Genomic DNA, 55575 nt, shown 5'->3' with positions numbered 1-55575 from the left:
CCTGGACGACGGCGGCGACGCCACGCTCCTGGTCCACAAGGGCGTCCAGTACGAGGCGGCCGGTGTCGTCCCGTCGGCTGAAGCGGACGACTCGGAAGAGTGGAAGATCATCCTGGAGACGCTCCGCGCGTCGCTGGCCGCCGACGGCAAGAAGTGGACGAACATCGCGTCCGGCATCCGCGGCGTCACCGAGGAGACCACGACGGGCGTCATGCGCCTGTACCAGCTGGCCGCCGCCGGTGAGCTGCTCTTCCCGGCCATCAACGTCAACGACGCCGTGACGAAGTCGAAGTTCGACAACCGCTACGGCATCCGGCACTCGCTGATCGACGGCATCAACCGCGGCACCGACGTCCTCATCGGCGGCAAGGTCTGCGTCGTCGCGGGCTACGGCGACGTCGGCAAGGGCGCCGCGGAGTCGCTGCGCGGCCAGGGCGGTCGCGTCATCGTCACCGAGATCGACCCGATCTGCGCCCTGCAGGCCGCCATGGACGGCTACGACGTCCAGCGCCTCGAGGACGTCCTCGACAAGGCCGACATCATCATCACCACGACGGGCAACAAGGACGTCGTGATGGTCGAGCACATGGCCGCCATGAAGCACCAGGCGATCGTCGGCAACATCGGCCACTTCGACAACGAGATCGACATGGCCGGCCTCGCCCGCTACCCCGGGATCCGCCGCAACAACATCAAGCCGCAGGTCGACGAGTGGGTCTTCCCGAACGGCCGCACGATCATCGTGCTGTCCGAGGGCCGCCTGCTGAACCTCGGCAACGCGACCGGCCACCCGTCGTTCGTCATGTCGAACTCCTTCTCCAACCAGGTGATCGCGCAGATCGAGCTGTTCACCAAGCACGAGGAGTACGACAACGAGGTCTACCGCCTGCCCAAGGTGCTGGACGAGAAGGTCGCCCGCATCCACCTGGAGGCGCTCGGCGGCAAGCTCACCAAGCTGACCAAGGACCAGGCCGAGTACATCGACGTCGACGTCGAGGGCCCGTTCAAGCCGGAGCACTACCGCTACTGAGCACGTCTTTCAGGGGCCTCCCGCGTGCGTCGCGGGAGGCCCCTGTTTCATGTGCGCGTGGGATTCTTCGGCACGTACGCGTACGAGAACGGCCAGTGGAAGACGCTGTCCGAGGGCGAGCTGCCGCCGCTGGCAGAGCCGTTCCTGTGGATCGACATCCACGACAGCGACATCACCTCGGTCGTCTACGCCCCAGCAGGTCCGGGCACCGGCGTCGCCTACCTGGGCCTGACGCCGCGCACCTACTTCGAGAACCCCAACGCCTCCGACCCCACGGACGTCCTGCGCGAGGCCGCTGGACTGGCCGCGTGGTGGGCGCTGAGCAACTCCGGTGATGTTCCCGGCAAGCAGGCTGAGATCCTCGGCTACCTCGCCGAGGACGAGGACCCGGAGGACTTCTCCATCGAGGAGGGGGAAGACGTCGAGGACGTCGACGTGTTCGTCGAGATCAAGACGGCCCGGTTCCTGGAAGTGCTGGACCTGCCGCTGCCTACCGGGCTCCGATGAACCCCTGCCAGGCCTCGACGCTGAACTTCAGCTCGGGGCCGGCGGCATTCTTGGAGTCACGCACACGCACAGCCTGGGCAAACGCCACCTCAACGCATGCACTGTCCTCAGAGCCGCCTCCGCTGTAGCTGCTCTTACGCCAGGTGAAGTTTCCGGCCACTGAGGTCCTCCCGCGATCGGCTGGCGAGATCCGCCACCATCGATCGCGATTGTTCCTCATCGAGTGCGAGCGCATCCAGGACCGCGAAGATCGACTTGCAGTGCTTGACCCCGGCCAGATCCTGCACGAACACCTGCGCGAGGTCCGACCCCGAGTAAGCCGTGCTGCTGCGCTTCTCGTACTCCCACAGGATGTACTCGGCGGGAAGCGCGCCAGCCGCGCCGGCAGTGGCGGGCACGATCCGGATGACATGGGAGTGGAAGAGCAGCCTCATCAGCTGGTCCTCCATGATCTGGTTGCTGCCTACCTTGAGCCGCAAGGCGTACTCGTGGATGTAGAAGGTGCACTTCGGGGGGTTGCGTCGCCGCAGGATCGATTGCCGCTCCATGCGGAAGCGAACCGCCCTCTCGATCACTTCCGAAGCCAGCAGGCCGCGCTCCTGGAACAGCGCGAACGCATACTCCTCCGACTGCACGAGGCCTGGAATGGAGGTCATCGTGTAGCTGGTGATCTTTTCCGCACTCGACTCGGCCATCGACATCGTGCGCAGGTTGTCCGGGACCTGGACGAAGTAGGGGTTGAAGGCCGACCGGTAGCGGTCGAGGAAGTCCTCGATGAAGGTCTGCGGGCGTCCACATCGGCCCAGGTACTGGACGATGTCGATCTCGCTCGCCCGCACCTTGCCGTTCTCGATGTTCGAGACCTTCCCCGGATCCCACCCGAGCATCCGGGCGATCCGCCGCGAGCGGAACCTCGTGTAGGTCTCCCGCACCTGGCGCAGCTCATCACCCAGGTCACGGCTGTACGGAGTGGACGGATCGCCGTTCATGGAAATCACGTTAGTGATGGAGGAAAAACAACAGCATGCCCAAAACGGGTGGACTTACTCTGGAAGCCGTGAACGAGTTCGGCTTCAGCACTGAGACGCACGACGTGTGGTCGTGCGACGCCTTCGTGCCGTTGATCGACGGCAAGCCGCTCACGCACCTGATCGACACCTTCGAGGCTCGCGCCAGGATGCAGCCGGCCGGCGAGATGTACGGCGGCTTCATCGAGGACGAGCTGGCTCAGGCGTTCCGGCCGGGAAAGGCACAACTGGTGCTGGCCTGCTCGTGCGGCGCCGCCGAGTGCTGGCCGCTCCAGGCCGACATCACGGTCGACGGCGACACGATCGTCTGGAACGAGTTCCGCCAGCCGCGGCGCAAGGACCGCGACTACACGCGCTTCGGGCCGTTCCGGTTCGACCGCGCGCAGTACGAGGAAGCACTCGCAGAACTCGGTTGACGTGCGGGTTTTACTGGCAGAGTGCGGACGACCATCATCAAGAAGACCCTGCGCGTGCCCCTGTCGGACGGCGCTGCGGGAGACGGTCGCGCGCTCGCCAGGCAGCTCGACTCGGCGCTGATCAAGGTTGGCTTCAAGGCGTCGCGCGAGCTGCTCGAACACGTCTCGACGCTCGCCGACGCCGAGGACTACGCCGCGACGATCGTCCGCGCTGTCAAGGAGTTGGTCGGCGCGCGGGCGCAGCACAACCCGTACTTCAAGGACTTCCCGCACAACGTGCCGGACACGGTCGCGTTCTGGCTGTCGTGCATCGAGGACGTCGCCGAGTTCACCGGCAACCTGCTCGACCTGCCGAAGTACGGCCGCGTCCAGCACACGTACGAGGAGATGCTCGCCGCCCACGCCGACCTGGTCCCGAGTCTCAAGGACCGCGTGACGGTCCTGCACCTCGGTGGCACGCTCGACGACGAGATCACGAACCTCTACCTGGAGCTCGCGGCGAGCCCGATCCCGTTGGGCGAAGACGACCGCACGCTGCTCGGCGACCTGGCGACGCAGCGTCTCGACGTCGCGCCGGAATCCGTTCCCACCAGGGAGAACCGCGCGATCCTCAACGCCGCTCGCCTCGTCGCGCAGCGGCCGCTCGCGGACATCGACACGGTCACCGACGTCCTGCGCCTCGCCGCGGAAGCGTCCGGCGGCGATGTCACGCTGCGCGAGAACACCCGCTTCCGCTCGTTCCGCAGGCCGGAGCGCCGGGCGCTGCTCGCCGCGTTGAACGAGGTGCAGCCGAGCAAGTTCGGCGACGTCAACCAGCACCGCGAGGCGTGGAAGCGCCTCGGCGAGCGGCTGCACCCGCACGAGCACCCGTTCGAGCAGGCCAAAGACGTCTTCGCGGTGGCGCGCAAGGAGAAAACCGTCCGGTCGTTCGCCGGTCAGGTCGAGATGGCGTTCGCGGACAAGGATCCAGACCTCGCGCTGCGCATCCTCTCGAAGGCGCCCGGTCTGTTACTGCGCAGCGTCGACCGGCTGGTCCGCAACGGCGCTTCTGGCGTTGCCGAGGCCGTGGCAACCGCCGCTCCCGACGTGTCCGGACGCGTGCTCGTATCGGTGCTGGAGCACTTGAGCAACCGCGAGAATCCCGACGCGGCAAGGGTTTTCGCGAACCGCGGCCGCAAGGTGTGGATCGCGGACGACAGCCGTCCGCCGATCGACGCCACCGCGATCACCGAGGTCGTCGAGGCCGAACTGATCCGCAGGCTGCCGGAGTTCTCTTCGCTGACCGTCGATCCCGAGGTTCTCGACGTCGTCGTGCCGATGTCCGGCACGGCCACCGAGGACGGTTTCGGCGTGCTCCCACGCGGCTCGAAGCTGTCGCTCGAAGGCGATGTGCTGCGGTTCTTCACGCACTGGCGCCAGAAGTCGAAGCGCACCGACTACGACCTGTCGGTGGTGCTGCTCGACGAGAACTTCGCGTTCCAGAGCCAGGTGTCGTGGACGCAGCTGAAGTCCGACGGCGCGTTCCACTCCGGCGACCTCACCGATGCCACCGACGGCGCGACGGAGTTCATCGACCTGCACCGGGACGCGATCAAGGCGAAGTACGTGGTGCCGCAGGTCAACGTGTACGCAGGCGAGGGGTTCGACGACGTCGCCGAGTCGACGTTCGGCTTCATGACGCGCGACCTCGACCAGCTGGGCAAGCCGTTCGAGCCGAGCACGGTTCGCGCGCGTTCCTCCATGCGCGGCAAGGGAAAAGTCGCGCTGCCGGTGATGTTCGAACGGCAGGGCGACGTCTGGCACGGCACCTGGCTGCACCTCTACCTGCGCGGCAGGTACTGGGGCAACCGGGTCGAGGAGAACCGCGACCTGGTCAAGCTGATCGCCGGGGCAGCCTTGCACCGCAACTACTTCACCGTCGCGCGGCTGAAGAACCTGTTCGAACGCAAGGGTTCCACGCCTGGCGGCCAGTCTATCCACATTGGACTCACGCGCTCGGACGCGGGTGTGACCACCGTGGCGGAACTCGGAAACATGCTGTCGGACTGAGGCTTCCGCTGCTACCGTGGCGCAAGCGAGGCCATGAGAGGGCTTCCTTCTAATTCCGGAACCGGAATGGTCTTCGGACCGCCGGTCTTCAGCCCTCTCGCTTCCCTCGCCCCTAGCTCCACTCGACGGCGATGCCGGCAATACCAGGGCCGACATCGCCGAAGTACGCGCTGACGACGCCGCCGAGCCCGCACACGAGCTCCTCGACGTCCACAGGCGTGGCCTCGGCCGAGGCCCGGAACTGCTTGATGCAGCGCGCGGGCATCGCGCGCCGGTGGAACGACAGCTGCACCAGGTACGAGCCGCTGGTGTCGCGGAACGTCCGGTGGTGCCCGGGAGTCGCGCCGCCGGTGTCGTCGACGATCGTGAAGCTGAAGACGTGCTCCTCGCCGGCCGAGAGCCGCCGGTCGAACAGCATCTCCACGGCCAGGTTGCGAGAAGCGCTCTCCCGCCGCAACCGCCCCTGTCGGCATCCTTCACCGGCGCGCACCAGCGCGTTCTCGATCAACGAACCGTCGTCGCCGCGGTGCACGGCCAGGTAGCGATCGGGACCCTGGCGCACCGCCCGCACGACCAGCCGCGTGGTGATCGAGCGCTGTTCGCGGTGCATGCCGAGCTGCACGGTGTCGTGCACGGACAGCACCTCGAGGTCGGCGTTGCCGCGCGCGGCCTCGGGCACCGAGTCGAACGACGCGAGCAGCGGTGCGGGCTCCGGCCACGTCGCGACGGGACGCGGCAGGTAGGTGTTGGCGTTGCGCGGACCGATCAGGTCGAGGAGCGACGACGGCGGCAGACGCAGCACGGACTCGAGCGCGCGCACCGTGCTGATGGCGCGGGGGACCTCGGGGTGGCGCAGGCCGCGTTGCCAGTAGGAGAGCGTCGACTGGCCGACCTGGACGCCGAGTTGTTCGAGGTGGGCGCGCAGCCGGGCGAGCGAGAGGCCCCGGTGGGCGATCGCCTCGCGCAGGGCCCGGTGGAACGGCCCGTAGCGCAGCGTCTCGGTGAGCGAGGTCGGCAGACCCCCGATCGGGTGGCCGTTCGGTTCGTTGACCGACTCGGCGTGCCCGGAATCCGCGGCCACCGCGGCACCTACCCTTCACACGCGCCGTGATGACTGTTCACCGTAGTCACTCAATCTGGTGATCGAAAGATCGGATTTCGCCCGTGTGGGGGATGCACGGCGGCCATGTGAGTGGCCGGTACCGGTCCCGTTAGGGTTCCCGCGTGGGAAAGCTCGTAGTGATCGAAGGTCTTGACGGTGCCGGCAAGCGCACGCTCGCCAACGGCCTGACCGAGGCGCTGCACGCCCAGGGCAGGACCGTGACCAGCCACGCGTTCCCGCGCTACGGCATCAGCGTGCACGCTGACCTGGTCCGCGACGCTCTCTACGGCAAGGTCGGCGACCTCAGCGACTCGGTCTACGGCATGGCGGTGCTGTACGCGCTGGACCGGCGCGGCGCGGCCGACCAGATCCGCAAGGACCTCGAAGAGCACGACGTCGTGCTGCTCGACCGCTATGTGGCTTCGAACGCGGCCTACAACGCCGCGCGGCTGCACCAGGACGAGAACGGCGAGTTCGTCGAGTGGGTGCGCGCGCTGGAGATCGACCGGTTCGGACTGCCGGTTCCGGACCTGCACCTGCTGCTCCGCGTGCCCGTCGAGGTCGCCGCCGAACGGGCGGCGAAACGTGAACTCGACGATGACTCACGTGCTCGCGACATTTACGAATCGAATAGCGGTCTGCAGGCCAGGTGCGGTGTCGTCTACGACGGATTGGCGAACATCAACTGGCTCGCTCCGTGGCAAGTGGTCGACGGGCGGTCAAACGTGAAGTTTCATTCGCTTCTGGAACCACTCTTCACTCCTTGAGTGGTCGCTCACGTGCGTACCGATTGACACGATCGTGGATCCGGTACGTCACTGTGAGTGTATAGGAGATCACAATTTGAAGCGTGTTCTGCAGCGCACCCCTGTTGGAGTCGCCCGTACGGCTGTTCTGATCGCTGCCGCCCGCGCCAACGAGCAACGTAATCTCCGCCGCCTCTTCCACGACCCACTGGCCGCAGGACTCGTGGAGGCCGCCGGCTCCGCGAACGACCTGAACGGCGTCCGGACCCTCGCGGGCGATCACTTCGTCCTGCGCACCCGGTATTTCGACGACCAGCTCCTCAACTCGGCCCAGCCGCAGGTAGTGATCATGGCGGCGGGCCTCGACACCAGAGCGTTCCGGCTGCCCTGGCCGCCGGGCACAACACTCTTCGAGCTCGACCTGCCCGAGCAGGTCGCGTTCAAGGAGGACGCTCTGCACGATCTGAACGCCCGGCCCAAGTGCGAACGCGTGGTCGTCCCCTGCGACCTGCGCGAGGACTGGCCGACAGCGCTGATCCAGGCGGGGTTCGACCCGAAGAGGCCCACGGCGTGGTTGCTGGAGGGCCTCTTCATGTTCCTGCCCCCGGACGCGGGGGACCGGATCCTGTACTGGGTGAGTGCGCTGTCGACCCGCGGCAGCACGCTCGCGCTCGAACACGTCAACCACGAGTTCCGCGAGTTGCCGCAGATGAGGCCGGTGCACGAGCGGTTCGACACGCTGGACGCCCGCTGGCAGTCCGACGTGGAGGACCCGGTCGAGTGGCTCGCGAGCCACGGCTGGCACGCCACCGTCACCCATCCGGTCGACCTCGCCGCGCAGCACGACCGCGCGGTGCCGGCGATCACCGATCCTCGGAAGGTGGGTGATGCGCGGATCTGGCTGGCCTCGGCGATCCGCACGGTCTGACGTCACCGGGTAACGAAAGGTGAACGTCGCGCGGATATTCCGGCGACGAGCAGGCCAAATCGGGGCGAGGTGGGGCACGTGGAGCGACAGTTCCGGCCGGTGACCGAACGAGCGCACACCGCCACCAGCGGCAACGGAGCGTGGGCGGTGCGCGAGCGCGCGACCGGCAGTGCGACGATGTTGGGTATGAAGGCACGCGTGCTCGTCGTCGATGACGACCCCGCCCTGGCGGAGATGCTGACGATCGTGTTGCGCGGGGAGGGCTTCGACACCGCGGTGGTCGCCGACGGTGCCCGTGCCCTGCCCGCGCTGCGCGAGCTCAAGCCCGACCTCGTGCTGCTCGACCTGATGCTGCCGGGAATGAACGGCATCGACGTCTGCAAGGCGATCAGGTCCGAGTCGGGCGTGCCGATCGTGATGCTCACCGCGAAGAGCGACACGGTCGACGTGGTGCTGGGCCTCGAGTCCGGCGCGGACGACTACGTGGTGAAGCCGTTCAAGCCGAAGGAGCTGGTCGCCCGCATCCGGGCGCGGCTTCGTCGCACGGAGGCCGAGCCGTCCGAGGTGCTGCAGATCGGCGACCTCACGATCGACGTCCCGGGCCACGAGGTGCTGCGCGAGGGCAGGCCGATCCAGCTCACGCCGCTGGAGTTCGACCTCCTCGTCGCCCTGGCCCGCAAGCCGCGCCAGGTGTTCACCCGCGAGGTGCTGCTCGAGCAGGTGTGGGGTTACCGCCACGCCGCCGACACGCGCCTGGTGAACGTCCACGTGCAGCGGCTGCGTTCCAAGGTCGAACGGGACCCGGAGCACCCCGAGGTGGTGTTGACTGTCCGCGGTGTCGGGTACAAGGCCGGCCCTCCGTGACAGGTGGCGTATGAAGTTCGTTCGGCCGGTCGTCGCGAAGGCGCAGTTCCTCGTCGAGGAAGCGCGGAAGCGGTGGACCGCGTTTGGTGACGTGTGGCGTCGTTCGCTGCAGTTGCGCGTCGTCGTGTCCACGCTCGCGTTGTCGTCGGCCGTGGTGTTCGTGCTGGGCATGGTTCTGCAGATGCAGATCACCAACCAGCTGCTGAGCACCAAGGACGAGGCCGCGGTGCGCCAGGCGATGGCCTCCCGGGCGTTGATCCAGTCCGATCTGGTCGGTCTGAACCCCGGCCCGGACAGCGTGCAGACGCGGTTCCAGAGCGCCATCAACAAGCTCGCCGTCGGTGGCGCCGGTACGGACGCCACGACGGCGGGTGCCGGCGCGTTCGAGCCCGTCCTCGCCGACGGGCAGGGTGCGAGCAGCGCCGGCCGCGTGCCGGCCGTCGGGCCGCTCGACGACGTTCCCCGCGGTCTGCGTGACATGGTCGAGAACGGCGGCGAGGCCACCCAGATCCACACCGTGCAGCGCGGTGGGCGGCCGACGACGCTGTTCGTCGTGGGTCTGCCGATGAGCACGACCGCGCGCTCGATGCAGCTGTACCTGATCTTCCCGCTGACCGCCGAGCAGCGGACCGCCGAGGTCGTGCAGTCGACGCTGGCCGTCGGTGGCGTCGTGCTGCTGGTTCTGCTGGCTCTCATCGCGAACCTCGTGACGCGCCAGGTGGTCCGGCCTGTCCGGCAGGCCGCCGAGGTCGCGGAACGGTTCGCGGACGGCACGTTGCACGAACGCATGCACGTCGTCGGTGAGGACGACGTGGCGCGCCTGGCCGAGTCGTTCAACGAGATGGCCGAGTCGATCCAGGCCCAGTTCAAGCAGCTGGAGGAGTTCGGCCAGCTGCAGCGCCGCTTCACCTCGGACGTCTCGCACGAGCTGCGCACGCCGCTGACGACAGTGCGCATGGCCGCGGACGTCCTGCACGCCTCGCGCGAACAGTTCCCGGCCGGACTCGCCCGCTCCACCGAGCTGCTGGTCGACGAGCTCGACCGGTTCGAGTCGCTGCTGGGCGACCTGCTGGAGATCTCGCGTCTGGACGCCGGTGTCGAGGAGCTGACCGCCGAACAGGTCGACATCCGCGTGCTGGCCCGCCGTGCGCACGACTCGGTGCGCGCGATCTCGTCCTCGGCCGGTTCACCTGTCGTGCTGGACCTGCCGGACTCCGAGCTCGTCGCCGAGCTGGATTCCCGTCGCGTGGAACGGATTCTGCGCAACCTGCTCGCCAACGCCATCGACCACGGCGAGGGCCAGCCGGTCGAGCTGACCATGCGCGGGAGTTCCGACGCCGTAGCGATCACGGTGCGAGACCACGGAGTCGGGCTTCGACAGGGCGAGGCGGAGCTGGTGTTCAGCCGCTTCTGGCGCGCCGACCCGTCGCGCAACCGCCGCACCGGCGGTACCGGTCTGGGTCTGTCGATCTCGCTGGAGGACGCGCGGCTGCACGGCGGCTGGCTCGAGGCGTGGGGCGAACCCGGCCACGGCGCGGTGTTCCGGCTGACCCTGCCGCGCAGGCACGGCGAGGAGGTGCGGGAGAGCCCGCTCGCTCTGGCGCCCGTTCTCGAATCCGTTGCGGTGGTTGAGGAACCGGTCGTCGTCGAAGAGCCGGAAGAGGTCGAGCTGACCGAGGCGGAGATCACCTGGCAGCCCGCGGAGCCGGTGGACGGAACGCCCGTGTCCGAGGTTTCGGAGGAAGTGCGGTGAAACGGCTGGCGCTGCTGGCACTCGTCCTCGTGACCCTCACGGGGTGTGCGGCGATCCCGACGAACACCCAGCCGAAACCGATCGGCCCCAAGGACAACAAGGCCACGAACACGGCTGCCGTGCCGGAACCGCGGCAGGGCATCGACCCGTTCATGCTCGTGCGCGAGTTCATCGACGCCGCCTCGAACCCGGACGGCGACTACGCGGCGGCCCGCGCGTACATGACGCCGGAGGCCAGCAAGGGCTGGATCGTCAAGAACCCCGTCATCATCGAGTCGGCCTTCTCGACGGTGCCGACCTCGCAGGCGCCGCAGGACAAGACGCAAACCGTGCTGCTGCAGGGAAAGCGCGTCGGCCGGCTCGGCGGTGACGGAGCGTTCGTGCCGGAGCTCGGTGACCTCCGCGAGCCGGTGAAGGTGGAGCGCAACGCCGACAACCAGTGGCGCATCTCGGAAGCACCGCCGGCCGTCTACCTGCCGCTGAACATCTTCAACAACAACTACCGCCGCGTGACCCTGTACTTCTACAACCCAGAGTTCACCGTGCTGGTGCCGGATCCGCGGTACGTCGTCGTCCCGCCCGCCACGAGCATCCCCACGCGCGTCACGGACCTCCTGCTGCGCGGCCCCGGCGAAACCGTCCGCGACACGCTGAAGACCGCGATCAGCCCGGACGCCGCCACGTTCTCGGACACGCGCGAAGCCGACGACGGCGCGCTGGAGGTCAACCTCACCAGGGTGGGCAAGGACCTGACGCCCGAGAAGAGCAAACAGATCGTCGCGCAGGTCGTGAAGTCGCTCTCGGGCGTCACGACCTCGCGGGTGCGCGTGCTCGTCGACGGCCAGCAGATCCTGCCGGACACACGGGACTACCGGGTGTCGGACGTCTCGGGAACCGCGGGCGAGGCGTTGCTGGCGTTGAACGCGAACCTCCAGGGCATGATCGTGGCGGACGGGGCGATCAGGTCGCTGTCCGACGGCAACCCGATCAAGGGCCCGGCGGGCAGCGGTGCGTACGGCGCGGTGTCGGCCGCGCAGTCGTTGGACGGCTCCAGACTGGCCGTGGTGTCTCGTTCCGGTGGCGGCATGAAGCTGCGCGTGGGCGAGGTGGAGCAGGACCTGTCCGAAGTGGACCAGCCCGCCACGACGCTGAGCCGCCCGACGTGGCTGCTCTCCACCGGCCCGAAGGAACCCGGCTCGGAAGTCTGGACGGTCGTCGACGGCACCTCCGTCGCCCGCGTGACCCGGTCCGACAACGGCGGCTGGACGGCCAAGGGCGTCAACATCACCGACCTGGCCCAGTTCGGCCCGATCAGCGATCTCCGGCTGTCCCGCGACGGCACCCGCGCGGCCCTGGTGATCGGCGGCAAGCTCTACCTGACGTCGGTGGTGCGCAACGACCAGGACGTCGCCCTGCGCACGCCGCGCCAGATCCAGCAGTCGACGCTGGGCTCGGCCGTGCAGTCGGTCGACTGGCTCTCTCAGGACGTGCTGGTCGTGGCCTCCTCTCTGCCCTCGCTACCGGTCACGAAGGTCTACACGGACGGCTTCAAGCTGGACCGCTACAGCCAGTCGAACCTCACCGTGCCGGTGGGCTCGGTGGCCGCGGCGCCCGCACGCCAGGTGCAGGTGATCGACCCGTCGGGGTTGTGGTCGGCGTCGGACATCACCGACGTGTGGAAGTCGAGCTCGATCCGGGTGCCGGCGGGCTCGCTGGTCTTCTACCCGGGCTGAGCGCACGCTGGGGCCTGGGGTCAGCCCGCGGCAGGCGTGGGCGGGTCAACCAGGCGGGTGTGGCTGGGCTGATGGCGGCTCGAGCACGGCTCCCTGCTCAGTCGGATTTGGGCATGCCGGTGTCAGCGCGGGCCGGGTTCCCTACCCAGGTGGGTTGGGCGGTGCCGGTGTCAGCGCGGGCCGGGCTGCCTACCCAGGTGGGTTGGGCGGTGTCGGTGTCATCGCGAGGACGGTTCGCTACCTAGGTGGGTTCGGCCGTGCGGACGTCAGCGCGGGCCCAGCTCTCTACCCAGGTGGGTTGGGCGGTGTCGATGTCATCGCGAGGACGGCTCGCTACCCAGGCGGATTTGGGCGTGCCGGTGTCAGCGCGGGCCGGGCTCCTTACCCAGGTGGGTTGGGCAGTGCCGGTGTCAGCGCGGGCACGGCTCTCTACCCACGTGGTTCGGGCGTGCCGATATCAGCGCGAGTCCACCTCCCTACCCTAAAAGCGGGCTCAGCCGTGCGGACGTCAGCGCGAGCCCGGCTCTCTACCCAGACGGGTTCGGCCGTGCCGACGTCAGCACGAGCACCGCGTTCGTGCGCACCCCTGCTCGCCGTAAAGCCCTCACACAAGCCGATGCAGTCGCCCCGGTGGTGATCACGTCGTCGAGCAGCACCGTGGTCCCCGGCGGCGGTCTGCCGTGGACGAGCACCCGCCCTTCCAGGTTGCGCCGCCGTTCCCCGACACCCAACCCCACCGAGTCGCGAACCCCGGGCGCGAGCCGCAACACGGAAGCCACCTGAGCGATCTCGACCGCCCGCGCGATTCTCAGCATGTGGTCGCCACCCCGTTCGCGGGCGGCACTTCGGCGTGACGGCGCGGGGATCAGCGTCCACGGCTTCGGCCCCACCGCGACCAGAGCCGCCGCCACCATCGCGCCGAACCAGGCCACAAGCGCCCGTGCGCCCCGTTCCTTGAAGGCGAGCACGAGTTCCCTTGCGGGGCCCCGATAGGCGGCCAGCGCCCACACTGGAGGCCCGACACCGGGCACCTGGATTCGCGACGGCGGCCCGAAAGCGTCGAGACACGTGGCGCAGCAGGCAACTCCAGGGCGGTCGCAGCCGGCGCAGGAGGACGGCAGGAGCAGGTCGAGTGCGGTCATGGGACAAGCATGGCGACGAGGTCTGACAAAAAATCGCGGTCGGAGCCTCAGACCGCCGGTGGGGACTTTCGGCACCGCCCACAAGGGTGAAGTTCCTGTTTCGTTGTGGATCACCAAACGGTCCAGGTTGGACGTATCCGCCCTGTTCGTCGCAAGTTCTGTGACGACATCCCAAGATCCGGAAGGTCGTTTCGCCCCGATTGTCCCAACGTCTGTTGAAGGGATGTTTCAGAACTGAGGCGTCCGCAGGTTGGCCGTCTCGGCAGGGCGCGTGCCCCGCGGTCGCCGAGCGTCGGGGTGTGCTCAGAGCGGGCCGCGCGACGGGGCCGAGTGTGAGGTCGTTGTTAACGACTATTCACATATGGAGCTGACCAGCGGTTATTCATTGAAATGGCGCGATGTCCGAAGGTTGCGGTGATCAACGCTGTTGTCCGCCATTGGGCGAAATCCCCCGTTCAGCCAGGCGTGACAGCCTCGTGATCGGTCATCGAGACCGATCAGTTCAACGAGAAGAAGTGCCGGGAACGGCCGCTGAGCGCATCGGAATCGATCTCTTCGAGGTTTCGGGAACATGACGCGGGGGTCGCCCGTTGGCTGGGTATGAGGCCGCACCTGGACCCGTTCGACGCAGCGAGACTGCCGTCGAGTGCCGGTTCGGGCCTGCGCCGTACGGGTGAGCGAAGTGCCGGTGAGCAGGGTTCGTGGCACGCTCGGGACACGACTTGCAACGCGCTGTCGTCGCGCTGCGTAGTCACCAAAAAAACTCGTCGTTCCCCCGGCAAGGGGGCTTACGCGACGGTGAATCCCAAGCTAACGTGCACCGCTATCAGCGTTCCCGGCCCGCGGGGAGGAGGCGAACAGCCCATGACCCTGGCGCCGTGAGAGCTGCGGAGGACGACCCTCTGCGACACGATCCGCGATCCATGATCGCCACGGCGCTCTGAATCAGTCCAGCCAAAGCTCGCAGCAAAGCGAGGGAGGTCGTGTATGGACATCGTCGTTAAGGGCCGCAACGTCGAGGTGCCCGATCACTACAGGGTGCACGTCGCCGAAAAGCTGGCCCGGCTTGAGCGCTACGACCGCAAGGTCATCCGCTTCGACGTGGAGCTTTTCCACGAGCCGAACCGCCGACAGTCGAAGAACTGCCAGCGGGTCGAAATCACCGGCAAGGGGCGGGGACCAGTCATCCGTTCCGAAGCCTGCGCGGGTGACTTCTACGCCGCGCTCGATTCTGCGGTCGCGAAGCTCGAGAACCGCCTGCGTCGGTCGCACGACCGCAGGCGAGTCCACCACGGGGCACGGGCCCCGATATCGGTGGCCGAAGCGACAAGCGGACTGGGGGATCCCTCCGCCGCTGGCGAAGCAATGACGTCACGCCGCGCGAAGACCGCGGTGCTCGACGCACCCGAGGCCGACTACGAGGGCATGGCGGAAGTGCCCGCGCAGCGGTGGGACGACGGCCTCGACGACAAGTTGCCCGGACGCGTCGTACGCGAAAAGGAGCACGCCGCCAAACCGATGACCGTCGACCAGGCCCTCTACGAGATGGAACTGGTCGGACACGACTTCTACCTGTTCGCCGACACCGACAGCGGGCGCCCGAGCGTCGTCTATCGCCGGAAGGGATTCGACTACGGCGTGATCAGGCTGGCCTGACACCGGTAACCACACACCTTCGACCGCCGCCGCCCTCACACCCCTCGCGTGTGAGGGCGGCGGCGTGCGTCTACCACCGTTCGGCGCCCAGCTGTTCACCGTGAAGGTGAATCTCGCCCGACCAGGAACCTTTACGCGGGCCTCATGCGTTCAGAACACCAGTAGCTCAAGGTGGCGGCACACCTCGCGAACGCACCTGACCTGCATATACCAGGTCAGGCGACCCAATCCGCCTGTGTCTGTGCGCACACCTTGGCGACTTGCCTACGATGGGCAGGGGAAAGGCGTCCGACGTGGGCGCGCCGCGATACAGGTGATGAGGTCTATCCAGATGGTGCTGTCCCGACTGCTCCGCTCCGGCGAGGGCAAGATGCTCAAGCGCCTCCGCAACATCGCTAACGCCATCAACGGGCTCGAAGATGACGTGGTCGACCTCAGCGACGCCGAGTTGCGCGCCAAAACGGACGAGTTCAAGAAGCGCTACGCTGACGGCGAGTCGTTGGACGAGCTGCTGCCGGAGGCGTTCGCCGTGGCCCGCGAGGCCGCCAAGCGCACTCTGGGCCAGCGCCCCTACGACGTTCAGCTCATGGGTGGCGCGGCGCTGCACCTCGGCCAGATCTCCGAGATGCGCACCGGTGAGGGCAAGACCCTCACGAGTGTCATGCCCGTGTACCTCAACGCGCTCGCCGGCAAGGGCGTCCACGTCATCACCACGAACGACTACCTGGCCAAGCGCGACGCGGACTGGATGGGCCGCGTCCACCGCTTCCTCGGCCTGACGGTCGGCGCGATCCTGTCCGAGATGACGCCGGACCAGCGGCGCGTCGCGTACAACTCGGACATCACCTACGGCACGAACAACGAGTTCGGCTTCGACTACCTGCGCGACAACATGGCGTGGAGCCTGGACGAGTGCGTGCAGCGCGGCCACAACTTCGCGATCGTCGACGAGGTCGACTCGATCCTCATCGACGAGGCCCGCACCCCGCTGATCATCTCCGGCCCCGCCGAGCAGTCGGCGCGCTGGTACACGGAGTTCGCGCGCCTGGCCCCGCGCATGCGCGGCATCGACGTCACCCAGCTCTCCCAGAAGGACCGCATCGAGGTCATCGAGGAGAAGTCGAAGTCGTTCCACTACCAGTACGACGAGAAGAAGCGCACGGTCGCCGTCACCGAGCTCGGTGTGGAGTTCATCGAGGACCAGCTCGGCATCGACAACCTGTACGAGGCGGCCAACACGCCGTTGGTGGGCTACCTGAACAACGCCCTCAAGGCGAAGGAGCTCTACAACCGCGACAAGGACTACATCCTCCGCAACGGCGAAGTGATGATCGTCGACGAGTTCACGGGTCGTGTGCTCGCAGGCCGCCGCTACAACGAGGGCATGCACCAGGCCATCGAGGCCAAGGAAGGCGTGGAGATCAAGGCGGAGAACCAGACTCTCGCCACGATCACGCTGCAGAACTACTTCCGCCTCTACGAGAAGCTCGGCGGCATGACCGGTACCGCCGAGACCGAGGCGGCCGAGTTCCACCAGACCTACAAGCTGGGTGTCGTCCCGATCCCGACGAACCGCCCGCCGCAGCGCACCGACCAGCCCGACCTCGTCTACAAGAGCGAGGAGGCGAAGTTCGACGCGGTCGCCGACGACATCGCCGAGAAGCACGAGGCCGGCCAGCCGGTCCTGATCGGCACGACGAGCGTCGAGCGCTCCGAGTACCTGTCGAAGCTGTTGGTGCGCAGGGGAATCCCGCACGAGGTCCTGAACGCGAAGCACCACGACCGCGAGGCGCTGATCATCGCGAAGGCGGGCCGCAAGGGCGCCGTCACGGTCGCGACGAACATGGCCGGCCGCGGTACCGACATCGTGCTCGGCGGCAACCCGGACATCATCGCGGACCACGAGCTGCGCGAGCGCGGCCTCGACCCGGTGGAGACGCCGGAGGAGTACGAGGCCGAGTGGGCCAAGGTCGTCGAGGAGCTCACGACCCTGGGCAAGGCGGAGGCCGACGAGGTTCGCGAGGCCGGCGGTCTCTACGTCCTCGGCACCGAGCGCCACGAGTCGCGCCGCATCGACAACCAGCTCCGCGGCCGCACCGGCCGTCAGGGCGACCCCGGTGAGTCGCGCTTCTACCTCTCGCTGTCCGACGAGCTGATGCGCCGCTTCAACGCGTCCATGGTCGAGATGGTCATGACGCGCCTGAACGTGCCGGACGACGTGCCGATCGAGCACAAGATGGTCACCCGCGCCATCCGCAGCGCGCAGACCCAGGTCGAGCAGCAGAACTTCGAGATCCGCAAGAACGTCCTCAAGTACGACGAGGTCATGAACCGCCAGCGCACGGTGATCTACGCCGAGCGCCACCGCGTTCTCGCCGGCGAAGACCTGCGCGAGCAGGTCGAGCACATGATCGAGAGCGTGGTCGAGGAGTACGTCACCGGCGCCACGGCCGACGGGTACGCCGAGGACTGGGACTTCGACAAGCTCTGGACCGCGTTGAAGACCCTGTACCCGGTCAAGCTGGACGCCAAGGAACTCCTCGAGTCCGATGAGGACATCACCCGCGAGTACCTGCGCGAGGTGCTCGTCGAGGACGCCCTGCAGGCCTACCGCGACCGCGAGGCCGACATCGACGGCCGCGTCGGCGAAGGCGCCACCCGCGAGCTGGAGCGCCGCGTGCTGCTGTCCGTCCTGGACCGCAAGTGGCGCGAGCACCTGTACGAAATGGACTACTTGAAGGAGGGCATCGGCCTGCGCGCCATGGCGCAGCGCGACCCCCTCATCGAGTACCAGCGCGAGGGCTTCGAGATGTTCGGCGCGATGCTCGACGCGCTGAAGGAGGAGACCGTCGGCTTCCTCTTCAACCTCCAGGTCGAGGCGGCGGAGCCGGAGCCGGCCGAGCCCGAGATCCCGGTGGCCCTGGCCGCGGCCCCGCAGACCCTCCCGCAGGTCTCCGGCAACGGCGGAGGCGGCGGCGCCCGTGCCCGCGCCCGTGCCGCGGCGGCAGCCCAGCAGCAGGCGCAGCAGCAGGCCCAGGCCCCGGCCGGTCCCGCGATGGCCCAGCTGTCGAGCGGCAACGCCATCCCGCCCGCCCTGCGCGGCAAGGGCCTCGGCGGCCCCGGTGAGCAGCACCTGAGCTACAGCGGCCCGGCGGAAGACGGCGGCGTCGAGGAGCACGGCGACGCCAACGGCGCGGCTCAGCAGGGCGGCGGCACCCGCAAGGAGCGTCGCGAGGCGGCTCGCCAGGAGGCGAAGAACCAGCGCAAGCGCCGCTGACCCAGTACGACCGATCGTGGGCCGCGTTCCTCCTGGAGCGCGGCCCACGCTCATTCCAGCACTGAGAACGCGGTCAGCCACCACCTCCCGTTCCGGTGCTCGGCCCGAGCCGCACACGCCAACGCGCGCCGATCCCTTCGCAAGGTCACCGAGATCTCGGCGGCCAACCGCGACGGATGACAAACCCGAGGCGCCCGAACCATTCGCGTGGTCCGCACCTCCACCAACGCACCCAACCGAGCCACCAACCGCGGCTCCGCGACCTCCCGCAACACCCGAGCGGGCCGCCGCCCGTCCAACACCTCCAGGACCACCCAGATCAACCGGGCTGCGTCCAAAGAGGGCGGCGGAACCTCAGGCGGCGCAACCCAGGCAGATCGAGGACGAGGCCGTGGCCGCGGGATGGAATCCAGCGCGGAACCGACCGGCGGCTCGTAGGCGGGCAGGCGGCGTACAACTGGGGGCATGCTTGACCAGGCGACCCGCCGCGAGCATCAGGACACCGGCCACACGAAAGTGGGTACCGTCCTCAAGGTGCTCAAAGCTCTGGTCCTCGACTACGGCGGCGTCCTCACCGACCCCGGCGAGAACAACGCACCGGAACCCCCACTTCTGACCGCCCTGCGCAAGGTCAAGACCAGTGGCCTCAAAACAGCCCTGCTCTCCAACGCCGACGGCTGGTGGCAGCCGCCCACGGCGTGGCAGGCCCTGTTCGACGCCACGATCATCTCCGGTGAGGTCGGCCTCGCGAAGCCGCAGCAGGAGATCTACCTGCTCACGGCCAAGAAGCTGGACCTCGAACCAAGAGAGTGCGTGTTCGTCGACGACCTCGCGATCAACGTTCACGGAGCCAAAGAAGCAGGCATGGTCGGCGTCCACCATCGGTCGACCGAGTCCACCCTCGAGGAGCTGGAAATCCTGCTAGCGATCGCACTCCGCGATTAGAGGTTCACCCCGCAGCGTAATTGCCCGGCATTCAAACCCCTACTACGTTCGATTAGGCAAGCAGTCGAATGCATAGGGGCAGGCAAATGCGAAGAATTGTCGCTTGTGTTGCAGCAGCCATTGCAGCCACGGCAATTGCATCACCCGCGCAGGCGCAGGGGCCGCGCGATTGCTATGAGGAGTACCTGCGCGACGGGAAGAGCGTCGAGGTCTTCTGCGACGAGGGCAGGCCGGGGAGCTTCCAGGCCGTCGGCCACTGTCACACGCCACTGGCCAGTTGGGACGTCCACGGGTCCATAGGGCGGGTCCGCGGCACGTCGTCGTTCGTCGAGTGCAACGCGCTGCTGGGCCCGGTGTGGATCGAGGGCTATCACGTGCGCTGGTTCTGAGCCCGCCGGACGAGTTCGAAGCACAGCACGGCGGCCGCCGAGGCGACGTTCAGGGATTCCACGCCGGCCGCCATCGGAATCGAGATCCACGACGTGATGTGCGGGCGGACGTCGTCGGTGATTCCGGAGGTTTCGCTGCCGAGCACAAAAGCGGCGCGACCGCCGAAAGACGCTGAATAAAGCGTGTCGGACGCGTGGGAATCCAGCGCGTAAAGCGGGAATCCGGAAGAACGCAACAAAGCCGAGGCCTCCGCCGCGGTGCCGCAGCGCAGCACTGGCGCGCGGAAAGCCACCCCGGCGGAGGCCTTCACCACCAGGGGGTCGATCGACGCGACGCCCCGGCGCGGCACCACGATGCCGTCGATGCCCGCGGCGGTCGCGGTGCGCAGGATCATGCCGACGTTCGCGGGCGTGGTGATGCCGTCCAGCACCAGCACGGACCGCAACCCGCCCTCGGACAGCGCCAGTTCCAGCGGCTTCATGCGCGGCGCGACCACGTCGGCGAGCACGCCCTGGTCCTGCTTTCCGTTGCCCGCCAGCACCTTCACGCGCTGTGCGGTCGCCCGTTGCACCTGGACACCGCGGGAACGGGCCGCGTCGAGGATCTCGCGCGCCGCCGGGCCGCGGGCCGTGTCGGCGAGCACGACCTTGTCCACCGTCAGCGCTTTGTCGTCGAGCGCTTCCAACACGGGCTTGCGGCCGTAGACGGTGACGAAGCGGTCCTTGGGCGAGATCTCCACCGGCAAAGAGTGGCAGAAGGCAGCACGGCCGGCTCAAACGGGTGAAGAGCTCGACTAGAGCCGTTCGGCCCTTGTGCTTTGGATCATATGAATGATGATCGTCACATGACGGCAGGTATGCGCAGCGTCGCGCAACGTCAACATCTCGCGAGCGGTCAGGACTCGGACGTGTTCATCCGGTCCGACGGCTTGCTGGTCAAACGCACCCGCACGGGCCGTGACCTGCGGCGCGAAGCCGAGATGATGATGTATCTGCGTGGCCACGGCATCCCCGTCCCGCGCGTGTACGAGGCGACAGCGGACGAGCTCGTCATGCAGTACGTGCCCGGCCCGCGGATGTCCGAGGAGATCGGCCGCAAGCCGTGGCTCGCGGGAGTCCTCGGCAAGGAGCTCGCCGACCTGCACCATCGCCTCGACGACATCTCGGCGCCCGACTTCCTGAGCGGCGAGGGCAACCTCCTGCACCTCGACCTGCACCCCGGCAACGTCGTGCTCGGCCCGGAAGGCCCCGTGGTCCTGGACTGGGCGTCGGCGACGAAGGGCGACCGCAGGCTCGACGTCGCGCTCAGCTGGGTGTCGCTCGCCGTCGCCCGTCTCGCACCCGTCAAGAAGCTCACGCGGTGGCGGTTCCTGAGGTCGTTCATGGCCAACGTGGACCCGAAGGCGATCGAGGCGATCCCGGAGGCCGCGCGCATCCGGCTCGAACGCCACGACCGCGACCCGCTCGAACGTGCCGCACTTCAAAAGCTGATGGACCGCAAACGCCACTAGGCTGAGGTCATGCCGGACCGACTGTCAGCGCTGGACGCCTCGTTCCTGTACCTGGAGGACTCCACGACGCCGATGCACGTCGGCGGCGTCGCCGTCTTCCGTCGCCCCAAGGCGGGTTTCGACTACGACAAGCTCGTCGACCTCATCGAGCAGCGCCTGAGCCTCGTGCCGCGCTACCGGCAGAAGGTCGTGCACGTCCCGGGCCGCATCGCGCGCCCGGTCTGGGTCGACGACCCGGACTTCGACGTGACGTACCACGTGCGGCGAAGCGCCCTGCCCAAGCCTGGCAACGACGCCCAGCTGCACGACCTGGTCGCTCGCCTGATGTCGCGGCCTCTGGACCACTCCCGCCCGCTGTGGGAGATCTACCTGGTCGAGGGCCTCGCGAAGAACCAGGCCGCGGTCATCACCAAGACCCACCAGGCCATGATCGACGGCATCGCGTCGCTGGAGATCGGACAGGTCATGCTGGACGTGTCGCCGTCGCCGCGCACGAACGTCGAGAACCTCTGGATGCCGCAGCCGGAGCCGAGCGGGCTGCAGCTCGTGGCCGACGCCGTCACGGACATCGTGCAGCGCCCGGGAGAGCTCGCGGAGAACGTCCGCAGCGCCGCGATGGACACCGTCGCCACCGTCGGCAAGGTGATGAACGCCTTCGGTGCCGTGGCCGCCGCCATCCACACCGCCGCGACGCCCGCGCCCGGCAGCCCGCTGAACGTGCGGATCACCTCGCCACAGCGCCGTTTCGCCGTCGCCAAAGCCCAGCTCGACGACCTGCGCGCCATCCGCAAGACGCACGGCGGCACCGTCAACGACGTGGTGCTGGCCGCGTTGAGCGGTGCCCTGCGCAACTGGCTGCTCAGCCGCGGCGAGAACGTCACCGGCAGCACCACGATCCGTGCGATGGCGCCTCTCTCGGTGCGCGAGGCCGACCCGGAGTCCGGCAACAACGTGTCCGCGTACCTCGTGGACCTCCCGGTGGGCGAACCGAACCCGGTCGTGCGCCTCCACCACGTCTCGCACGCGATGCGCGCGCACAAGGAGTCCGGCCAGTCCGTGGCCGCCGACGCGCTGGTGAAGGTCTCCGGCTTCGCACCGCCTACGCTGCACGCACTGGGCGCGCGGGCGGCCAGCTCGTTCAGCCGCCGCCTGTTCAACGTGATTGTGACGAACGTTCCCGGCCCGCAGGTGCCTTTGTACGCCGCGGGCGCGAGAATGACCGAGATCTTCCCGGTCGTCCCGCTCGCCAAGAACCAGGCGCTGGCCATCGGGGTGACGTCGTACGACGGCGGTGTTTACTTCGGGCTGAACGGCGACCGCGACGCCATGTCCGATGTGGACGTTCTCGCGACCATGGTCGAGGAGTCGGTGGAGGAACTGATGGGGACGGCGAGCGCATGAGGGTCTACATCCCGGCCACGGTGTCGATGCTGCGCACGTTCGTCGACAGCGGCGAACTGACTCCGATCGGCGGCACTGCTTTCGCGCTGACGCCCGCACTGCGCGAGTCCTACGCGGCAGGCGACACGGAAGAGCTCGAGTACGCCGCCATGCTCGACGCCGCACGCGCTTCCCTGCGCCTGCTGGCGGGCGACGAGAAGGCAGAACCGCGCCGCGCGGTCGTCGCCGTGGACATGGACGAGGTGACGCTGCGCCCCGATCTGGACTACTCGGTGGTCAAGGTCGTCGGCACTGCCACGATGAAGGACGTCGCGTCGGTGCACCTCGACACGGCTGAAGCCGAGGACGACGTGCGCGCGGCCGCCGAGGTGGTGGACGCGGCGGACATGGGTGATCCGGACGCCGAGTTCACGCTGGGCAGCGCGGAGGACCACGAGCTGGCCTGGTACGCGCCGCAGGAGCTCCCGTTCGTGCTGGAGCTGCTGTAGTCCCGGGAATTCGGCTCGGCGGCGCGGCGTTTCACGAGCTGTGAGCGACTTCAACGCCAAGATCATCGAAGAGTTCCGGGCGAACGAAGGGCGCGTCGGCGGCCCCTTCGCCGGAGCACCGCTCGTGCTGGTCCACCACCGCGGCCGCAAGTCCGGCAAGGAAAGCGTCGCCCCGATGATGTACCTGCCGAACGAGTCTGACGGCGACGTGGTCTACGTCTTCGCGTCCAAGGGTGGCGCCCCGGAGAACCCGGCCTGGTACTACAACCTCGTAGCGTCCGGGCAGGGCACGGTCGAACGCGGCACCGACACCTACCCGGTCAACGTCCGTGAGCTCACCGGCGACGAACGTGACCAGCGCTACGACCAGCAGGCCACTCTGTACCCCGGTTTCGCCGAATACGCGCGGAAGACCGCCGGCGTGCGGACCATCCCGGTCCTGGAGCTCACCCGCGCGTAGCTACATCCCTTCCGCGGGCTCCCACAGCTCGATCCGGTTCCCCTCCGGATCCACGCACCACCCGAACCTGCCGAACTCCGAGTCCTCGGTCTCCGGCAGCACCTCGACCCCGCGCGCCTTCAGCTTCGCCATCAGCGAAGGCAGGTCGTCCACGCGGAGGTTCAGCATGGTGCGCTGATGCGGTTCGCCGATGTACTCGGTGTCCTGCGCGAACAACGCCATGGTCGTCGTGCCCGGCTGTTCGGGCGTGGCGGTGTCGAGCCAGTGGAAGGTGACGGTGCCCTTTTCGCTCATCGGCACGCCGAGGTTGTCGCGATACCAGGCCGCCAAGCGCACGGGATCCCGTGAACGCAGGAAAACCCCGCCGATGCCAGTCACCCGCGCCACCCGACGGACCCTACTACCGCGTGCCACGATGGGGGAATGGACGCCGTAACGTCTGCACCCGAACCGGTCAACGAGCCCGTGCACACATACGCTCCTGGTAGCGCCGAACGCGCGAGTCTCGAACAACGCATCGCGCAACTCGAAGGCACCACCCACGAGCTGACGATGACCATCGGTGGTCACGAACGCATGGGCGGCGGCGAGCGCATCGATGTCGTTCAGCCGCACGACCACCGGCACGTTCTCGGATTCGCGACGCAGGCGACCAACGCCGACGTCGCCGAGGCCATGCGGGCCGCTCAGCACGCCGCGCCGGGGTGGCAGGAGCTGCCGTTCGACGAACGCGCCGCGGTGCTCCTCAGGGCAGCCGACCTGATCAGTGGCCCGTGGCGCGACACCCTCAACGCCGCCACCATCCTCGGGCAGTCGAAGTCCGTGCAGCAGGCCGAGATCGACGCGGCGTGCGAGCTGATCGACTTCCTGCGCTTCAACGTCCACTTCGGCCGCCGCATCCTCGAAGAGCAGCCCGTGTCGTCGCCGGGCGTGTGGAACCGGATGGACCACCGGCCGCTCGACGGGTTCGTCGTGGCGATCACGCCGTTCAACTTCACCGCCATCGCCGGCAACCTGCCGCTCGCGCCCGCGCTGATGGGCAACACGGTGGTGTGGAAGCCGTCGCCGACGCAGCAGCTTGCCGCGCACTTCACCATGCGCGTCCTCGAGGAAGCCGGCCTGCCACCCGGCGTGATCAATCTCGTCACCGGTGACGGCCAGGCCGTGAGCGAGGTGGCGCTGAGGGACAGGTTCTTCGCAGGGCTGCACTTCACGGGTTCGACGAGGACGTTCAAGGCGCTGTGGCAGACCATGGCGAGCAACCTCGACCACTACCGCGCCTACCCGCGCGTCGTCGGCGAGACCGGTGGCAAGGACTTCGTGATCGCCCACGCCTCCGCCGACCCGAAGGCACTCGTCACAGGGCTCGTGCGCGGCGCTTTCGAGTACCAGGGCCAGAAGTGCTCAGCCGCGTCCCGCGCGTACATCGCCCGGTCGCTGTGGGAGAGCGAGGTGCGCGAACGGCTGCTCGACGTCACGAAGTCGTTGTCCTACGGCGATGTCACGGACCTGTCGGCGTTCGGCGGCGCGGTGATCGACCACCGTGCGTTCGCCAAGCACAAGGACGCGTTGCTGATGGCGTCCGCGTCCACCTCGGTCGAGGTGTTGGCGGGCGGCACGTGCGACGACTCGGTGGGCTACTTCGTCGACCCGACCGTGCTCCTCGGTACCGACCCGCACCACGACATCTTCACGACCGAGTACTTCGGCCCCATCCTCGCCGTGCACGTCTACGAGGACGCGGATTTCCCGAACATCATGGAAACCATCGACAACTCCACGCCGTACGCGCTCACCGGAGCCGTGTTCGCGCGCGATCGCGTTGCCGTGCAACAAGCCCAGCGCGCGCTGCGGTTCGCCGCGGGCAACTTCTACGTCAACGACAAGCCGACCGGCGCGGTCGTCGGGCAGCAGCCGTTCGGCGGCTCGCGCGGCTCCGGCACGAACGACAAGGCGGGCTCGATCTACAACCTGCAACGCTGGACGAGCCCGCGCGCCATCAAGGAAACCCTGGTGCCGCCGACCGACCACAAGTACCCGCACATGGGCTAGCCTTTTGCCTCAACAGAAAACGACGGGCGCCGGTCCGTTGAGTGGATCACTGGCTGGCGCGGAAATCGTGATTCCGAAATCCTCGAACACGTCCCCACCGGATCGTGTCGGAGGTAGAACGTGCGCATTACCAAACGCGTCGTCATGGCAGCCATTGTCGGATTGTTCGGATTGAGTGCCGTCGTGGCCACGACCTCGGCGTCCGCCGCGCCCACGCAGGAACAGGCGCAGGCGGTCGGGTTCCTCATCCCGGCCGACATGAACAACCGATGTCTGACCGTCGCCCAGGGCAACACGGGCAACGGTGCGGGCCTGATGATGCTCGACTGCACCGGTTCACCTGCGCAGAGGTGGAGCTGGCAGGGTGAGTCGCTGCGCAGCGACGTCAGCGGCAAGTGCCTCGACGTGGCCTTCTCCAACGGTGACAACGGCGGCATGCTGAACATGTTCGAGTGCCACGGCGACTGGCCCGCGCAGCGCTGGCACTGGAACGGCAACGAGCTCCGCAACCGCATCAACGAGAAGTGCCTGACCATTCCCGGTGCGAACTGGTGGCAGGGTGCGACGGTGTCGTTGTGGGACTGCGTCAACGCCCGTGAGCAGAAGTGGCACACCTCGTAGTCAATTGATGCTGAATTCGGCCGCAGAATTCTTTCTGCGGCCGAGTTCGCATTCCTTCACCATGATTTCTCGGGCTTCCAGCCCGTCGCCTCGGTCAGCTTCGTGCTCACCACCCGCTGCGACCGCCCGAAGATCTCGAACGACGCGGCGAACCCGCCCATGAACCGAGGCAGCCGCGTGATCCCCAGCTCCCGCTTCAACACCGGCTTGCCGACGTTGTAGACCCCGGGAGGCGCGTCCAGCACCGCCACCGCCGCGGCGGCCGCGTCGCCAGGGTGCACGACCGACATCCACCCGTCGCCCACGAGCACGGGCGGCGACTTCGCCTCGCCGCCGATCAGCATCCCGATGCGCAGGAACACACCACCGGGGTGCTTCAGCGCGTTCTCCTGCGCCACCATCGAGCTCGCGATGTGTCCAACGGGCTTCAGCGCGGCGGTCTCGTCGAGCTCTCGGTCGCCGCCGTCCGCGTAGACGAACGAGATCCCTTCCTGCACGAGCCGTCCGACGCCGGCCCGTCGAGCCGCCTCGGCCACCGCGGCACTGCCCTCGACGCGGATGCGGTTGTTCTCGGCCCAGGCACTGGCCAGCACCGCCTTGGCGCTGAGCGGGATGCGCGTGGCGAGGTTGATGACCGCGTCGTAGCCCGCGAACGCCTCAGCCAGCCGCGCGGCGTCGAACATCGAGGTCCGGTGCCGGTCCAGCACCCCGACCTCGTGCCCGGCCGCCCGCAGCAGCGGCAGCACTTCCCGTCCCAGCACACCCGACGCACCGATCACGAATACCTTCATGCCCGGTGGACGAGACAGCGCGTCAGGACGTGACAGGCAGCCTCTCCAGCGCTCTGGCGGCGAGACCCTGCGTGGTCTGTCCGACCAGGTTGACGTCGTGGTTGCGCTGCACCACCTTCAGCCCGATGAGCTGACCGTCGCGCACCTCCACCACGGAGTCGCACGTCACGATCCCGGACGCATCAGCGCAACGGCGGGTCATCGGGTGGGTCTCCACCACCGCGCCATAGGCGTCAGGCCCCAGCGCAATCGCCGCGTCCGCGTATTTCTCGGCCCGCAGCGAGAGCCGAACGGTCAGCGTGTCGAACGTGTAGTCGCAGGACTGCGCGTCCTTCGAAGCGCCGGTGAGGTTGCCCGCGTCGCCGCTCCGCAGCAGAGCGCAGACATCGGTGGGTTGCGGCTGCGGTTGCGGAGCGGGGGAGGAGCACGAGGCGAGAGCGACCACCGCGACGGGCCAGAGGTACCTGATCACGAGAACAACTTTTGCAGAATCGCGACGGTCCTGGTGCGGGCCACCGAACCGATGTCGTATCGAGGCGGCGTCCGCGAGTCGGACGTGACGCCCCACCACGCCTTGTGGCCCTCGACCGGGAGGTCGGAGCCGTCGTTCACGCGCGGCTTGGCCTCCTCCAGCGACTCGTTCTCGACGCTCATCCAGATCGTGTTGTCCTCAGTGGTCCACCGGCAGGACAACGGGCTGTTGAGCGGTTCGGGAGCCTTGGTGAACGGCTTCACGAAGTCCGACGCCACGAGCACCGTGCGGGCGTCCACAGTGGCCAGGTCACGCAACTGAGGCGTGGCCGGGTGTCTGTTCACGCTGGAAGTGTGACTGATGGCCGCAACCTCAATCCGCGTGTTCGTCCAACCCGGCCCGCGACGCCAACAACCGCCGCAACGACGTCAGCCGGCCGGGCGCGTCCGGCACCAGCTCGTCCAGCATGCACCCGGGATCCTCGGGCGCCCCGAGGTGGCCGCAGCCGGGCGGGCACTCCTCGGCGGCTTCGGCGAAGTCCGGGAACGCCTTCACGATGTCGTCCGGCGTGATGTGCGCGAGGCCGAACGAGCGGATGCCCGGCGTGTCCACGACCCAGCCGCCCTCGGGCAGCCGCAGCGCCACGGCCTGCGTCGAGGTGTGCCGGCCCTTGCCGACGCCCGACACCACGCCCACCGCGCGGTTCGCGTCCGGCACGAGCCGGTTGACCAAAGTGGACTTGCCGACGCCCGAGTGGCCGATCAGGCACGACACCGTGTCCGTCAGCCGCGCGCGCAGCTCGGCGGGCTCCTCGTCGAACCGCGTCACGATCACCGGCACGTCGAGCTCGGTGTACAGGGCGAGCAGGGAATCGGGAGACGCCAGGTCCGACTTCGTCAGGCACAGCACCGGTTCCAGCCCGCCCGCGTAGGCGGCGACCAGGCACCGGTCGATGAAACCGGTGCGCGGCGGCGGATCCGCCAAGGCCACGACCATGATGAGCTGGGAGGCGTTCGCGACGACGACGCGTTCGAACGGGTCGGTGTCGTCCGCGGTCCGGCGCAGCACCGAGGTCCGCTCCTCGACGCGCACGATGCGGGCCAGCGTGTCCGGCTGCCCCGACGTGTCCCCGACGATGCCGACCTGGTCGCCGACGACGACAGGGGTGCGGCCGAGCTCCCGCGCCCTCATCGCCACCACCACGACACCGGTCTCCAACGCGCACGTCCAGCGACCCCGGTCCACGCCGATGACCATCGCGGTCTCGGCGTCGGCGTGTTCGGGACGCCTCTTGCTGCGCGGCCGCGTCCCCTTGCCGGGGCGCACGCGCACGTCGGACTCGTCGAGCTTGCGCCAGTCCCGCTTGCTCACCTCTACGCGCCCCCGCCGAGCATGGCGTTCCACATTCCTGGGAAGTCTGGAATCGTCTTGGTGGTCGAACCGATGTCGTCCACCTCGACGCCTGGCACCACCAGCCCGATGATCGCGCCCGCCGTCGCCATCCGGTGGTCCGCGTAGGCCTTCCACACCCCGCCGTGCAGCGGCACGGGGTTGATGATCAGGCCGTCCTCGGTCTCGGAAGCGTTGCCGCCCAACGCGTTGATCTCGTTGACGAGCGCCGCGATCCGGTCCGTCTCGTGGCCGCGGATGTGCGCGACCCCGCGGATGATCGTCTGCCCCTCGGCTACCGCCGCCAGCGCCGCGACCGTCGGCGTCAGCTCGCTCTCGTCGCGCAGGTCGATGTCCAAACCGGACAGTGTCGACGGTCCGCGCACGGTCAGACCGGCGTCGGAAACGGAAACCGTGCAGCCCATGCGCTCCAGGATGCCGCGCACCGAGTCGCCGGGCTGGGTGGTCTCGGCCGGCCAGTGCGGGATCGTCACCTCGCCACCGGTCACCGCGGCCGCCGCCAGGAACACCGTCGCGTTCGACAGGTCCGGCTCCACGTGCCACGTGCGGGCGGCGATCGTGCCGGGCTCGACGTGCCACACGTTCGCGTCGGTCTCCACCCGCACGCCGACCGAGCGGAGCGTCTGGACCGTCATGTCGATGTGCGGCAACGAAGGCACGGGCTTGCCGTCGTGCCGCACCGTCACGCCCTTGTCGTACCGCGCGGCCGACAGCAGCAGCCCGGACACGAACTGCGACGAGCCGGACGCGTCGATCGTCACCTCGCCGCCGGGCAGCGATCCGGTGCCGTGCAACGTGAACGGCAGCGCGTCGCCGTCGATCTCAGCGCCCAACGAACGCAGTGCGCCCAGCACCGTCGCCATGGGCCGCAACCGCGCGTGGGGGTCGCCGTCGAACCTGATCTCACCCTCGGCCAGCGCGGCGGCGGGCGGCAGGAAGCGCATCACCGTGCCCGCGAGACCGCAGTCGACGTCCGCCGGACCGCGCAGCAGACCGGGCATCACGTCCCAGCCGCCGTCCTCGCGATCCGTGAACGTGACACCCAGCGAAGACAGCGCGGCGGCCATCAACACGGTGTCCCGGCTGCGCAACGGCGCGTGCACGGTGGACGGCCCGTCGGCCAGTGCCGCGAGCACCAGGACGCGGTTCGTGATCGACTTCGAGCCGGGCACCGGCACCGTCGAGTGGACTGGACCGGATGCGCTGGGGGCTGACCAGTGCTGAGTCATGCCCCAATGATCCCGCACGCCAACTGGGGTGGCTCGCACAGGTGTTCCCGACGTGCGACGATGACGACTTCGGAGGTGATCGGTTTTGTGCGGTAGGTACGCCTCCACCAAGGACCCGGCGCTGCTGGCGGCCGAGTTCGATGCGGTGGACGGGACCGGCGACGAGGCGCCGGGCGCGGACTACAACATCGCTCCCACCAAGCACGTCATGGCGGTGGTCGAGCGCAAACCCGCGGAAGACGCCGACGGCGAGGAGCTGGAACGCAGCATCCGCGTCATGCGCTGGGGCCTCGTTCCGCACTGGGCCAAGGACCTCTCCGGCGCGGCCAAGATGATCAACGCGCGGGCCGAGAGCGTGCTGGAGAAGCCCGCCTACAAGCAGTCCGCGATGAAGCGCCGCTGCATCATCCCCGCCGCCGGTTGGTACGAATGGCAGCCGGCCGAGGGACGCAAACAGCCGTACTTCATGACTTTGGGCGATGAGGTGTCCCTGGCGATGGCCGGCATCTGGTCCGTGTGGTGGAAGGACGACGTTCCGACCGTCACGTGCGCGGTGCTGACGACGGACTCCATCGGCGCGTTGACCGAGGTGCACAACCGCATGCCGTTGCTGCTGCCTCAGGACCGTTGGTCGGCGTGGCTCGACCCGACGTCGCTGGACCCGTCCGAGCTGCTCGCGCCGGACCCGTCGATCGTCGAGGCGCTGGAGCTGCGTCCGGTGTCGACGGAGGTGAACAGCGTGAAGAACAACAACCCGCACCTGATGGACCGCGTCTTGCTCGAAGAGCTGTCGTGACGACGCTGTTGGTGGACACGCCGCACGGCCCCGCGAGGGCCTCACTGCACTGTGCCCACGAACCGCGCGCGGCTCTCCTGCTCGGCCACGGCGCCGGTGGCGGCGTCGAGGCCCCGGATCTGGTCGCCGCGTGCCACGCCGCGAACTCCGTCGGTGTGCACGTGGCCCTGATCGAGCAGCCCTACCGCGTCGCCGGCCGCCGTGCTCCCGCACCGGCGGGGCAGCTCGACACCGCGTGGCTGTCCGTGGTCGACGACCTCGGCGAACGCTGGTTCGACGGCCTGCCCCTGGTGTTCGGGGGCCGGTCGTCGGGCGCGCGGGTGGCCTGCCGGACGTCGATCGAGGGCCAGGCCGTCGCGGTGCTGTGCCTGGCGTTCCCGGTGCACCCGCCGGGCAAGCCGGAGAAGTCCCGCATGGCCGAGCTGGACGGCGTCGAGGTCGCCACGCTCGTGGTGCAGGGCGAGAACGACCCGTTCGGCCAGCCCGCGCGCGCCCACCACCGCGAGGTCGTCCTGCTGAAGGGCGACCACTCGCTGAAGGCGTCCGTCGCGGACGTGGGCCGATCCGTTGGCGAATGGCTGGACCGGGTTCTGCGTCCGCTCGACTAACGTCCGCGTTCATGACCGACTTCGACAGGCGCGACCGGCCGGAACCGCCGATGGACGGCGACGAGCTCGCCACCCTGACCGGCTTCCTGGAGTTCCACCGCGCCACCCTCGCGTGGAAGACCGACGGCCTCACCGCCGAGCAGCTGAACCAGACCACCGCGAAGTCGTCGATGACGCTCGGCGGTCTGCTCAAGCACCTCGCGTACGTCGAGCAGCAGTGGTTCCACACGGTCCTGCACGACCGCGAGCCGCTGGAACCGTGGGCGAGCGTCGACTGGAAGGCCGATCGCGACTGGGACTGGCACTCGGCGGCTCAGGACACCCCCGAGCAACTGACAGCGCTCTGGCAGGACGACGTCGAGCGCGCCCGCGCAGCAGTCGCGGAAGCCCTCGAGACCGGCGACCTCGGGCAACTCTCGAAGCGCGCGCCGTGGACGGACGGCAAGAAGGTGAGTTTGCGCTGGATCCTCACTCACATGGTCGAGGAGTACTCCAGGCACAACGGCCACGCCGATTTGCTGAGGGAAGCGATCGACGGCGAGGTCGGCGAATAGTTTTCGAAACTTCTCGATGCAACCGAGTGCATCTCCGAGGCGTCCACCGATGTGCAAGGGGAGAAACGCCAAGTGAGATGAATTCGGGGGATCGACACGTGAGCAAATTCCGCACGATCGCGACCGCAACCGCTCTGGCCGGTGTCGCCGCGTTGGGCGCAGTCGTGGCCACGTCGGTCGCACAGGCCGGCGAGACCGCGGAGCAGTGGTGCACCGGCGACGATCTGGCGATCGGCGTCTACGACATGCAGTCGCCGGCGCCCTCGACCACCAAGGCGCACCAGATCAGGTTCGTGGCCGCGGAGGGCGCCTCCTGCACGATCGGGGGCACCGTGAGCAACGTGCGCTTCCTCGACTTGCAGGGCAACGACATCCACGCCTCCCAGAACGGAGGCCAGCCGCCGTACACCGAGACGGTGGTCGGAGGCGACCGCTATGCCGCCACCTACGTGGCATCGAGCCTTCAGGGGCCTCAGTCCAGCCCCGCGTTCGTCCGCTTCAACCTGCCCGGTCAAGGCAGGCTGGGCGACCTGGTCACCATCCCGTGGCCGAAGTCCGGCATCGGCTCGAACGTCCGCATGGGCGGCATCGGCGCGCCGGTCAGCTAAGCGCTGATTCGCGCGACCACCGCATTGGTGAGTCGCACCAGTTCGGCAGGCGTGATTTCGACTTCGAGGCCACGCCTGCCCGCGCTGCAGAACATCGTCTCGAATTGCAGCGCTGATTCGTCGAGCACGACCGGAAGCCGCTTTTTCTGGCCGAGAGGGGAAATGCCGCCGGCGACGTACCCCGTCGCCCGTTCGGCGTCCGCGACGACCGCCATCTTCGCCTTCTTGCCCTTGAGAGCCGCCGCCAGACCCTTGAGGTCGAGCTGCCCCGTCACCGGCACGACGCCGACCGCGAGCTTGCCGTCCACCTCGGCCACGAGCGTCTTGAACACACGTCCCGGCACCAGCCCGAGCGCCTCCGCGGCCTCCAGCCCGTAGGACTCGTGGCGGGGGTCGTGCTCGTACGAGTGCAAGGTGTGCGCCACCCGCTGCTTGTCCAGCAGCGCTGTGGCGGGCGTCCCACGTCCGGCCATGCGGAATTACTACCAGCACCTCCGTTGTTACGAAGGACGTGGTGACGAACATGCTCGAGCGGCCCCGCGTAAAGTCGGTCCCGACCCAGAACCAGTGGGAAGGGAGCGCGGTGCCCGCCACCGGCACGACTGAGACGACGGCGGAGCGAGCCGCGCGGTTCGAGCGCGACGCGATGCCCATGCTCGACCAGCTCTACTCGGCGGCCCTGCGCATGACGCGCAACCCGGCTGATGCCGAGGACCTGGTGCAGGAGACGTTCCTCAAGGCCTACTCGGCGTTCGAGTCCTTCTCGGAGGGCACGAACCTCAAGGCGTGGCTGTACCGGATCCTCACCAACACCTACATCAACGGCTACCGCAAGAAGCAGCGCCAGCCGATCCAGCAGCCGACCGACGAGATCACTGACTGGCAGCTGGCGCAGGCGGAGAGCCACACCTCGACCGGACTGCGCAGCGCAGAGGTCGAGGCACTCGACAACCTGCCCGACAGCGACGTCAAGGAAGCATTGCAGCGGTTGCCGGAGGAGTTCCGGATCGCGGTCTACCTCGCCGATGTCGAAGGCTTCGCGTACAAGGAGATCGCAGACATCATGGGCACCCCGATCGGCACGGTGATGTCCCGGTTGCACCGGGGCCGTCGCCAACTTCGCGACATGCTGGCGGACGTCGCCCGCGAGCGCGGTTTCCTCCGAGGCAGCAACGGAGACGCGTCATGAACTGCGGCGAACCCCACGACACCGATTGCTCAGAGGTCCTGAGCGAGGTCTGGCTGTTCCTGGACCAGGAATGTGACCAGACCCGCAGGGCGGCACTGCAGACGCACCTCGACGAGTGCCATCCGTGCCTGGAGCAGTTCGGGCTGGAGGAGCACCTGAAGGCGCTGCTCGCGCGAAAGTGTGGTGGGGACTACGCCCCCGCGGATCTGAAGGCGCGCATCCGCGCCACGATCGTGGAGATCCGCACCGAGGACTGAACTCGGTCCAGAACGACAAAAAGGCCTGGTCACCGTCATGGTGTCCAGGCCTTTTCGCAGCACTCAGGCGTTGGGGCGCTTGCCTCGGTTGGCGCCGCCCTTTTTGCGGTCGCGGCGCTTGCGAGCACGCTTCGACATGGGTGTCTCCTAGGATCAGAACTGCTTCACCCACCAGTTTCTCATGGAGGAGTTCTGTCTACGCTCACGGACCTGCTGGCAGAGCACACCAAGCTCTCCGGCGCGGCGGTCGACCACCTGCAGCTGGTCGTCGCGGAGTGGCAGCTCCTCTCCGACCTGTCGTTCGCGGACTTCCTCATGTACGTCCCGCTCGACGACGACAAGTTCCTCTGCGTCGCGCAGGCCCGTCCGACGACGGCACCGACCGCGCATCCCGAGGACGTGGTCGGCAGCGAGGTGGACTCGGAGGAGCACCCGCAGCTGCGCCGGGCCATGGACGAGTCGCGGATCTGCCGCGAGGAGGACCCGCGCTGGCACCTGGGTGTGCCCGTGCGGCGCGAAACCATCCCGGTGCGGCTGGGCACCCAGGTCATCGCGGTGCTGAGCCGCAGCACGAACCTGGCGGTGCCGCGCGTCCCCTCGCCGTTGGAGATCTCGTACCTCGGATCAGCCGCCGACCTGTGCCAGATGATCGCGGACGGCACGTTCCCGGCGCCCGAGCCGTCGCCGGACGTGCACACCAGCCCGCGCGTCGGCGACGGCCTGATCAGGCTCGATCCGTCCGGGGCGGTGGTGTTCGCCTCCCCGAACGCGTTGTCGGCGTATCACCGCATGGGGCACGCGTCAGACCTGGTGGGCGTGCACCTGGCGCCGTTGACGCGCAGCCTCATAGGCGATCCGTTCGACGCCACCGAGGTCGCGCAACGCATCAGGCAGGCGCTCGACGGCCAGCCGTCGATGCGCATGGAGGCCGAGTCGCGCCGCGGTGCCGCGGTGCTGTTCCGTTCGTTGCCCTTGAGGCCGCGAGGACAGGCCGCGGGTGCGATCGTGCTGTGCCGAGACGTCACCGAGGTGCGCCGGCGTGACCGTGCGTTGATGTCGAAGGACGCCACGATCCGCGAGATCCACCATCGCGTGAAGAACAACCTGCAGACCGTCGCGGCGCTGCTCCGACTGCAAAGTCGCAGGTTGACGAACCCGGAGGCGAAGGAGGCGCTGGCCGAGTCGGTCCGCCGTGTGACTTCCATCGCACTGGTTCACGAGACGTTGTCGATGTCGGTGGACGAGCGAGTCGATCTTGACGACGTCGTCGACAAGGTGATCCCGATGATGGGCGACGTGGCGGTCACCGAGACCCAGGTGAAGGTCCGTCGCGAGGGTGGGTTCGGGGTCGTTCCGGCCGAGATCGCGACTCCGCTGGTGATGGTGCTGACCGAACTCGTGCAGAACGCGTTCGAGCACGCCTACGCCCCTGGCCAGCGCGGAGAGGTCGTCGTGCACTCCGAGCGGTCCGCCAAATGGCTCGACGTGACGGTGTCCGACGACGGCAAGGGTCTTCCGCAGGGTTTCTCCCTGGAGCGCACGGATCGTCTGGGTCTGCAGATCGTTCGGACCCTTGTCGATTCCGAATTGAGAGGCTCGTTGAGCTTGCGGCGACGGCCCCGAGGCGGTACAGAGGCGGTCCTGCGCGTACCGCTCAGAGGGCGGCGCTAAACTAACGCCGTGCACACGTGACGACCAGCCTCAGCGGTCTCACGTGGTCATGCGGGAGGGTGTGCAAACAAAGAAGAAGCCCGACACCTGGCACGGTGTCGGGCTTCTTCTTATATGTATCGTTCGCGGCTAACTGCCTGCTCAGGCGTTGCTGCGGGCCCGCGTGCGGGCGTTGCGGCGCTTGAGAGCGCGGCGCTCGTCTTCGCTCATCCCGCCCCAGACGCCGGCGTCCTGGCCGCTCTCGAGCGCCCACGCGAGGCAGTCGGAGACGACGGGGCAACGGCGGCAGACGGTCTTCGCCTCGGCGATCTGAAGCAGCGCGGGACCACTGTTCCCAACGGGGAAGAACAGCTCGGGGTCCTCGTCGCGGCAGATCGCGCGGTGGCGCCAGTCCATTGGAACTACTCCTCAGCTAGGCGCGCAAAGGCACGCCGGTTGTCAGCGGTCGTTTTGGGGTGCTTGTGAATGCTTTCACGAACGGCTGGGATGTCAAGGGGTTAGCACTGACCCGGTGAGTGAACTCACCCAAAAGATCGACAGCGTTCACCTGGGGTTTCACGCTCTGCTGTCACTCGACTGCAGTACATCCCGGGTCGATACCGAGACAGTCACGAACCGATCACGGACTGTCAAGTTGCTTATACGGCAACAGTCAACGCGTCGGGGACTGCCCGGAACTCCACCGCAGTCGTCTTCCCGAGGAAATCACCGTCGACCTGAAGGTTGGCGGGCTCCTCGCACTTCACTCTGACATAACCCACGTCATCGCGCCGAACGAGATTCCCGCTCTTCGGATTGCCCGTCGCGAGGATCTGGGCGACGTAGCGCCCGACCGTGGGCACGCGGAGGGTCTTGAGCGCACTCAGGCCGAGGCCGCCGTCGAACGACGTGCTCGGGTTGAGCTGGATCGCCTTGTCGCCGAAGTAGGTCCACGGGTCGGTGTTCGACACGAACACCATGCCGACGTCGTTGAACGGTGGCTCGCCCGGAACCTCGACCGTGAAGTGCTGCGGCTTGCGGACGTTCTGCGCATAAGCCCCGAGCGCGACGGCGAGATAAAGAGTGGGACTCGCGTTCCGGCCCTTCGCGCGCTTCTTCTCGACGCCCGCGACGACGTCGGCGTCGAGGCCCATGCCCGCGTTGAAGGTGAACCAGCGACCCTTGCCGCCCTCGACGACGTCCGCGAAGACCTGGCCGAGCCCGATCCGGCGCTTGGTGCCGTTCTCGATCGACTGAAGCAGGACGTGCGTGGCCTCGACGGGGTCGCGCGGGATGCCGAGCGCGCCCGCGAAGACGTTGGCCGAACCGCCCGGCACGACGCCGAGCATCGGCTTGTTGGGGCGGGGGCCGTCGCGCAGGATGCCGTTGACGACCTCGTTGACCGTTCCGTCGCCGCCATGGGCGATGACCAGGTCGAACCCGTCCGCGGCCGCCTTGCTCGCGGCGTCCGCGGCATGGCCTCGGTAGGAGGTCTGGATGACCTCCAGGTCCACGTCGCTGGCGAGCGCGTGCGCCAATACGTCACGGCCCGCTGGCGTAGTAGTAGTCGCCTGCGGGTTCACCACGAGAAGAGCGCGCACTACTTGAGAGTAAGACAGTGCGTGACCGTCAGCGGCGCGCATGTCCTCCCTAAGGGTGGCTCCAGCCTCACGAAAGTGGCCCAAATCTCCCTTCGGCTCGCACTGCGTGCGCCTCGCAGACGAGTGCACCCCGGACGACCGCCGGCTCGCTGAAGGCCCCTTGATCTTCCCGCGTGCGGCGTGCTCGGAGAGCCCTCCAACCGGGTGGCCTACGATCCGTGACCAGTACAGAACGTGAGGAAAGGTCTGTCGTGACCACTGCACCGCGCTCGGTCCGCGTCGCCGCCGCGCTCACCTTTTTGCAGGGCATGGGCGGTATCGCGCTCGCTGTGGCGCTCGTCGTCCGCGTGATCCAGGGCGCCGCGTCCGGCGGCCCGATCCTCGGCGCCGCGGGTGTGCTCGTGCTCTGGTTCGGCGGCGTGCTCTTCGCGTCGGTCATGTTGTTCCGCGGCCACCACGGCGCCCGCACGCCCGTGATCGTCACGCAGCTGCTGCTTCTGGGCTGTGCTTGGTACGCGTACGGACCGTCGGAGCAACAGCTGCTGGGCTCGTTGGGCGGCATCTACTGCGTTGTGGTGCTCGTGCTGCTCTTCACGGCGGATGGCCGCCGGTGGGCGATGGGCTTGTCGGAAGCCGACAAAGCCGACTAACGGAGGGTGGTCAGGGTCACACGACCGAGTGAAGCTGTGCGTGGTTGCTTAACCACTCCCTGCACTCACGAGGTGACCAACCATGCGTGTTCTGACCGCGATCGCGGGCGCCTTCCTGGCGGCGCTCTCCGTCGCTCCTGTCGCGTCGGCTGCTCCGGACGAGCCGGACATGTCGCCGATGATCATCGGTGGCAGCTACGCGTCGAACTTCCCCTACGCGGCCCGTTTGTTCTACAACGGCCGTGAGAACTGCTCGGCGACGAAGATCGCGCCTCAGTGGATCCTGACCGCTGAGCACTGCGTCGCAGGCACGACTGGCACGTACACGTTCCGGGTGGGCAGCCTGGACCAGACCTCCGGTGGGCAGTTCGTCACCGGTACCCAGGTCATCCGGCACCCGTCCGTCGACCTGGCCCTGGTCAAGGTCGGCACGACGCTGACCGCGCCGTTCTCCCCGCTCGGCACGACCTCGGACGTGGCGAACGGCCAGAACGTCAAGCTCTACGGCTGGGGCGCCACCTGCACCAACCAGCCTGAGATCAACTGCCAGTCCCGCTACCTGAAGGTCGCGAACACCCGCGTCACGTCCGTCAACGGCCAGGACTACCGCGGCGGCCGCGCCGTCTCGGTGACCCGCGTCGACGGCATCGCGGCCGGCGGCGACTCCGGTGGCCCGATGTTCAGCTCCAACGGCAAGCAGGTCGGCGTCGCCTCGACGTCGGACCGCTCGACTCGCTCCAACTACACGCACGTCGGCGCGTACCGCACCTGGATCCGTCAGTACGCAGGCGTGTGACCTGGCATTTCCCTGCGATGGCCCTCGGCTCCGGCCGGGGGCCATCACCCTGCGTGTTCACGAATGGTGGATGGACACGAACGGAGTAGCCAGCTACCGTGCCCCCAGCGTTCGCGCCGCTCGGGAGCAGGGTGAGGTGCGCAGTGCAGGACGGCCCGAAGCGGGTGGGTACAAACGGCGGTTCCGAGCGCCCAAATGTGGCCCGCCTGTTCGACTACTACCTCGGCGGAGCGCACAACTTCGCGGTGGACCGCGCGGTGGCCGAGGAAAGCATCAAGAAGATGCCCGTCGTCGAGGTGGCGCGCACCGTCAGGTCGTTCTCCCGGCGCGTGGTGCGGCTCTGCGTCGAAGAGCTGGGCATTCGGCAGTTCCTCGACCTCGGTAGCGGCATCCCGACCGCGGGCAACGTCCACGAGGTCGCCCAGACCCTGGACCCCTCGTGCCACGTCGTCTACGTGGACCGCGACCCGGTGACCGTCGCCCACTCCCGCACGATGCTGCGGGAGAACCTCAACGCCGCCATCGTGCAGGCCGACGTGTGCGACGTGGGCGCGGTGCTGCGAGATCCCGAGACCCGCCGCCTGATCGACTTCAGCCAGCCGACCGCGGTGCTCATGATCGGCATCCTCCCGTTCGTCCTCGACGAGCCGGACGGCGTCGTCGCCAGGTACCGCGCCGCGTTGTGCGAGGGCAGCGTCCTGGCCCTGACGCACCTGACGAAGGACGTCGAGCCGGTGCTGGTGGACCAGCTGATCGAGCTCGCGGACGAGATCGGCAGTGTGATCGTGCCGCGCTCCAAGCAGGACGTGGAGGAGTTCGTCTGCGGGCTGAAGCTGCTGGAGCCCGGGCTGGTGCTCGCCGCCCACTGGAGGGCGGACGGCGAGCTGCCCAGTTCGTCGGCCGCGGCTGACGCTTCTACTTATGGCGCGGTCGGCGTCATTTGAGGCTGACGAGCAGGTAGCGCTCGTCCTCGATCTCTCGTCCCCACAGGGCAGGGTCGGTCAACGGCGTCACAGTGACCTCGTCGCGGACTGCTCTCACCAGCGCTTCGCACTCGGCAGCGGTCAGGCCTGATCCTGTCGACCAGTGGCCTTCCACCAGGACGAGCCGCCCGCCAGGCTTCATCAGCCGCACCCAGGCCTTCAGCGCAGCCGCTGGGTCGGGCAGCGCCCACAGCACGTGCCGCGCCAGCACCACGTCCGCAGAGGTTGGTGCGTAGGGAGGATCCGCGGCATCGCCCTGCACGAACTCTGCCGCGACTCCTGCTGTTCGAGCCTTCTCCGTGGCCGCGGCGACCATGCGTTCTGAGAGGTCCACACCCCGAACGTGGTGCCCTGCTTCAGCCAGCAGCACCGAAAGGCTGCCCGTTCCACAGCCCAGGTCGACGACCTCCGACGAACCCGCCGGCATCAAGGGGAGCAACAACTTCGCCCATGCTGCTCGCACGTCCGCATCTCGCAGACCGTGATCCGGTTCGTCGTCGAAGGTCGCCGCCTGCTCGTCCCAGAAGGTCGTCACACCCCTCTGTCTAGCTGGTCTTGGCTCGCAGCGCCTGCCCCGAAGTCGACGTGCTGTTCGTGACCGACGTACCGCTGCTCTTGCGCCACTGCAGGTCGTTCGCGCCCGCGCTGCGCTCCACCTTGACCCCGTTCAGCGAGACCCCGGACACGCTGTCCGTCGTGAACGCGGGCCGTCCGTCGTTCTTGTCGAACTCGATGGTGCTGTTGAGGAACTTCACGTCGGTGGCGTTGCGGATCCAGAAGCCGAACGCCGGCCGCACCCCGAAGATCCGCGGCGGGTACTCGCCCGACACCTCCGGCGGGTTCTTGGACGAGTCGCCCTCACCGTGGCCGCCGGGCACGGAAAGCCGCACGTTGTCGAACGTCAGACCGGTGATCTTCGAGTCGGAGCGGCCGGAGATCGTCGACGCGTACTCCGGGTCGCCCGGGATGTCGCGCGGTGCGGTCAGGTTCGTGCCGGTGATGTTGCGGTAGGTGATGTTGCGGATCTTGCCGGTGGGCGGCGAGTTGGGGCAGCGGCCGCGTTTGCCGATGTGGATGAAGATCGGCGAGGCGGTCTTGGTGAGCTGGATGTTCTCGTAGAGCACGTCTTCGATGACCGCGCCGTCCATCGACACCATGCCGAGGCCCGCCTTCGAGGCGCCGGTGACCTTGAGGTTGCGGAACTGGATGTTCTTGAAGCTGCCGCAGGTCTCCGAGCCGAACTGGATGGCGTTGTTCTCCGTCGACTGGATCGTCGAGTCGCGGACGATGTTGTTCTCGCTCAAAAAGGTCTTGCCCGTGGCGAAGTCGGACTTGAACGCCACCGCGTCGTCGCTGGCGATGACGGTCGAGTTCGAGAGCTCGACGTTGGCGCTGTTGATGAAGTTGATGCCGTCGCGGTCGTCGGGCGAGTCGACGGTGATGCGGTCGAGCTTCATCCCGTTGCAGCCGTTGACGATGATCGCGAAGTGGCCTGCCTCGCGGAACGTCACGTCGGTGATGTTGACGTTCTTGCAGAACTTGAGCGACAGCATCTTGTCGCCCTTGCCGGCGGGGATGTTCTCGCCGGTTTCCAGCTTGTTGGCGCCGTCGATCACGCCGCGACCCGTGAAGTTGATGTTCTCGACGTTCTCGCCCCACAGCAGCGCGTTGCGGAAGTGGCTGTGGCCGAAGTCCTGGTACTTGGAGTTCGGGTTGGACTCCGGCGCGTCGATGCCGCTGCCGGACGCCACGATTCGCGCGCCCTGCTGGATGTTGATGGTGACGTTGCTCTTGAGGTGGATCGAGCGCGAGAGGTACGTGCCGGGCGGGATTTCGACGACACCACCAACAGCCGCCGATGCCGCCGCGATGGCCTTGTCGATGGCGACCGAGTCGATCGCCTTGCCGTCGCCCTTCGCGCCGTAGTCCTTGACGTTGAAGCTGGCCGCGTTCGCCACGCCCACCGGTGCCACGACCACCGCTAGCGCGACGAACGCGCCGGTCAGTCGACGCCTCATCGTTGAGAGGTCCTTCCTCGTCGGTGCGTCGAGGGCGGCGGCAGCTCGGCGTCTGAAACGTTCTGAAAACGATTTCATTACCGACCATAGTGAAGGCCGGGCCTGAAGTACAGGGGTGACTTCGGGCCCGGCCTGGGTTCAGAGCTCGATCAGGGCTGGATCAGCCCCGGTAGGCGCCCTGCTGGCCCGCCAGCGCGGCCGGGCCGCGGTACTGCGCGCCACCGAACGCGAGGATCGCGTAGCCGATGATGCTGAACAGCCACAGGCCGACGACGCCGAAGACGGAGTCCTTGCCGAACGACTTCGCGACGTCCATGGAGACGATCAGCGCGATCACGATGTTCACGATCGGGATCAGCAGCAGGATGATCCACCAGCCCGGGCGGCCCGCGACCTTCAGCCACACGTAGATGTTGTAGATCGGGATGATCGCCGCCCAGCCCGGCTGGCCTGCCTTCGTGAAGGTCTTCCAGAAGACCACGATGCCGAAGACGAGCAGCGCCAGGTAGATGATCGTGCCGACGATGCCGATGCCTGCAGCGGCGGCCGGGTCGACGGTAGTCGGGTCAGTGCCCACGGTCTTTCCTTCTTTCCACGCTTACTTGGTGCCGGGGGATCGGCGAGCGGGGACGCTGCCAGGACCGTGGACCTGTCCTGTGTGGAATACCCGTTTCGTGAGCCTTTCGAGACCTTCCGTCAACCTTCAGAGTGAAGAGCCGAGCTTCTGGAGCGCTTCTTCGGCCACTCGCATCACTGTCCACTCGTCCATTGGGATGGCACCCAACGACTTGTAGAAACCGATCGAAGGCTCGTTCCAGTTGAGGACCCACCACTGCAGTCGCGTGTACCCGCGAGCGACGCACTCCTGGGCGAGCGTCTCCAGCAGCTGCTTGCCGAGGCCGTTGCCGCGCTGGTCCGGGGTGACGTAGAGGTCTTCGAGGTAGATGCCGTGCACGCCGTCCCACGTCGAGAAGTTCAGGAACCACAACGCGATGCCGACGACCTGACCGTCCACTTCGGCCACGTGACCGAACAGCGCGGGGGTGTCGTCGAACAGCGCGGTGTGCAGCTGCTCGGAGGTGAGGTGACACTGCTCCGGCGCCTTCTCGTACAGCGCCAGCTCGTGCACCAGCCGCACGACCGCGTCGACGTCGCGCGGTTCGACTCGTCGGATCATCAGATCTCCCAGGCAGGCACGTTGAGCCTGCGCACCTGCGGGTCGCCCCGCTCGTCTCCCAGCTGGCAGATGCCCGCCGGGTCCAGTCCGAAGTGGACGCCCTGGTCGGGCGCCAGGCCCAGCCACGCCGCGATCAGCACGCGGCTGAAGTGCCCGTGCCCCGCCAGCACCACGTCGCCGCCGGGCAGGATCTTGCGCACCTCGCCGAGCACCTGGCGCGCCCGGTCCTGCACTTCGGCGTGCGTCTCGCCGTTCGGCATCGGGTGCGTCCACACCGTCCACCCCGGCACGCGCTCGCGGATCTGCGGCGTGGTGATGCCCTCGTAGTCGCCGTAGTCCCACTCGGCGAGGTCCTCGGTGGTCGCGTTGACCTCCAGCCCGGCGAGCTCGGCGGTTCTGGTCGCGCGCTGACGTGGACTCGTCAGCACGAGCGCCGGCGCCTGGTCCGTGCCCCTCAGCCGGGCGAGCGTGGCGCCCGCGCGGCGTGCCTGCTGCTCGCCCTCGGGCGTCAGCTCGATGTCAGTGCGTCCCGTGTGCCTGCCGCTCTCGGACCACTCGGTCTGGCCGTGGCGCAGCAGGTAGAGGTGGGTGCTCACCTGTTCGATCCTAAGGAGTGACGGGGAGCACGTTTGGAGGAGTCCACCCTGGAGGTACCCCGCTCGCCATGACCGCCGAGCACCCCGACAACGGCGCACCTGACGAGGTGGACGCCCAGGAGATCCGTGAAGCCTTCGGGGTCCGCGTCGCGCGCATCCGGGCAGAGCTGACGTCGACGTGGAACAAACTGCGTCAGAACGAACGGGACACCGACACCAAAGACCAATAAAGAGCGTCAAACACCTCGGTATTGGGCTGAATGGCGTACTACGCAGGTCGGTATGTTGTTTTGATTGGTGTCCGAGAAGTGCGGCGTCGCTAGAACTGAGGGGTATTCCTTTTTCGAGGGGACCCCACTCATGCGCCGAATAGTCGCACTTCTGATACCCGTTGCGCTGGCCGCGGTCGTACCCGCGCTGCCGGCCGCGGCCGCTCCGGAACCACCGTCGCCGCCGGGGTGGGCGGTCGCGGGCAACACCATCCGGTGGACCGCTCCCACGCCGATGCCGTTGTCGGACGCCGGTGTCGAGTTCTGGGAGGGCGACCGGCTCCTCGGCACGGCCACGGAGTCGGCCAACCTGCGCACGTTCACGCTGACCGCTCCGCTCAAGGATCCGGCCGCGCTGCAGGTGCGGTCGGCGGGCAAGCGGATCGACGTGGCACAACCGGCACCGCCCGCGGGCCTGTCGGCTCCCGACCTGCCCGCGTTGCTGCCGGAGGCGGGGGTGGACCCCGGCAAGCCGGGCAAGTACGCCACGACCAAGGGTGAGTACTCGCTCGACCCGATCAAGCTGCCCGACTACGCGGCGCCGATCGAGATGGACGCCGTCGTCGTCGCGCCCAAGGGTGCGTCCGGCAAGCGGCCGCTGGCGCTGTTCCTGCACGGGCGGCACTTCACCTGCTACAGCAAGACGAACCCGAACCAGATCACCGGCAACTGGCCGTGTCCTGACGGCTTGACGCCGGTGCCGAGCCACCGCGGTTACCTCAAGGCGCAGGAACTGCTGGCGTCACAGGGTTACGTGACCGTGTCGATCTCGGCCAACGGCATCAACGCGCAGGACGCGATGACCTTCGACGCGGGTGCGCAGGGGCGTTCGTCGTTGGTGCGCAACCACTTGGCGAAGTGGGCCGACTGGTCGGCCGGTCGTGGCGACGCGCCCGCGATCGTGAAGTCCGCACCCGCCGACCTGTCGAAGGTGTTGCTGGTCGGCCACTCGCGCGGTGGCGAGGGCGTCAACCGCGCCGCGACCGACAGCCTCAACCCGCCGCCCGGCGACACGGGTTTCTCGGGCCCGGTGCGCTGGAACATCCGCGGCAACGTGCTGATCGGCCCGACGATCTTCGGCCACAACCCGCAGCCCGACGTGCCTTCCGTGACGTTCCTGCCCGGTTGCGACGGCGACGTGTCCGACCTGCAGGGTCAGATGTTCGTCGACCAGACCCGCGGCGTCTCGCGCGGTGCCGCGTTGCACAGCGCGCAGTACTTCATCGGCGCGAACCACAACTACTTCAACAGCGAGTGGACGCCCGGCCAGGCCGAGGCGCCGGCGTTCGACGACTTCTGGCCGGGCCAGCAGCCCGACCCGATCTGCACGCCGGGAGCCGCCACCCGCCTGACCGCCGACCAGCAGCAGACCGCGGGTGCCACCTACATCGCGGCGTCGGCCCACCTGTTCCTCGCCCGTGACGAGTCGGTGCTGCCGCTGCTCGACGGCTCCGGCGTGCGCGCCCCGTCCGCCGACCCGGCTCGCGTCCTCTCGCACGCCGTCGGTGCCGACCGCAAGCCGTTCGTCGTGCCCGATCCCGCGACTCAGGCTTCCGGCAGCGCAAGGGTTTGTGCCCAGGTGACCACCGACCCCGCGGCCAGCTGCGGCTCTCGTTCACCGCACCTGGTCCGGTTCCGCTTCGCCGCCACGCAGCCGGAACGCCAGTCCGTCGCTCTCAAGTGGACTTCCGCTGGTCAGGCAGGCGCGGTCGGTCTGCCGAAACCCGTGTCGCTGCAGGGTTCTCGCGAGCTCGCACTGCGCCTGGCCGTCCCCGCGAACACCGCAACGACCCGCTTTGGTATATCTATCACCGACCAAAGTGGACGCAAGCACTCGCTGGGCGCGGTCTCGGTGACGGGTCTGCCCGGCTCCGACCGCACGACTTCGTTGTGGGCGCAGGAAGTCCGCGTCCCGCTGCCGTCCGGCCTGAGCCAGGCGACGTCGCTCGAACTGACCCCGGAGTCGGCTTCGGGCGAGGCGCTGCTCATCGACGCGTACGGCTATCGCAAGGGCCTCGTCCCCGTCGTGCCCGCACGTCTCGGCCGTGTCGACGCCACCGTGACCTCGGTCCTGGAAGGCAATGAGGGCACCGTGACGTACAACGTCGCCGTGACCGCCACCGGCAACGGCACCCGAACGGTGAGGCTGTTCTACACCGACCTGGCGACCCGCACCCCGGTCACGAAGCTCGTGACGCTCAAGCCGGGCGAGCACCGCGTCGACGTGCCGATCACCTACACCGCCAACACCCGCTGGAGCTCCGACGCTCAGTACCCGATCGGGGTGGTGGCCCTCGACAACGCCGTGGTGGGCGCTGCGTTCGGTGGCCTGCTGGTGCGCAACGACGACCCGGTCCCGAAGCTCACCGTCACCCCGGTCGCCGACAGCGTGACCGAGGGCGGAACGCTGAAGTGGAAGCTCACCCTGTCGGAAGCCGCCGACGCGAGCATCATCCTGGTCGGCTTGCCACTGGCGCCTTCCGGCGCTTCGGAACTGTCCACAACGGACGTGACCGCTCAGTGGCTCCTGGAGAACTCGGGCGAGCAGGCACTGCCTTCGCGGGCGTTGTCCTCGACCGGGATCCAGCTGTGGACGTCCATCCAGCCGGGGCAGACCTCGCTGGACGTCGAGGTGCCGACCGTCACCGACACCGAGGCCGAAGGTGAGGAGCAGATCCGTCTCAAGTTCGAGGGCCTGCAGCCGACCGGCACCGACTTCGAGGTGATCGGCAAGGTGGCGAACGCCTGACACCTGACGCCGGCACCGCTTCCGGCTCAGGAAGCGGTGCCGGCGGCGTCGTGGATCGCCTGAGCGCGCTCGAACGCCGAGACGGATTCCTGGAGGCGTCCGGCTCCGCGGAGGCTCACCCCGAGGGCCTTCAGGCTGATCGCGACCGAGACGTCGTCCGGCCCGTAGACGGCGACGTCGATGGCAAGAGCGCGCTCCAGCAAGGGGATGGCTTCGTCGTAGCGGCCTGTCCGGATGTACGCCGAGGCCAGGTTGTGCAGGGATACGCCCACGTCGGGATGGTCGGGACCGAGCGCGGCCTCCCAGATGGCGAGGGCGCGTGTGCTCAGCGACATGGCCTCCGGCTGCCGGCCCAGGCCTGAGTACGCCTTGGCCAGGCTGTCGAGGTTGACGGCGACGCTCAGCTCCTCGCCTTCGGTCCGTTCGTGGATGGCGAGGGAGCGCTCGATCACGGGAACGGCCTCGGCCGCCCTGTCGTGGTCGACGAGGGCCTCCCCGAGGTTGTTGAGGGTGGAGGCCGCGGAGAGGCTCTCCGGCCCGTGAATCCGCTCGATGACGGCCAGCGCGCGTTCGAACAGGTGGATGGCGTCTCCGCGGCGGCCGGCCTCGTTCAGGAACGTGGCCGCGCGGTCGACGAGCCACCCGCTGTTGTCCGCGGCGCACCGGTCCGGATCGTTCTCCACGTCGTCCGCGACGGTCAGCACGTGCGCGAGCATCGTCCGCCACCACGTCCAACTGGCGGGCGCGGCCACGATGCGGCCTGGCACGTCGGCTTCGAGTAGTCGCTGCACCTCGACGCTGCGGCACGGCCCGTGTCCTCGCACCATCTGGTGCGCCTGCTCGTTGGCGATCAGCACGTGGGTGGGCGAGCGGCGCACGATGCCCAGCCGCACCAGCAGGTCGACGGCCTCCTCCCAGGCGCGCGGATCCCGTGCCGCCGCGGCCAGGGCGGCGGGAAGGCCGTCCGGGTGGCGGACGAACAGGTCGAGCGGCACCGGCGCGGGTGCCATCCACGCGAGCAGGTCGAGCAGTTCGGCCGCGGCAGGGCTGCGGTCGTACAGGTAGCGATGTCCCTGATCCCACGAGTCGTCAGCCACGCCAGGTCATCGCCCGCTGCCTGACGAGGGTTACGCGATCTCGTCGATGAGGCCGCGCACGCGCCGTTCGATCTCGTCGCGGATCGGCCGGACCGCCTCGACGCCCTGACCGGCGGGGTCTTCCAGCGTCCAGTCCAGGTAGCGCTTGCCGGGGAAGTACGGGCAGGCGTCGCCGCAGCCCATCGTGATGACGACGTCCGAGGCCTGCACCGCGTCGGTGGTCAGCACCTTCGGCGTCTCCCGGGAGATGTCGATCCCGACTTCCTCCATGGCCAGCACGACGGACGGGTTGACCGTGTCGGCCGGTGCCGATCCGGCGGAGCGGACCTCGACGCGATCCCCCGCGAGGTGGGTCAGGAAGGCCGCGGCCATCTGGGAACGGCCGGCGTTGTGCACGCAGACGAACAGCACGGACGGACGGCTCACGATGTCGGCTCCTTGGCGGGTGACGAGGCTGGACTGATGACGGCGACGACCGCCAGACCGAGGACGCCGCCGAGGAGTTGAGCGGCGATGAACGGCACCACCGAGTCGGGTGCGATCCCGGCGAACGTGTCCGTGAACGCCCGCCCGATCGTCACGGCAGGGTTGGCGAACGACGTCGAGGACGTGAACCAGTAGGCCGAGCCGATGAAGGCGGCGACGGCCGTCGGGATCAGATGATCCCTGCCGGAGCGCAGCAGGCCGAAGATCAGCGCGAGGAGCCCCGCCGTTGCCACCACCTCGCCGAGGAGGAGGTTCCCCGCGTCGCGGTGGTGGGTGGACCAGGTGACGAGCGGTTCGGCGAACATCGCGTTGGCCACGACCGCGCCCACGATCGCACCGGCCGTCTGCGCACCGATGTAGGCGCCGACTTCCGTGGCCGGGGGACGGTTCGTGAACCACGCGATGAGCGTGACGACCGGGTTGAAGTGCGCGCCCGAGATCGGGCCGAACAACGCGATCAGCACGCCGAGGCCGAACACCGTGGCCAGCGAGTTGGCGAGCAGCTGCACGCCGACGTCCTGGGACAGCTTCGCGGCTTGGATCCCGGAGCCGACGACCACGGCCACGAGCGCGGCGGTCCCGAGCGCCTCAGCAGCCGCCCGCCGCCGGAGCGAGCCGGTCACGCGTTCACGGGGGTGCGCAGGAACCCCGCCAGCCGGTCGAGCGTGGCGGGCAACGCCCAGTAGTAGACCCACGTGCCGCGTCGTTCGCAGTCGACGAGCCCGGCTTGCCGCAGCAGCTTGAGGTGGTGGGAGATCGTCGGCTGAGCCAGCTCGAAGGCAGGCGTGAGCTCGCACACGCAGACCTCCCCGCCCTCGCGCGACGCGATCATCGAAAGCAGCCGCAACCGCACCGGGTCACCCAGAGCCTTGAACACCGCGGCCAGCTCGACGGCCTGCTCGGCGTCCAGCGGCGCGGCGCTCACCGTGCTGCAGCAGCCGTCGGGCTCCTCTTGATTCGACACTCTTCTATCTTGACGTTCTTCGAATCAAGGCGCAAGGTTGCATCGACAGACATCGATACAACGATTTGGAGGGGCTGGAGATGAGCGAGTCGTCCACAGACCTGCGCGAGGTCGTGCGCCAGCGCTACGCAGCAGCAGCCGTGCAGGTGACCGACAGCGGCACGACGTGTTGTGGACCCCAGCCCGTCGAGACCGACGAGAACTTCGGCTCGACCCTCTACGCCGCCGACGACCGCGACGCACTGCCGGCCGAAGCCGTCGCCGCCTCACTCGGGTGCGGCAACCCGACCGCGGTGGCTCAGCTCAACGAGGGCGAGCGCGTGCTGGATCTCGGTTCCGGTGGCGGGATCGACGTCCTGCTGTCCGCGCGCCGAGTCGGCCCGACCGGCAAGGCCTACGGCCTGGACATGACCGAGGAGATGCTGGCACTCGCGCTCGCCAACACGGCCAGGGCAGGGGCGACGAACGTCGAGTTCCTGAAGGGCGACATCGAGGCGATCCCGTTGCCCGCCAGCACTATCGACGTCGTGATCTCGAACTGCGTGATCAACCTCTCCACCGACAAGTCCGCCGTGTTCGCCGAGACCTTCCGCGTCCTCAAGCCCGGCGGCCGAATCGGCGTCTCCGACGTGGTGTCCGACGACGGCCTCACGCCCGAACAGCGAGCCGAGCGCGGGAGCTACGTCGGGTGCATCGCCGGCGCGCTCTCGTTCACCGAGTACCAGGAAGGCCTCGAAGCCGCGGGCTTCACCGCTGTCGAGATCACGCCGACCCACGAGGTCGCGGACGGGATGCACTCCGCGATCGTCCGGGCGGTCAAGCCCGCCTGAACGACGAACGGCGCCGCACCCTGCCCGGGGATGCGGCGCCGTTCACAAGACCGAAGAGGGGCTCAGCCCTGCTTGGTCTCCCAGAAAATCTTGTCGATCTGCGCGATCAGGTCGAGCAGGGCCTGGCCGGAAGCCGGGTCCATCGAGCCCTTCGTGCCACCCGCACCCGCGGCCTTGGTGGCGCGGTTGAAGAGGTCGTGCAGCTCGGGGTACTTCTCGAAGTGCGGCGGCTTGAAGTAGTCCGTCCACAGCACCCACAGGTGGTGCTTGACGAGCTCGCTGCGCTGCTCCTTGATCAGGACGGCGCGCTCCCGGAACTCCGGGTCCTCGTTGGCCTGGTACTTCTCCTGGACCGCCTTGACCGACTCGGCCTCGATGCGGGCCTGCGCGGGGTCGTAGACACCGCAGGGCAGGTCGCAGTGCGCGGTGGCTTCGACGCGCGGGCGGAGAATGCGCGACACGAGTCGCATCGTTCCTCCCAGAATGAAAACAGTGGATGCTCCGACAAGGAGGAACCCTACTCCGGCTGACCGAAGGGTGATCGTTGAGACCGCGCCTCTCCACCGTGCTCGTCCGCGGACCGTCGATGGTTCCGGCGCTGAGGAACGACGACATCGTGCTGGTCAGGTGGGGTGTGCAGCCCGAAGTCGGGCAGATCGTCCTCGTACAGTGGGCGAGCAGGCCCGGTCAACTGTCGGTCAAGCGTGCCTCTCACCCAGTGGACGGCGGGTGGCACGTGGTAGGCGACAACCCGTTCGCCAGCACCGACTCCGAACACCTCGGACCTGCGGAAGTGCTCGGAGTCGTCAAAGCTCGACTATGGCCGAGGCCCAGGTTCAGGCTTTGAGCGAGGCGTAGAGCGCCAGGCAGTCCTCGTAGCGCGGCAACGCACCCGCCTCGTACGCCTCGGCGAGCGTCGGGGCGGCCGTGTCCTTCTCCGACAACAGGAACTCGAGCTCGCGCGGCCACGGCAGGTCCAGAGCCGGGTCGAGCGGCGTCAGGCCGTGCTCGCCGGACGGGTTGTAGACCGTGGAGCACAGGTAGTTCATCGTCGTGTCGTCTTCGAGGGCGATCATCGCGTGGCCCAGGCCCTCGGCGAGGTAGACGGCGTTGCACTTCGCGGACGAGACCAGCACGGCCTCCCACTGGGCGAACGTGGGGGAGCCGACGCGGATGTCGACGATCACGTCGATGAACGAGCCGCGCGGGCAGAAGACGTACTTCGCCTGGGACGGCGGGACGTCCGCGTAGTGGATGCCGCGGATGGTGCCCGCGCGCGAGACGCTGTGGTTCGTCTGGGCGACCTTCAAAGGGTGGCCGACCGCCTCGGTGAAGGCGGCCTCCTGGTACGGCGAGACGAACACGCCGCGGTCGTCGGGAAATGTACGAGGAGTGAACTCGAACGCGCCGTCAATTTTCAGCGAACTCGCCTGCATGCCGTCACTCTAAGGCGTCAAAGTTTCTTGACCGATCGGGTGCTTCCTGCCTGCATAAACCGACCGGTCGGTGCAGAAAACCGGACGGACGTCTTGCTACATGCCGTCTGACCTGCGGAAAAAGTGTGATCCCCGCCGCAGACAGGGCGACGCGACCCTGCCACACTTCCGTCACCCGCAGCACTCGGGCTGTTCTCCGACGCAACTCGTCGGAGGGCGTCGACCGAGTTTCCAGGCCCCGTGTACCCGGTGTGACAACACTGGGCCGGTGCGCCGTTTGGTGATGAGCCCAAGTCCAGGGCTACTACGCCGCCCGCACCGCAGGAGGGACGCCGTGACAGCAGTGAACGAAGCCCGTACCGAGAACTCCGATCCGACGCAGCTGACGGACGAGGAGATCTTCAACGCGCACCTGGGCGGGAAGCTCGAGGTCGGCGCGACCGCCTCGCTCGCTGACCCGAAAGCGCTGTCCATCGCCTACACCCCCGGTGTCGCACGAGTGAGCAAGGCGATCGCGGAGGACGCGAAGCTCGCCGCGAAGTACACCTGGGCGCACCGCCTGGTCGTCGTCGTGAGCGACGGCACCGCGGTGCTCGGCCTCGGCGACATCGGCCCCAGCGCGTCGCTGCCCGTCATGGAGGGCAAGTCCGCGCTGTTCAAGACCTTCGGCGGCCTCGACTCCATCCCGCTCGTGCTCAACACGACGGACGTGGACGAGATCGTCGAGACGCTCGTCCGGCTGCGTCCGTCGTTCGGCGCGGTCAACCTCGAGGACGTCTCCGCGCCGCGCTGCTTCGAGCTGGAGCAGAAGCTGATCGAGGCGCTCGACTGCCCGGTCATGCACGACGACCAGCACGGCACCGCTGTCGTGTCGCTGGCTGCGTTGAACGGCGCGAACACGGTGCTCGGCAAGAACGTGGGTGACCAGCGGGTGGTCATCTCCGGTGCGGGCGCCGCGGGCATCGCGATCGCCAAGATCCTGCTCGCCGCCGGCGTCGGCGACATCACGCTGCTCGACTCGCGCGGCATCGTCCGCACGGGTCGCTCGGGCCTCAACCCGATCAAGGAAGAGATCGCGGCGGTCACCAACAAGGCCAACCTCGACGGCGGCATCGACGTGGCCCTGCGCGGCGCGGACGTCTTCATCGGCGTGTCGTCGTCGAAGGTGTCCGAGGACCTCATCGCGAGCATGGCGGACGACTCGATCGTGTTCGCCCTGTCCAACCCGGACCCCGAGGTGCACCCGGACGTCGCAGCGCGGCACGCCGCGATCGTGGCGACGGGCCGCAGCGACTTCCCGAACCAGATCAACAACGTGCTCGCGTTCCCCGGCATTTTCCGCGGGGCTCTCGACGCGGGTGCGCGCCGGATCACCGAGGGCATGAAACTCGCGGCGGCGGATGCCATTCTCGCCGTTGCGAAAGATGATTTGGGTCCAGACCGAATTGTTCCGTCCGCACTGGACCCGCGCGTCGGACCCGAGGTCGCGGCGGCTGTCGCGATCGCGGCGAAGGCCGACGGCGTCGCCTGATCCCAGCCTGAAGAAGCCCTGATATTCGCCACCTTTTTGCATGTGCACGAGTACCGGAACCACGAACGTGGCTTTTCGTTAACCCGTGCAGGGGTGGGCGATGACGCTCCGAAGCGCTACCGTCCCTCTCCTCGGGTGTTCACCCGAGGAGAGGGTTCGTGTTTGCCGCCGTTCGGGTGCCGTTGTCGTGCCCACCCGAATTGCCGCGGGCGGTGGATGCGGGAGAGGGTGGGCCGGTGCCCAAGTGGGTAGGACGCGCGACGGTGGTGAACGGCCGTGCACGGACGGCTGCGCCTGCTTCAGGCAAGCCACCGGTGACGTTGGACGGGTTGACCCTGCCCGACGCGCCGTCGTTGCTCGTCGACGTCAAGGGTGTCGTCATGCAGGCGAACCCGGCTGCCGTCGAGCTCGCGGGCGTCCAGGGGGCTGACGACCTCGTCGGGCACCCGCTCGGACAGCTGCTGCTCGGCAACCAGTCCGACCTGCGACTGGCCCGCGGCGACGGCACGGAGCTGCCGGTGCGCGTGGCCAGGCACGCCGTTCCCGGAACAGGCCTGCAGGCCGTCCTGCTGATCGACGTCTCCGACCTCTCGACCGCCGCGGACGCGTTGCGCGACGAACAGCGCCGCCTGCGCAAGGTCCAGCGGGTCGCGGAGCTGGGTTCGTGGGAGTACGACCCGGAGACCGGTCTGACCGTCTGGTCGGACACCCACTACGAGCTTCTCGGCGTCGAGCGCGGCGCTGTCGTGCCCGGTGCGCAGGCCGTCCTCGACGTCGTGCACCCGGACGACTACCACTACGTCGAGTCGTACTGGCACGGCCGGGAGATCACCGGCGACCCGATCGACATCGAGTACCGGATCGTGCGCCCTGACGGCCAGCTGCGGTGGATCCGCGGTGTGGCCGAGGCGAGGCTCACCGACGACGGCCAGCTGGACAAGATCACCGGCTACATCCGCGACATCACCGAGTCCAAGCGCGCGGCCACCGAGCTCGCGCAGGAACGGGCCCGGCTGCTCGAGGCCCAGCGCATCGCCCGCATCGGCAGCTGGGCGTACGAGACGGGCACGCGCGCCGTGCACCGCAGCGAAGTGCTGATGGAGATGTACGCCGAGCTGGGCATGACCCCGGACGACGACCTCCTGAGCGGCGTGCACCCCGATGACCGGGAAGCCGTCAAGGAGATCCGGCACCAGCTGCTGCACACGAAGGACGACGCCCCGATCGAGGTCGAGGTCCGCAGCGAGATCGGCGACCGCGTCTACATCTGCCGCGTGCGCGCCGAGATCTCGTCCTCCGGCAGGGTGGAGCGCTACCACGGCACCATCCAGGACGTCACCGAAGCACGTGCCCTCGAACGCCAGATGCGCGAGGACCGCCGAAGACTGGCCGACGCGCAGCAGGCAGCGCGCCTCGGCATGTGGGAGTGGAACCCGGCGACCGGCGACGTCGTGTGGTCGGACATGCTGCGCGAGCTCTACGGCATCCCGGCCGACGTCGTGGGCAGCTACATCACCTACCTCGACCTCGTGCACCCCGAGGACCGCGGCTGGGTCGACGACCTGTGGCGCCAGCTCGCTGTCGACGAGGTCGCCGTGCAGTGCGAGCACCGCGTGGTGCGCCGCGACGGTTCCACCCGGATCTTCCGCTGCCACGGCATGATCGTGCGCGACCCGCAGGGCAACCAGCTCGCCGTCGGCACCGCGCAGGACGTGACCGAGCAGCGCGCCGCCGAGGCCCGGATGAAGCGTTCGTCGCAGCGCTTCACGGACCTGGTGTCGGTGACGCCCGTCGGCATCGGCCTTTTCGACGAGGGTGAGCGACTGGTCGACGCCAACGACGCTCTGTGCGATCTGCTGGGCATGGAGCTGGAGCAGCTGCGCGGCATGACCGCCGAGCAGCTCACGCACCCCGAGGACACGTCGCCCGGTCTGCAGTGGGCCGCCGAACGCACGCAGAAGATCCCGCAGCGGATCCTCGTGCGTCCCGACGGCGAGAAGGTCTACTGCGAGCTGCACATCGCGCTGTCCGTGCAGGACGACGGCCGCCGGTTCTGGCTGATCGTGTTCCTGGACATCACCGAACGTCGTCGCACCGCCGAGGCGTTGCGGCACCAGGCGACGCACGACGAGCTGACCGGGCTGCCGAACCGCGCTCTGGTCAAGGAGATGCTCGGCAAGCTGCTGGACGGTCCCGGCCGGTCCAAGGTCGCCGTGTTCTTCTGCGACATCGACAACTTCAAGCGCGTCAACGACTCCCTGGGCCACGACGCCGGTGACGAGTTGCTCGTGGCGCTGGCTCGCCGGTTGGAAGGCGGGCTGCCCGACGGCTGCACCGCCGCGCGTCTGTCCGGCGACGAGTACGTGATCATCTGCGAGGACATCGACTCCGTCGGTGGTGTGGATGCTCTGGCCACTCGGGTGGCTTCGTTGTTGCGCACTGCCGTTCCGGTGCACGGTCAGCTGGTCCGGGTCTCGGCGTCCATCGGTGCCGCCGTGCCGAACGGGTCGCGGGCCAACGGCGCCGACCTGCTGCGGTTCGCCGACGCGGCGATGTTCGAGGCGAAGCGCAACGGCGCCGGGCGGGTTTCGCTGGCCTCGGCGGCGTTGATCGCGTCCGCAGACCGCCAGGTGCACCTCGAAGGCCAGCTGCGCGACGCCCTGCAGCACGACGGCCTGGCGTTGCACTTCCAGCCGGTCGTGGGCGTCGACGGCGCGGTGCTGACCGCGG

61 protein-coding genes (2 of these 61 cut by a window edge) are annotated in these 55575 nt (G+C 68.1%); 35 read left to right on the top strand and 26 right to left on the bottom strand.

Annotated elements, in window-relative coordinates; all coding sequences use genetic code 11:
• Both ahcY and AB0M24_RS37050 read left to right on the top strand, forming a co-directional pair.
• On the top strand, positions 1–1030 hold the 3' portion of the coding sequence (ahcY, locus tag AB0M24_RS37055; protein WP_363778142.1) for an adenosylhomocysteinase. 434 nt of this gene lie to the left of the window's left edge; 1030 of the gene's 1464 nt are visible here — the last part of the coding sequence; its start codon lies beyond the left edge, outside the window; it ends in the stop codon at positions 1028–1030.
• Between the two features lie 57 nt (positions 1031–1087).
• Complete coding sequence (locus tag AB0M24_RS37050) at positions 1088–1537, top strand: hypothetical protein (RefSeq protein ID WP_363778141.1); 450 nt, start codon at positions 1088–1090, stop codon at positions 1535–1537.
• On the opposite strand, the gene AB0M24_RS37045 is transcribed toward AB0M24_RS37050, so the two are convergent.
• Both AB0M24_RS37045 and AB0M24_RS37040 read right to left on the bottom strand, forming a co-directional pair.
• Positions 1521–1757 (bottom strand): DUF397 domain-containing protein, encoded by a 237-nt coding sequence (locus AB0M24_RS37045; protein ID WP_363778140.1) that lies wholly within the window; start codon positions 1755–1757, stop codon positions 1521–1523. The two genes, AB0M24_RS37050 and AB0M24_RS37045, sit on opposite strands and share 17 nt — an antisense overlap.
• A complete protein-coding gene (locus tag AB0M24_RS37040) occupies positions 1672–2526 on the bottom strand; it encodes a helix-turn-helix transcriptional regulator (RefSeq protein WP_363778139.1) in 855 nt (284 codons plus the stop codon). The genes AB0M24_RS37045 and AB0M24_RS37040 overlap by 86 nt, the downstream gene beginning before the upstream one ends.
• 68 nt (positions 2527–2594) lie before the next feature.
• On the opposite strand from AB0M24_RS37040, the gene AB0M24_RS37035 reads away from it, so the two are divergent.
• Both AB0M24_RS37035 and AB0M24_RS37030 read left to right on the top strand, forming a co-directional pair.
• Complete coding sequence (locus tag AB0M24_RS37035) at positions 2595–2981, top strand: hypothetical protein (RefSeq protein ID WP_363778138.1); 387 nt, start codon at positions 2595–2597, stop codon at positions 2979–2981.
• Positions 2982–3002: 21 nt separating this feature from the next.
• Positions 3003–5030 carry a hypothetical protein gene (locus AB0M24_RS37030; protein ID WP_363778137.1) on the top strand — a complete coding sequence of 676 codons (2028 nt, stop codon included), beginning with the start codon at positions 3003–3005 and terminating at the stop codon, positions 5028–5030.
• Positions 5031–5142: 112 nt separating this feature from the next.
• Here the strand turns inward: AB0M24_RS37030 and AB0M24_RS37025 are convergent, their stop codons facing one another.
• A complete protein-coding gene (locus AB0M24_RS37025) occupies positions 5143–6111 on the bottom strand; it encodes a hypothetical protein (RefSeq protein ID WP_363778136.1) in 969 nt (322 codons plus the stop codon).
• A 143-nt stretch (positions 6112–6254) separates the two neighbouring features.
• Between AB0M24_RS37025 and AB0M24_RS37020 the strand changes: the two genes are divergently transcribed.
• The 5 genes from AB0M24_RS37020 to AB0M24_RS37000 all read left to right on the top strand — a co-directional run bounded on the left by AB0M24_RS37020 (position 6255) and on the right by AB0M24_RS37000 (position 12156).
• Positions 6255–6899 (top strand): dTMP kinase, encoded by a 645-nt coding sequence (locus AB0M24_RS37020; RefSeq protein ID WP_363778135.1) that lies wholly within the window; start codon positions 6255–6257, stop codon positions 6897–6899.
• Positions 6900–6975: 76 nt separating this feature from the next.
• Complete coding sequence (locus tag AB0M24_RS37015; protein WP_363778134.1) at positions 6976–7806, top strand: SAM-dependent methyltransferase; 831 nt, start codon at positions 6976–6978, stop codon at positions 7804–7806.
• A gap of 186 nt (positions 7807–7992) precedes the next feature.
• Complete coding sequence (gene mtrA, locus AB0M24_RS37010; protein ID WP_030471262.1) at positions 7993–8670, top strand: MtrAB system response regulator MtrA; 678 nt, start codon at positions 7993–7995, stop codon at positions 8668–8670.
• A gap of 10 nt (positions 8671–8680) precedes the next feature.
• Positions 8681–10423, top strand: coding sequence for an MtrAB system histidine kinase MtrB (gene mtrB / locus AB0M24_RS37005; protein ID WP_363778133.1), 1743 nt, complete (start codon positions 8681–8683; stop codon positions 10421–10423).
• Complete coding sequence (locus AB0M24_RS37000) at positions 10420–12156, top strand: LpqB family beta-propeller domain-containing protein (RefSeq protein ID WP_363778132.1); 1737 nt, start codon at positions 10420–10422, stop codon at positions 12154–12156. The genes mtrB and AB0M24_RS37000 overlap by 4 nt, the downstream gene beginning before the upstream one ends.
• A gap of 527 nt (positions 12157–12683) precedes the next feature.
• Here the strand turns inward: AB0M24_RS37000 and AB0M24_RS36995 are convergent.
• Positions 12684–13298 carry a phosphoribosyltransferase gene (locus tag AB0M24_RS36995; RefSeq protein WP_363778131.1) on the bottom strand — a complete coding sequence of 205 codons (615 nt, stop codon included), beginning with the start codon at positions 13296–13298 and terminating at the stop codon, positions 12684–12686.
• A 987-nt stretch (positions 13299–14285) separates the two neighbouring features.
• On the opposite strand from AB0M24_RS36995, the gene raiA reads away from it, so the two are divergent.
• Positions 14286–14954: a ribosome-associated translation inhibitor RaiA gene (gene raiA, locus AB0M24_RS36990; protein ID WP_363778130.1), complete on the top strand. Its 669-nt coding sequence runs from the start codon at positions 14286–14288 to the stop codon at positions 14952–14954.
• A gap of 331 nt (positions 14955–15285) precedes the next feature.
• Positions 15286–18231, top strand: coding sequence for a preprotein translocase subunit SecA (secA, locus tag AB0M24_RS36985; protein WP_363778129.1), 2946 nt, complete (start codon positions 15286–15288; stop codon positions 18229–18231).
• Between the two features lie 50 nt (positions 18232–18281).
• Here the strand turns inward: secA and AB0M24_RS36980 are convergent, their stop codons facing one another.
• Positions 18282–18698, bottom strand: a complete 417-nt coding sequence (locus tag AB0M24_RS36980; protein ID WP_363778128.1) for an Rv3235 family protein — start codon at positions 18696–18698, stop codon at positions 18282–18284.
• Between AB0M24_RS36980 and AB0M24_RS36975 the strand changes: the two genes are divergently transcribed.
• Entirely contained in the window at positions 18697–19176 is a 480-nt protein-coding gene (locus tag AB0M24_RS36975; protein WP_363778127.1) for an HAD-IA family hydrolase, read from the top strand. The two genes, AB0M24_RS36980 and AB0M24_RS36975, sit on opposite strands and share 2 nt — an antisense overlap.
• Positions 19177–19262: 86 nt before the next feature.
• A complete protein-coding gene (locus tag AB0M24_RS36970; protein ID WP_363778126.1) occupies positions 19263–19565 on the top strand; it encodes a hypothetical protein in 303 nt (100 codons plus the stop codon).
• Here the strand turns inward: AB0M24_RS36970 and AB0M24_RS36965 are convergent.
• Positions 19547–20305 (bottom strand): RNA methyltransferase, encoded by a 759-nt coding sequence (locus AB0M24_RS36965; protein ID WP_363778125.1) that lies wholly within the window; start codon positions 20303–20305, stop codon positions 19547–19549. The genes AB0M24_RS36970 and AB0M24_RS36965 overlap by 19 nt on opposite strands.
• A gap of 105 nt (positions 20306–20410) precedes the next feature.
• Here AB0M24_RS36965 and AB0M24_RS36960 point away from each other — a divergent pair, with 105 nt between their 5' ends.
• From AB0M24_RS36960 to AB0M24_RS36945, 4 genes are read left to right on the top strand one after another with little or no spacing between them, the layout of a single operon-like run.
• A complete protein-coding gene (locus tag AB0M24_RS36960; protein ID WP_363778124.1) occupies positions 20411–21076 on the top strand; it encodes a phosphotransferase in 666 nt (221 codons plus the stop codon).
• A 9-nt stretch (positions 21077–21085) separates the two neighbouring features.
• On the top strand, positions 21086–22477 hold the full coding sequence (locus tag AB0M24_RS36955; RefSeq protein ID WP_363778123.1) for a wax ester/triacylglycerol synthase family O-acyltransferase: 1392 nt from the start codon (positions 21086–21088) through the stop codon (positions 22475–22477).
• Positions 22474–22965 carry a hypothetical protein gene (locus AB0M24_RS36950; RefSeq protein ID WP_363778122.1) on the top strand — a complete coding sequence of 164 codons (492 nt, stop codon included), beginning with the start codon at positions 22474–22476 and terminating at the stop codon, positions 22963–22965. Before AB0M24_RS36955 ends, AB0M24_RS36950 begins: the two co-directional genes overlap by 4 nt.
• A gap of 40 nt (positions 22966–23005) precedes the next feature.
• Complete coding sequence (locus tag AB0M24_RS36945) at positions 23006–23425, top strand: nitroreductase family deazaflavin-dependent oxidoreductase (RefSeq protein ID WP_363778121.1); 420 nt, start codon at positions 23006–23008, stop codon at positions 23423–23425.
• Here AB0M24_RS36945 and AB0M24_RS36940 read toward each other — a convergent pair whose 3' ends face one another.
• Complete coding sequence (locus AB0M24_RS36940) at positions 23426–23812, bottom strand: VOC family protein (protein ID WP_363778120.1); 387 nt, start codon at positions 23810–23812, stop codon at positions 23426–23428. It abuts the gene before it with no gap.
• Between the two features lie 36 nt (positions 23813–23848).
• Here AB0M24_RS36940 and pruA point away from each other — a divergent pair, with 36 nt between their 5' ends.
• Positions 23849–25477 (top strand): L-glutamate gamma-semialdehyde dehydrogenase, encoded by a 1629-nt coding sequence (gene pruA / locus AB0M24_RS36935; RefSeq protein ID WP_363778119.1) that lies wholly within the window; start codon positions 23849–23851, stop codon positions 25475–25477.
• A 183-nt stretch (positions 25478–25660) separates the two neighbouring features.
• Positions 25661–26098 (top strand): RICIN domain-containing protein, encoded by a 438-nt coding sequence (locus tag AB0M24_RS36930; RefSeq protein ID WP_363778118.1) that lies wholly within the window; start codon positions 25661–25663, stop codon positions 26096–26098.
• Positions 26099–26154: 56 nt separating this feature from the next.
• Here AB0M24_RS36930 and AB0M24_RS36925 read toward each other — a convergent pair whose 3' ends face one another.
• From AB0M24_RS36925 to aroA, 5 genes are read right to left on the bottom strand one after another with little or no spacing between them, the layout of a single operon-like run.
• Positions 26155–26889: an NAD(P)-dependent oxidoreductase gene (locus AB0M24_RS36925; protein WP_363778117.1), complete on the bottom strand. Its 735-nt coding sequence runs from the start codon at positions 26887–26889 to the stop codon at positions 26155–26157.
• 22 nt (positions 26890–26911) lie between these two features.
• Positions 26912–27361: a hypothetical protein gene (locus AB0M24_RS36920; protein ID WP_363778116.1), complete on the bottom strand. Its 450-nt coding sequence runs from the start codon at positions 27359–27361 to the stop codon at positions 26912–26914.
• A complete protein-coding gene (locus AB0M24_RS36915) occupies positions 27358–27705 on the bottom strand; it encodes a hypothetical protein (protein WP_363778115.1) in 348 nt (115 codons plus the stop codon). The genes AB0M24_RS36920 and AB0M24_RS36915 overlap by 4 nt, the downstream gene beginning before the upstream one ends.
• Before the next feature lie 28 nt (positions 27706–27733).
• Positions 27734–28732 carry a ribosome small subunit-dependent GTPase A gene (gene rsgA / locus AB0M24_RS36910; protein WP_363778114.1) on the bottom strand — a complete coding sequence of 333 codons (999 nt, stop codon included), beginning with the start codon at positions 28730–28732 and terminating at the stop codon, positions 27734–27736.
• A 2-nt stretch (positions 28733–28734) separates the two neighbouring features.
• Entirely contained in the window at positions 28735–30000 is a 1266-nt protein-coding gene (gene aroA / locus AB0M24_RS36905) for a 3-phosphoshikimate 1-carboxyvinyltransferase (protein WP_363778113.1), read from the bottom strand.
• Between the two features lie 85 nt (positions 30001–30085).
• On the opposite strand from aroA, the gene AB0M24_RS36900 reads away from it, so the two are divergent.
• The 4 genes from AB0M24_RS36900 (at position 30086) to AB0M24_RS36885 (ending at position 32566) form a co-directional block, all read left to right on the top strand.
• Positions 30086–30796: an SOS response-associated peptidase gene (locus tag AB0M24_RS36900; protein ID WP_363778112.1), complete on the top strand. Its 711-nt coding sequence runs from the start codon at positions 30086–30088 to the stop codon at positions 30794–30796.
• Positions 30793–31404: an alpha/beta family hydrolase gene (locus AB0M24_RS36895; protein WP_363778111.1), complete on the top strand. Its 612-nt coding sequence runs from the start codon at positions 30793–30795 to the stop codon at positions 31402–31404. Before AB0M24_RS36900 ends, AB0M24_RS36895 begins: the two co-directional genes overlap by 4 nt.
• An 11-nt stretch (positions 31405–31415) precedes the next feature.
• Positions 31416–31958: a DinB family protein gene (locus AB0M24_RS36890; protein ID WP_363778110.1), complete on the top strand. Its 543-nt coding sequence runs from the start codon at positions 31416–31418 to the stop codon at positions 31956–31958.
• A 98-nt stretch (positions 31959–32056) separates the two neighbouring features.
• A complete protein-coding gene (locus AB0M24_RS36885; RefSeq protein WP_363778109.1) occupies positions 32057–32566 on the top strand; it encodes a hypothetical protein in 510 nt (169 codons plus the stop codon).
• Here AB0M24_RS36885 and ybaK read toward each other — a convergent pair.
• On the bottom strand, positions 32563–33039 hold the full coding sequence (gene ybaK, locus AB0M24_RS36880; protein ID WP_363778108.1) for a Cys-tRNA(Pro) deacylase: 477 nt from the start codon (positions 33037–33039) through the stop codon (positions 32563–32565). The genes AB0M24_RS36885 and ybaK overlap by 4 nt on opposite strands.
• A 50-nt stretch (positions 33040–33089) precedes the next feature.
• On the opposite strand from ybaK, the gene AB0M24_RS36875 reads away from it, so the two are divergent.
• The 3 genes from AB0M24_RS36875 to AB0M24_RS36865 all read left to right on the top strand — a co-directional run bounded on the left by AB0M24_RS36875 (position 33090) and on the right by AB0M24_RS36865 (position 35683).
• Positions 33090–33755 carry a sigma-70 family RNA polymerase sigma factor gene (locus AB0M24_RS36875; RefSeq protein ID WP_363778107.1) on the top strand — a complete coding sequence of 222 codons (666 nt, stop codon included), beginning with the start codon at positions 33090–33092 and terminating at the stop codon, positions 33753–33755.
• A complete protein-coding gene (rsrA, locus tag AB0M24_RS36870; RefSeq protein ID WP_086660805.1) occupies positions 33752–34012 on the top strand; it encodes a mycothiol system anti-sigma-R factor in 261 nt (86 codons plus the stop codon). Before AB0M24_RS36875 ends, rsrA begins: the two co-directional genes overlap by 4 nt.
• A 192-nt stretch (positions 34013–34204) precedes the next feature.
• Positions 34205–35683, top strand: a complete 1479-nt coding sequence (locus AB0M24_RS36865) for a histidine kinase N-terminal domain-containing protein (RefSeq protein ID WP_363778164.1) — start codon at positions 34205–34207, stop codon at positions 35681–35683.
• Between the two features lie 141 nt (positions 35684–35824).
• Here the strand turns inward: AB0M24_RS36865 and AB0M24_RS36860 are convergent, their stop codons facing one another.
• Complete coding sequence (locus tag AB0M24_RS36860) at positions 35825–36079, bottom strand: WhiB family transcriptional regulator (protein WP_015104912.1); 255 nt, start codon at positions 36077–36079, stop codon at positions 35825–35827.
• Positions 36080–36321: 242 nt separating this feature from the next.
• The gene (locus tag AB0M24_RS36855; protein ID WP_363778106.1) at positions 36322–37263 is read right to left on the bottom strand and encodes a diacylglycerol kinase family protein; all 942 of its coding nucleotides are present in this window, start codon (positions 37261–37263) and stop codon (positions 36322–36324) included.
• 251 nt (positions 37264–37514) lie between these two features.
• On the opposite strand from AB0M24_RS36855, the gene AB0M24_RS36850 reads away from it, so the two are divergent.
• From AB0M24_RS36850 to AB0M24_RS36840, 3 genes are all read left to right on the top strand, one after another.
• The gene (locus AB0M24_RS36850) at positions 37515–37913 is read left to right on the top strand and encodes a hypothetical protein (protein ID WP_363778105.1); all 399 of its coding nucleotides are present in this window, start codon (positions 37515–37517) and stop codon (positions 37911–37913) included.
• 82 nt (positions 37914–37995) lie between these two features.
• Complete coding sequence (locus AB0M24_RS36845; RefSeq protein ID WP_363778104.1) at positions 37996–38709, top strand: trypsin-like serine protease; 714 nt, start codon at positions 37996–37998, stop codon at positions 38707–38709.
• A gap of 98 nt (positions 38710–38807) precedes the next feature.
• Complete coding sequence (locus AB0M24_RS36840) at positions 38808–39653, top strand: SAM-dependent methyltransferase (RefSeq protein ID WP_363778103.1); 846 nt, start codon at positions 38808–38810, stop codon at positions 39651–39653.
• On the opposite strand, the gene AB0M24_RS36835 is transcribed toward AB0M24_RS36840, so the two are convergent.
• The 5 genes from AB0M24_RS36835 to AB0M24_RS36815 form a co-directional block, all read right to left on the bottom strand.
• Positions 39646–40227 carry a class I SAM-dependent methyltransferase gene (locus tag AB0M24_RS36835; RefSeq protein ID WP_363778102.1) on the bottom strand — a complete coding sequence of 194 codons (582 nt, stop codon included), beginning with the start codon at positions 40225–40227 and terminating at the stop codon, positions 39646–39648. The two genes, AB0M24_RS36840 and AB0M24_RS36835, sit on opposite strands and share 8 nt — an antisense overlap.
• Before the next feature lie 10 nt (positions 40228–40237).
• Positions 40238–41710 carry a glycosyl hydrolase family 28 protein gene (locus AB0M24_RS36830; protein WP_363778101.1) on the bottom strand — a complete coding sequence of 491 codons (1473 nt, stop codon included), beginning with the start codon at positions 41708–41710 and terminating at the stop codon, positions 40238–40240.
• 160 nt (positions 41711–41870) lie between these two features.
• On the bottom strand, positions 41871–42287 hold the full coding sequence (locus AB0M24_RS36825) for a DUF5684 domain-containing protein (protein WP_363778100.1): 417 nt from the start codon (positions 42285–42287) through the stop codon (positions 41871–41873).
• A gap of 126 nt (positions 42288–42413) precedes the next feature.
• The gene (locus tag AB0M24_RS36820; RefSeq protein ID WP_363778099.1) at positions 42414–42887 is read right to left on the bottom strand and encodes a GNAT family N-acetyltransferase; all 474 of its coding nucleotides are present in this window, start codon (positions 42885–42887) and stop codon (positions 42414–42416) included.
• Positions 42887–43483 carry a histidine phosphatase family protein gene (locus AB0M24_RS36815; RefSeq protein ID WP_363778098.1) on the bottom strand — a complete coding sequence of 199 codons (597 nt, stop codon included), beginning with the start codon at positions 43481–43483 and terminating at the stop codon, positions 42887–42889. Before AB0M24_RS36815 ends, AB0M24_RS36820 begins: the two co-directional genes overlap by 1 nt.
• Positions 43484–43551: 68 nt before the next feature.
• Here AB0M24_RS36815 and AB0M24_RS36810 point away from each other — a divergent pair, with 68 nt between their 5' ends.
• On the top strand, positions 43552–43713 hold the full coding sequence (locus AB0M24_RS36810) for a hypothetical protein (RefSeq protein ID WP_363778097.1): 162 nt from the start codon (positions 43552–43554) through the stop codon (positions 43711–43713).
• Positions 43714–43843: 130 nt separating this feature from the next.
• The gene (locus AB0M24_RS36805) at positions 43844–46501 is read left to right on the top strand and encodes a hypothetical protein (RefSeq protein WP_363778096.1); all 2658 of its coding nucleotides are present in this window, start codon (positions 43844–43846) and stop codon (positions 46499–46501) included.
• A 26-nt stretch (positions 46502–46527) separates the two neighbouring features.
• Here the strand turns inward: AB0M24_RS36805 and AB0M24_RS36800 are convergent, their stop codons facing one another.
• From AB0M24_RS36800 to AB0M24_RS36785, 4 genes are read right to left on the bottom strand one after another with little or no spacing between them, the layout of a single operon-like run.
• Positions 46528–47598 carry a tetratricopeptide repeat protein gene (locus AB0M24_RS36800; protein ID WP_363778095.1) on the bottom strand — a complete coding sequence of 357 codons (1071 nt, stop codon included), beginning with the start codon at positions 47596–47598 and terminating at the stop codon, positions 46528–46530.
• A gap of 30 nt (positions 47599–47628) precedes the next feature.
• Positions 47629–48027: an arsenate reductase ArsC gene (locus AB0M24_RS36795; protein ID WP_363778163.1), complete on the bottom strand. Its 399-nt coding sequence runs from the start codon at positions 48025–48027 to the stop codon at positions 47629–47631.
• The gene (locus tag AB0M24_RS36790; RefSeq protein WP_363778094.1) at positions 48021–48707 is read right to left on the bottom strand and encodes an aquaporin; all 687 of its coding nucleotides are present in this window, start codon (positions 48705–48707) and stop codon (positions 48021–48023) included. The genes AB0M24_RS36795 and AB0M24_RS36790 overlap by 7 nt, the downstream gene beginning before the upstream one ends.
• Positions 48704–49048 carry a metalloregulator ArsR/SmtB family transcription factor gene (locus AB0M24_RS36785; protein ID WP_363778093.1) on the bottom strand — a complete coding sequence of 115 codons (345 nt, stop codon included), beginning with the start codon at positions 49046–49048 and terminating at the stop codon, positions 48704–48706. The genes AB0M24_RS36790 and AB0M24_RS36785 overlap by 4 nt, the downstream gene beginning before the upstream one ends.
• Positions 49049–49128: 80 nt before the next feature.
• Here AB0M24_RS36785 and arsM point away from each other — a divergent pair, with 80 nt between their 5' ends.
• Positions 49129–49878, top strand: coding sequence for an arsenite methyltransferase (arsM, locus tag AB0M24_RS36780; RefSeq protein WP_363778092.1), 750 nt, complete (start codon positions 49129–49131; stop codon positions 49876–49878).
• Positions 49879–49940: 62 nt separating this feature from the next.
• On the opposite strand, the gene sodN is transcribed toward arsM, so the two are convergent.
• The gene (gene sodN, locus AB0M24_RS36775) at positions 49941–50348 is read right to left on the bottom strand and encodes a superoxide dismutase, Ni (RefSeq protein WP_363778091.1); all 408 of its coding nucleotides are present in this window, start codon (positions 50346–50348) and stop codon (positions 49941–49943) included.
• A 95-nt stretch (positions 50349–50443) separates the two neighbouring features.
• Between sodN and AB0M24_RS36770 the strand changes: the two genes are divergently transcribed.
• Positions 50444–50725: a S24 family peptidase gene (locus AB0M24_RS36770; RefSeq protein WP_363778162.1), complete on the top strand. Its 282-nt coding sequence runs from the start codon at positions 50444–50446 to the stop codon at positions 50723–50725.
• On the opposite strand, the gene rfbC is transcribed toward AB0M24_RS36770, so the two are convergent.
• Positions 50715–51314 carry a dTDP-4-dehydrorhamnose 3,5-epimerase gene (gene rfbC, locus AB0M24_RS36765; protein WP_363778090.1) on the bottom strand — a complete coding sequence of 200 codons (600 nt, stop codon included), beginning with the start codon at positions 51312–51314 and terminating at the stop codon, positions 50715–50717. The genes AB0M24_RS36770 and rfbC overlap by 11 nt on opposite strands.
• Before the next feature lie 334 nt (positions 51315–51648).
• Here rfbC and AB0M24_RS36760 point away from each other — a divergent pair, with 334 nt between their 5' ends.
• On the top strand, positions 51649–52845 hold the full coding sequence (locus AB0M24_RS36760; protein ID WP_363778089.1) for a malic enzyme-like NAD(P)-binding protein: 1197 nt from the start codon (positions 51649–51651) through the stop codon (positions 52843–52845).
• A 236-nt stretch (positions 52846–53081) separates the two neighbouring features.
• Positions 53082–55575, top strand: the 5' portion of a protein-coding gene (locus tag AB0M24_RS36755; RefSeq protein WP_363778088.1) for an EAL domain-containing protein. 683 nt of this gene lie beyond the right edge of the window; the window shows 2494 of its 3177 coding nt (coding positions 1–2494); it begins with the start codon at positions 53082–53084; its stop codon lies off the right edge, out of view.

This window comes from Lentzea sp. NPDC051838 (assembly GCF_040681245.1).
Classification (GTDB): domain Bacteria; phylum Actinomycetota; class Actinomycetes; order Mycobacteriales; family Pseudonocardiaceae; genus Lentzea.
The sequence above is the reverse complement of the archived record's forward strand: the minus strand, read 5'-3'. Positions and strand labels throughout refer to the sequence as shown.

What these genes read in the sequence shown, in the direction of transcription:
- AB0M24_RS37045 (WP_363778140.1), bottom strand. Translation starts at nt 1,757, where the DNA reads ATGAGGAACAATCGCGATCGATGGTGGCGGATCTCGCCAGCCGATCGC.
- AB0M24_RS37040 (WP_363778139.1), bottom strand. Translation starts at nt 2,526, where the DNA reads ATGAACGGCGATCCGTCCACTCCGTACAGCCGTGACCTGGGTGATGAG.
- mtrA (WP_030471262.1), top strand. Translation starts at nt 7,993, where the DNA reads ATGAAGGCACGCGTGCTCGTCGTCGATGACGACCCCGCCCTGGCGGAG.
- mtrB (WP_363778133.1), top strand. Translation starts at nt 8,681, where the DNA reads ATGAAGTTCGTTCGGCCGGTCGTCGCGAAGGCGCAGTTCCTCGTCGAG.
- AB0M24_RS36995 (WP_363778131.1), bottom strand. Translation starts at nt 13,298, where the DNA reads ATGACCGCACTCGACCTGCTCCTGCCGTCCTCCTGCGCCGGCTGCGAC.
- raiA (WP_363778130.1), top strand. Translation starts at nt 14,286, where the DNA reads ATGGACATCGTCGTTAAGGGCCGCAACGTCGAGGTGCCCGATCACTAC.
- secA (WP_363778129.1), top strand. Translation starts at nt 15,286, where the DNA reads ATGGTGCTGTCCCGACTGCTCCGCTCCGGCGAGGGCAAGATGCTCAAG.
- AB0M24_RS36975 (WP_363778127.1), top strand. Translation starts at nt 18,697, where the DNA reads ATGCTTGACCAGGCGACCCGCCGCGAGCATCAGGACACCGGCCACACG.
- AB0M24_RS36980 (WP_363778128.1), bottom strand. Translation starts at nt 18,698, where the DNA reads ATGCCCCCAGTTGTACGCCGCCTGCCCGCCTACGAGCCGCCGGTCGGT.
- AB0M24_RS36970 (WP_363778126.1), top strand. Translation starts at nt 19,263, where the DNA reads ATGCGAAGAATTGTCGCTTGTGTTGCAGCAGCCATTGCAGCCACGGCA.
- AB0M24_RS36960 (WP_363778124.1), top strand. Translation starts at nt 20,411, where the DNA reads ATGACGGCAGGTATGCGCAGCGTCGCGCAACGTCAACATCTCGCGAGC.
- AB0M24_RS36955 (WP_363778123.1), top strand. Translation starts at nt 21,086, where the DNA reads ATGCCGGACCGACTGTCAGCGCTGGACGCCTCGTTCCTGTACCTGGAG.
- AB0M24_RS36950 (WP_363778122.1), top strand. Translation starts at nt 22,474, where the DNA reads ATGAGGGTCTACATCCCGGCCACGGTGTCGATGCTGCGCACGTTCGTC.
- pruA (WP_363778119.1), top strand. Translation starts at nt 23,849, where the DNA reads ATGGACGCCGTAACGTCTGCACCCGAACCGGTCAACGAGCCCGTGCAC.
- AB0M24_RS36925 (WP_363778117.1), bottom strand. Translation starts at nt 26,889, where the DNA reads ATGAAGGTATTCGTGATCGGTGCGTCGGGTGTGCTGGGACGGGAAGTG.
- aroA (WP_363778113.1), bottom strand. Translation starts at nt 30,000, where the DNA reads ATGACTCAGCACTGGTCAGCCCCCAGCGCATCCGGTCCAGTCCACTCG.
- AB0M24_RS36890 (WP_363778110.1), top strand. Translation starts at nt 31,416, where the DNA reads ATGACCGACTTCGACAGGCGCGACCGGCCGGAACCGCCGATGGACGGC.
- ybaK (WP_363778108.1), bottom strand. Translation starts at nt 33,039, where the DNA reads ATGGCCGGACGTGGGACGCCCGCCACAGCGCTGCTGGACAAGCAGCGG.
- AB0M24_RS36875 (WP_363778107.1), top strand. Translation starts at nt 33,090, where the DNA reads ATGCTCGAGCGGCCCCGCGTAAAGTCGGTCCCGACCCAGAACCAGTGG.
- rsrA (WP_086660805.1), top strand. Translation starts at nt 33,752, where the DNA reads ATGAACTGCGGCGAACCCCACGACACCGATTGCTCAGAGGTCCTGAGC.
- AB0M24_RS36860 (WP_015104912.1), bottom strand. Translation starts at nt 36,079, where the DNA reads ATGGACTGGCGCCACCGCGCGATCTGCCGCGACGAGGACCCCGAGCTG.
- AB0M24_RS36845 (WP_363778104.1), top strand. Translation starts at nt 37,996, where the DNA reads ATGCGTGTTCTGACCGCGATCGCGGGCGCCTTCCTGGCGGCGCTCTCC.
- AB0M24_RS36830 (WP_363778101.1), bottom strand. Translation starts at nt 41,710, where the DNA reads ATGAGGCGTCGACTGACCGGCGCGTTCGTCGCGCTAGCGGTGGTCGTG.
- AB0M24_RS36820 (WP_363778099.1), bottom strand. Translation starts at nt 42,887, where the DNA reads ATGATCCGACGAGTCGAACCGCGCGACGTCGACGCGGTCGTGCGGCTG.
- AB0M24_RS36810 (WP_363778097.1), top strand. Translation starts at nt 43,552, where the DNA reads ATGACCGCCGAGCACCCCGACAACGGCGCACCTGACGAGGTGGACGCC.
- AB0M24_RS36805 (WP_363778096.1), top strand. Translation starts at nt 43,844, where the DNA reads ATGCGCCGAATAGTCGCACTTCTGATACCCGTTGCGCTGGCCGCGGTC.
- arsM (WP_363778092.1), top strand. Translation starts at nt 49,129, where the DNA reads ATGAGCGAGTCGTCCACAGACCTGCGCGAGGTCGTGCGCCAGCGCTAC.
- sodN (WP_363778091.1), bottom strand. Translation starts at nt 50,348, where the DNA reads ATGCGACTCGTGTCGCGCATTCTCCGCCCGCGCGTCGAAGCCACCGCG.
- rfbC (WP_363778090.1), bottom strand. Translation starts at nt 51,314, where the DNA reads ATGCAGGCGAGTTCGCTGAAAATTGACGGCGCGTTCGAGTTCACTCCT.